Genomic DNA, 56178 nt, shown 5'->3' on the forward strand with positions numbered 1-56178 from the left:
TCCTCGCCGGGCGCCGAGGGCGGGGCCGGCGCCGCGACGGGACCCGGGGCACCGTCGGCCGACGGTGCCGGCACGCTCTGCTCGACGGTGCCGACGACCACCTTCCGGGTGCGGCGCATCGCGAAGGTGACCTCCTCGACCTCCTCGTAGGACTGCTGCACCGTGCGGGTCTCGCCGCCGCCTCCGCCGGGCAGGACGCGCGCGACGATGGGCGGCACGAGCGGCCGGACGAAGCCGGCGATGGTGCGCGCGGCCTCGTCGAGCACGGGCGGCACGAACGGATTGGGCTTGTGCGCGATCTCGCGCGCCGGGACCGCCGGGGCCGCCTCGGCGACCCGGGCGGGCAGGTTCGTCTCGTCGGGCACGGCGGTCTCCTCGGCGGTTTCGGGTTCGGTCGTGATCACCGGGATCTCGCCCGTCGGCGTGTCATCGGCGACGGGCTGCCCCGCCGCGGCCAGGCTGGCTGCTTCCGCGGCGGCGGCGATGGGGAGGAAGTCGTCGTTCACGGCGGAGGTCTCCTGTCGGTAGCGCCGCGCGGTCACCGCGACCGGCTCGAATCCGGCGGCCTCCAGCGCCGCTGCGCCGGCCGCCGCGCCGCCGAGGGCGGCCAGCAGCTCGGTGGGGCGGTCGTCGGCGATCGCGAGCTCGACGCGGCGCTCGTGGTCGCGGCGCTCGATGCCCAGCTGCGCGGCGGAGGCGAGGCGCTCGCTCTCCAGGTCCCGACGGTGCCGGATGTCGCGGACGGTCTCGCCGCGCCACAGGCGCAGGAGGAGCGGGAGCAGGGCGAGCACCACGCAGACGAGGTCGATCGCGATCCGGAGCGCGGCGGCGGGCAGCGAATGCGCGGTGACGCCGTTCAGCGCGACCCAGCGGGCGCCCAGGCCGTCGTCGGCCCCGGCGGTGGCGTCCCGCCGGGCGGCCGCGACCTCGGTCCGCGCGGTCACGACGCGGGCGTCGCGGCCGGGCGCGTCCTTCGCCCTTGCGGCGGTCGCGCGATCGAGGTCGGTCTGCGCCGAAGCGAGCCGCTCGTTCGCGGTGCGGGCCTCCGGTCCCCGGCCGGGGACGCCGGTGATCGAGGTCTGCGGGCAGGCGGGACCGGGCCGGTACTCGCAGCGCGCGACGACGAGCGCCTGGTCGCGGCGGGCGGAGGCCTCCGCGACCGCGGTGTCGAGGGCGGACCGGTCGGCGCGGGCGGCGTCCAGCTCGGCCTGTGCGGCGCGGACCGCGGGTGCCGACGCCGCCGCGCGGTCGGCGTCCTCGTGCAGCCGGTCCTCGATCGCGCCGTTGAGCGCGAGCATCGAGACCAGTTCGCCGACGACCAGCCCGACGAGCACGGCGACGAGGAACCGGCTGGGCAGCGCGGCGCGGCGCCCGGGGGCGGCGACGGCGACGCAGATCGCGCCGCCGATCAGGAGCGCGAGCACAGCGAGGACCAGGACCGTCGTCATGCCGCCTCCTTCGCCGCGATAGAACTCCGTCGATCTACTCTCAGATGAGAATTGCAGCCCGCCGCGGTTCGCGCCCAATCGTGTGGCCGCTTTCACAGCGCGAAGTACCCACTGCGGAGGGGTAGTTCTACTCATCCCGTGCAGGTCGGCGGGCGGCACGCTGTGTGCATGACCACCATCGCAACCTCGCCCAAGCCCACCGCCGCCTTCTTCATCCAGTCCGCGATCGCCTTCGCCGTCTCGTCGGGCAGCCTGCTCGTCGGCGCCTTCTACCTGCCCATCGACACCTGGCAGCGCGGCTTCCTGCTCGTGGGAGCCCTGTTCCTCATCACCAGCACCTTCAACCTCGCGAAGGTCATCCGCGACCAGCAGGAGGCGGACAGCGTCCGCGTCCGCGTCGACGAGGCCCGGATCGACAAACTCATGGCCGAGCACGACCCGCTGCGCGCCATCTGATCCGGACGCATCTAGACCGCATGGTCTATATTTAGACCATGCGGTCTAGAGATACGTTCACGTCCGAGCAGCGACGGGCTCAGCTCGTCGACGCGGCCATCGCCGTCATCGCCGAGCACGGCTACCCGGCGGCGTCCGTCGCGAAGATCGCCGAGCACGTCGGGATCGCGAAGTCCGTGGCGCTCTACCACTTCCGCACCAAGGACGAGCTGGTGGCGGCGGTCACGACCGCGGTCTTCACGGTCGCGGCCGGGTACATCGTGCCCGCGATCGCCGCGGCGGAGACGGCCACCGACAAGCTCGCCGCCTACATCCGCTCCAACGCCGCCTTCCTGTCCGAGCACCGCGCCGCGACCGTCGCGCTGCGCGAGATCGCGACCTCCTACCGCACGGCCGACGGCCGTCGGTTCGACGAGGCGGTCACCGAGGACACCGCGGCGAACCCGCCCCAGGGCGACCTCGCGCTGCTCGACCCCGCGGCGATCTTCGCGCTCGGTGTCGAGAACGGCGAGTTCCGGGCCGACCTCGACCCGGTGCGCGCGGGCTCGGCGCTGCGTGGCGCCCTCGACGGCGCCGCGTCCGATCTCGCCCGGCTGGGAGCGATCGGCGTCGACTACGACCCCGTTGCGTACGGCGAGACCCTGGTCGAGATCTTCACCCGCGGGGTGCGCGCATGAGGACCGCGATCCTGGCCTTCGGCACCCGCGGCGACGTCGTGCCGCTCACCGGGCTCGCCCGCCGGCTGGGCTCCGACGGCCACGACGTGGTGCTCGCCGCGCAGGAGCCGTACCGCGCCGAGGTCGCGGGCGCCGGCGTCGCGTACGCGCCGCTGCCGAGGGACACCCGCGCGGCGACGCTCGCCTCCCCCGCCGCGCAGGCCCTCGTCGACGGGGCGAGGATGCGCCCTTCGAAGGACTCACTCGAGGAGATGCGCGAGGAACTGCACGGCGTCGGCCAGGCGATGGCCGCGGCCGCCGAGGGCAGCGACCTGCTGCTGCTGGAGGGCCCCGTCGGCGCGCTGCTCGGCCGGCACGTCGCCGCCGCGCTCGGTGTTCCCAGTGCGGGCGTGATGTTCCAGCCCGCCTCCCCCACCGGCGATTTCAGCCCGCCCGCGCTCGGCGTGCGCTCCTACGGGCGCCTGGGCAACCGGTTCGTCTGGTGGGCCGGCGGCTTCGCCGAGCGCGTCTACGCGCCGGTGATCGCCGAGCTCCGCCGCGACCTCGGCCTACCCGCGAAACCCTCGCGCGCGGAGCGCGACCGGCCCTGGCCCGTGCTCCACCCGTTCAGCGAGCACGTCCTCCCGCGGCCCACCGACTGGCCGGAGCACGTGCGCGTCACCGGATACCTGCGCCCCGAGCCCGTGGGCGCGCTCGGCCCGGACCTCGAGGCCTTCCTGTCCGACGGTCCGCCGCCCGTCGCCGTCACGCTCGGAAGCACCGCGACGGCGAACGGGGCAGCGCTCTCTGAGATCGTCGCCGAAGCCGCCGCGGCGGCCGGGGTGCGCGCCGTCGTGCAGCGCGGCTGGGCCGGGCTCGAACCGGTCGGTGAGCACGTCCTCGTCGTCGACGACGTGCCGCACGCGCTGCTGTTCCCCCGCTGCGCCGCCGTGATCCACCACTGCGGCGCCGGGACGACCGCGGCCGCACTGCACGCGGGGGCACCGTCGATCCCGGTGCCCGGGATCATGGACCAGCCCTTCTGGGCCCGACGCCTGCACCGCCTGGGCGCCGGCACCGCCCCGCTCCCCCGGCACTCCCTCACCGCCGACGGCCTGACGGGGGCGCTGCGCACCGTCGGACAGCTCCGGCCTGCGGCCGAGCGCCTGGGCGCGGCCCTGCGCGCCGAGGACGGCGCCGGCCGCGCCGCCGCGGCGATCACCGACCTGTTCCACCCGAGATAGGAGGCACACCATGGCCGATCAGAACCTCGTCAACGCGATCATCACCGCCGGCGCCCTCGGCGGCGGCGGGCTCATCATGGCGGGCGGCGCGATCGGTGCCGGGATCGGCAACGGCACCGCCGGGGCCAAACTGGTGGAGGGCATCGCGCGGCAGCCCGAGGCGGCGTCCCGACTGTTGCAGCCCTTCTTCATCACGGTGAGCCTGGTCGAGGCCGCCTACTTCATCAACCTCGCTTTCATGGCGCTGTTCGTCTTCGCCACCCCCGTCTTCGCGGGATAGCCCGCGTCACAGCGCCGCGGCGAGGTCCTCGCGGAGCGCGTCCAGGGCGGGTGTGGCGCGCGGGGTCATCGCGCGCCAGGCGTCGAGGATGCGCAGGCTCTGGTCGGCGTGCCGGACGAAGTGGTTGCCCGCGAACTTCGGGAAGTCGAAGGGCACGGTCCGACACAGCTGCCGCAGCACCGCGCGCACGACGATCGGGGGCGGCGCGAAGACCGGTAGCCCGACGTCCACGCGCATCGCCTCCGCCATCGCCCGGCCCGGCCGCGTGAGGCGTCGCAGGAACGTGGGCCAGTCGCCGCCGACGATCGCCAGCTCCGCGGCGTAGGGCACCATCGCCGCGCCGACGGCCGCCACGCCGCGGGCCGGCGCCCGCCCGATCACCCCCGGGTACTCCGCAGCGAGCCGCCGCGGCAGATCGCGGTCGGATCCTTCGACCGCCACGGCGGAGAACGCCCGGGCGAGCGGCGGCACCCAGAACTCGGCGCGGGTCTCGGTGCCGCGGGCGGTCGCGAAGGACAGCAGGCCCGGGGCGAGGGTCGCGATCCCGGCGCCGGGGAACATCCGCTCCGCGACCGCGGCGTCGCCGATCACGGGGCTGGTCACGCCGACCGTCTCGGGCCGGGCCGCGGCCAGCGCGGTGGCGACGCCGTCGTCGAGCTCGCCGGGGGCGGAAGTGAGGATCAGTAGGTCGACGGTGCCGGGTTCCACGTCCGCGTACCGCACCACCGGCACGTGCGCCACCACGCCGCGCGGATCGACGGCGGTGAGGAGGACGTCGGCGCGTCGCGACGCGGCCCGCACGTCGGCGCCGGTCCCCGCCAGCAGCGCGCCGGCCGCGGCAGACACCGCCCCGGCCCCCTGGATCAGGACGCGCCTGCGCTCGGTCATACCCCAGCGTCTCCCCGGAGGCCGCTCGCCCGCAACACCTGCCGCTCGACGCCGGCCCGCAGCGCCTCCTCGCCGCCGACCAGCCGGACGCGCTGCCGCGCACGGGTGATCGCGGTGTACAGCAGCTCGCGGGTGAGCAGCCGGGAGTCGGCGGGCGGGACCACGACGGACACCGCCTCGTACTGGCTGCCCTGGCTGCGGTGGATCGTCATCGCGTAGACGGTGCGCACCGCGACCAGCTGGTTCGGGTACAGCAGCGCGACGTCGCCGCCGCGGGCGAAGGCGGCGCGCAGGTCCGCCGGGTCGCCGTCGTGCGCGATGACCACGCCGACGTCCCCGTTGTAGACCTTGGTGTCGTAGTCGTTGGCGGTCACCAGCAGGGGCTGCCCGGCGTACCAGCCGGAGCCGCCGCCGCGGACGCCCGCCCACTCCTCGGCGAGTTGCGCCCAGCGGGTGACGCCCGACGGCCCCTCCGAGTGTGCGCACAGCACGCGGTGCAGCTGGACCCCGGTGGCGGCCTCGGCGGCGAGCCCGCGCTGCGCGGCGCCGACGGTGACCGCGCTCGCCCGTTCCACGTCGGCGCGCAGGCCCGCGAGGTCGTCCGGCTCGCACCACTCGATGGCGCCGTCGCCGCCGGCGCGGGCCAGCTCGACGACGCGGTCCGCGTCGCCGCGGCGCACCGCGTCGGCCAGCTCGCCGAGCGCACCGGTGAACCGGCGGCCGCGCCGCAGCCGCACCACGCCGCGGCGCGCGTCGGCGAGCTCCGCGTCGTCGATGCCGGCCTCGTCGCCGCCGGGCCGCCCGGTCTCGTCGGCGAGGAGCGCCTCGAGCTCCGGCGACGGTGCCGTCGTCACCCCGCGCGCGACCAGGTCGCCCAGGACCGCGCCCGCGTCGACGGACGCGAGCTGATCCGGGTCGCCGACCAGGATGAGCCGCGCGTCCGGCCGCAGCGCCTCGAGCAGCCGGCACATGATGGTCAGCGAAACCATGGAGGTCTCGTCGACCACCACCACGTCGTAGGGCAGGTGGTTGGTTGCATCGTGCCGGAACCGGCTCGCGTTGCCCGGCTTGAAGCCGAGCATGCGGTGGATCGTCTGGGCCGGGATCTCCCGCGGCAGGCCCAGCGTCGCCCCCTGCGCGCGGACCTCGCCCGCGAGCTGCGCCGCCGCGCGCCCGGTGGGCGCGGCGAGGCCGATCCGCAGGTCCGGGCCGTGCTGGTCGAAGAGGAGCGCGAGGATCCGGGCCACCGTATAGGTCTTGCCGGTGCCGGGGCCGCCGGCGAGCACCGTCGTCTGGCCGAGCACCGAGGCCGCGGCCGCGAGCCGCTGCCGGTCCGGGCCGGGCTCGGGGAACCGGGCGCGCAGTCCCTCGCGCAGCCGCGCGGCGTCCACGCCGGGCGCGGCGCCGGCGCGGGCGTCGAGGATCGCGCGGACCGTCTCCTCCTGCCGGTGGTACCGGTCGAGGTAGAGCAGCTCGTCGCCGACGAGCCGCAGCGGGCGCAGCGGCCCCGACGCGGCGCCGACCACGAGCGGGCTGCGCCGCAGACCGTCGAGCACGGCGGCGTCCTCGGGCCAGGGCAGGGCGGCCACGTCGACCTCGCGCTCGCCGTCGACCGCGACGTCCCGCAGGCGAGAGAGCTCGAGGCAGACCGAGCCGAGCCGCACCGCGCGGGTGGCGAGCGCGGCGGCGAGCAGCACGGCCTCGTCGGACTCGCCGCCGAGGCGGCCCAGGGTGGCGGCGACGTGCACGTCGGCGGGGCCGAGGACCCCGGCCTCGGCGAAGGTCTCCAGCAGCGTCGGCTCCGTCGTGGTCATCGCCCGCCCCCTGCCAGTGCATCCGACACCGCGACGACGAGTGCCGCCGGCGGGTGCCACTCGAAGACGCCCGCGCCGGGCGGGCTGGCGGGGCCGATCATGGCGCGCACGAAGTGGTACTGGACCACGCCGAGGTGCGTGGCCGGCGCGTAGCCGGGCACGCGCCAGGACAGGAAGCGGTGCAGCGCCACCGAGTAGAGCAGCGCCTGCAGCACGTAGTGCGACGAGATCATCTCCCGCGCCATCGCCTCGGCGGTGTAGTCGGCGGTCGTCAGGTCGCCGCGCGCGAGCCGGTTGGTCTTGTAGTCGACCACGGTGAACCGCGGGCCCTCCGGCGTCGCGACGCGAAGCACCGAGTCGATGCTGCCGGTGAGGTAGCCGCGCAGCGCCGCGCCGGGCACCTCGCGCAGCCGCTCCGCGTACGGGGCGAGCGGATCCCCGGCGGGGAGATGCCGCTCGAACAGGTCGGCGATCGTCGACAGGGTGGCCGCGGCGCCGTCGTCCGCGCCCAGGGGGATCTCGAAGTCCAGCTCGGCGAGGTGATCCGCCGGGGCGACCTCGGCGAGGGTCAGGTGCGCGAGGTCGCCGGTGCCGAGCGGGGTGTGCAGCACCGCGACCAGCGCGGCGGCTACCTCCGCGGGATCGTCCGGGGTGGCGCCGAACTCGGCCGCCTCGCGGCACCGGGCCAGCACCTCGGCCGCGAGATCCGGCGCTCCGGTGTCGACGTGCTCGAGGATCTCGTGCACGAGGGTGCCGAACACCGCGCCGCCCGACAGCCCGTTCATCAAGGACGACGGTGCGCCGCCCGCCTCGGCGGGCGCGTCCATCGGCTCCTCGGTCGGCTCGTCGTCGGTGACCGGCTCCTCCGGCTCGCTGCCGGTGTCGGGTGCCGCCTCGGCCGGGCCGTGGGCCGCGTCGGCGACGAGCGCCGAGTAGCTGGTGCGGCGCCAGGTGGGGTCGATGCGGCGCGCGGCGCGGCCCAGTTCGAGGGCCGGGTAGGCCCGGTCCTCGGGCCGCCAGGGCTCCGGCTTCGGCGCGGCGAGATCGACCGCCTCGATCGACACCGCGGCCGCGACGGGCGCGGCCCACTCCCGCAGCCTCGGGCCCACATCGGCGTCGCGCGGGATCGGCGCCTGATCGGCGGGGATCCGGCCGCCGCCGACGTCGGCGGAGAACAGCAGCCGGTGCAGCGGCGAACTGCGGGTGGTGGTGCCGGGCGCCCACCACAGCACCAGCCGGGACTGCGCGCGCGTGGCGCCGACGTAGAACAGGCGCAGCTCCTCGCCCGCGGCCTCCTTCTGCGAGACGGCGTACCGCTCGGCGTAGCCGGGCGCGTACTCCCCGCCCACGTCGATGAGGCGCTCGCCCTTCTCGTCGTGGAAGACGAAGGTCTTCTTGCCGCCGAAGGAGCCGTCGTCCCAGCCGAAGGGCAGGTACACCACCGGGAACTGCAGGCCCTTGCTCGCGTGCACGGTCATCAGCTGGACCGCGGCGGTGTCGGTCGCCAGCCGGCGCGCGGGGTCGGCGGTGCCGCCCAGGCCCGGGTCGGCGATGCGGTCGGCGAGCCATCGGGTGGCGGCGCCGAGGCCGAGGCCCAGCGTCACGGTGGCGTGCTGGACCAGTTCGGCGACGTGGCGCAGGTCCGTGAGCATCCGCTCGCCGCCGACGCGGCCGAGGAGCCGCTCGTCGAAGCGGGAACGGGTGGCGAGGGCGTCGAACATCGCCGCGAAGCCGGAGCGGGCGAAGACGCCCGCGAGGGTCCGCAGCCGGCCGCTGATCACGGAGACCAGCTCGTCGCCGCGCTCGTCGAGGTCGCGGGCGGTGAACTCGAACAGCGGCGTGAGCGCGGCGAGCCGAGCGCGGTCGCTGCGGCCGGGGTTCTCCAGCGCCTGCAGGACGCGGAGCCAGTCGACGGCGGCGGCCGTGGTGAAGACACTGGCACCGCCCGCGGCGACGGCCGGCACACCGTAATCCTGCAGCAGCGACTGCAACTCGGCGACGTGGGCGTTCTTCCGCACCAGCACCGCGACGTCGCCGGGCCGGAGCGCGCGGCTCTCGCCGGGCGCCGTCTCCAGCTGCTCCCCCGCCGTGAGGGTGCGCGTGATGTCGGCGGCGGCGTCGCGGAGCACGGCGGGCCGCACGTTCCGCACATAGGGAGTACCCGACTGGGTCTTGGGGCCGAGGCCGTTCCACCCGAGGTGACGCAGCCGCAGCGGCGCGCCGCCGGCGAGCCGGGAGGTGCGGCGGTGCGCCTCGACGGAGCCGGCCACGATGAGCGGATCCCCCAGCGCGACATCGCCGTACAGGTGCTGCAGCGCGTCGACGAGGGGTGCGTCGGAGCGGTGGTTGACGGTGAGCGCCTGGTGCCGGTCCGCGGTGGTGGCGGCGCTGAGGTAGCTGTAGACCTCTGCGCCGCGGAAGGCGTAGATGGCCTGCTTCGGGTCGCCCACCAGCACCAGCGTGCTCGTGCGGTGGAAGGCGGCGTGCAGGATGTCCCACTGCACGGGGTCGGTGTCCTGGAACTCGTCCACGAGGACCACCGAGTAGAGCGCCTGCAGCCGGGCGCAGGCCCGGTGCCCGTGCACGCGGTCCGTGAGGGCGTCGCGCAGCAGGCCCTGCAGGTCGTCGTAGTCGCGCAGGCGCCCCATCCGCTTGCGGCGATCCACCTCGCGGCGCACGATCCGCGCGTAGTCGACGCGCATCCCCGTCTCCGATCCGGGTTCGGCGTCGGCGGGCGTGATGTCGGCGCGCGGGTTGGCGACGACGGTGCGGGCGTAGATCAGGGCGTCAGCCAGGGAGAAGGGCGCGCGCTCGCGGCCGGCGAACATGCCGAGGTAGACGTCCTCCGCCACCTCCTGCACCAGATCGTCGACGTCCTCGACGAAGACCGCGCCCGGCTCGAGGTCGCCCGCGAGGCCCAGCGCGTCGAGCATGCGCTGGCAGAAGCCGTGGGTGGTGGTGATGGTGGCGGCGTCGAAATCGGAGAGTGCGGTGACCAGGCGGCGGTGCCGGGCGGTGATCTCGGCCGGGTCGCCGGTGGCGAGGTGGCGGATCAGCTCGTCCTCGGACCCCGACGCGGCGTCGGGGTCGCGCAGGGCCAGCTCGACGGACAGCAGCCGGGCGCGGGCGCGCTCGCGCAGCTCCTGGGTGGCGGCCCGGGAGAACGTGATGAGCAGCATCTCGCCCAACTCCGCGACGCCCTCCGCGACGTACCGCGCCAGCAGCCCGACGATGGCGTAGGTCTTGCCGGTGCCTGCGCTGGCCTCGAGCACCGTGGTGGTGGGCCTGGCGGGCAGGGGGCCGGTGAGCTCGAAGGGGACCGCGCCCAGCACGGGTTCGCGCGCGCTCATCAGATCATCTCCTCACACGCGAGGATCGGTACCCACAGCCGGGCGGCCAGAGTGCCGAACCGGCTGCGCTCGAAGGAGAAGCCCGTCTCGCCGTCGTGCGGCGGGCCCTGCGCATCCGCGAAGGCGCTCTCCCCCAGAGCGAACCGGATCGACCGGTCCGCCTGATCACCGAAGGTGTCGTCGAAGGCGCGCAGCGCCGCCTCGGTCGCGGCGGCCTGGTCGTCGCCGTTCTGCCGCCGCTCGGCGTACACCGCGGACGCGGCGGGGAACAGCGGTAGCGGCTCGCGCAGCCCGCGGTCCCGCAGGTCGACCAGCGAGCGCAGCACCGCCGCGGGATCCGGCGGTACCTGCAGCCGCGAGGTCAGCACCCCGCGGAACCTGGCCCGGCCGATCGCGACGGCGGAGGCATCGTCGTGGCCCGCTCCGGCCAGCGCGAGCAGCGCGATCCACGCCGCCACCCGGTGCTTCGGCGCGAGCCGGGAGAACGAGGCGCGCACCACCCCGTCGGGTCGCACGGCCGGCACCGAGCCGACGAGCCTGCGCCCGTCCCCGACGTCGACCGTCACGTCGACGGTGGTCGCGGCGCCGGTCATGAGCGGCCCCGCGACGCGGGCCAGCTCGGCGACGGTGGCGCCGATGTCGCCCAGCACCGCCGAGCCGAGGGCGAAGGGCGGGAGGGTGCCGCGGCGCACCTCGGCGGCGGCGAACTTCTCCGGCGGCACGCCGGCCAGGGCCGACGCCAGCATCCGCTCCCCGATGTCCCATTTCTGCAGGCCGTCGGGGGCGATCGTGAGCGTCTCCGCGAGCTCGTCGTCGGCGTCGGGGACCGTGAACCCCAGGCGCTGCCGCAGGAAGGCCTTGACGGGGTGCTCGCAGAACCGCACGAGCGCGTCGAGGTCGACGTCCTCCACGGCGGAGGCGAGGAGCGGCGCGGCCAGGAAGGGCTCCGGGGCGGCGGGCGTCGCCAGCGCGGCGACGGCGCCCGCGTACGCCGCGGGATCGAAGGAGAAGGGCTCGCCCCGGCCGAACGCCGCCGGGTCGAAGTTGACGGGGTCGAAGGGCTGCAACGGATGCCGGAACTCCAGCCCGGCGGCCGCCGGGTCCGCGAGCAGGGCCTGCGCCGCGTCGCGCAGCTCCGAGGCGGGGACCGCGGGCGGGCGGCGGGTGCCCTTGACCGGGTCCGCGCCGGTGTAGAAGACGAGCAGCCGGTCCGTCGCGCTGGTCACCGCGTCGAGGAAGAGCTCGCGGTCCTCGGCGCGGGGGTCGCGCTCGCCGACGCAGGGCGTGCGGCCCAGCACGTCGTCGCCCGAGTAGCGGGTGGAGCGCGGGAAGACCTCGTCGTCCAGCCCGAGTAGCACGACGACCCGGTGCGGCACCGACCGCATCGGCACCAGGGTGCACACCGTGAGTTCGCCGGTGCGGAAGTTCGCGCGGGTCGGCTTGGCCGAGAGCCGCGAGGCGAGCATCGCCCGGACCTCGGTGAGCGTGAGGTCGCGGTCGGCACCGTCGCGCAGAGCGGCAGTAAGCTCGCGGCCCGCCTGCGTGACCTGCCAGGAATCGGCGGCGGGCACGGCACCCACCTCGCCGAGGAGTCGTTGCAGCGATTCCGCCCACGCGCGGGCGGACCGCCGGCCGCGGCTGTCGGCGCTCGCGCGGGTGAGCACGCCCTGGAACTCGGCGAACCGGCCGACGAGGTCGATGTCGGTGGAGTCCACGTCGTCGAGCGGCAGCCCGAGGCCCAGCCACTCGCCCTCGGACTCGTCCGCGACGACGCCCAGGACGATGCGGTCGAGGGCCGTGGCGAGGGTGCTCTGCGGGAAGCCGCCGAGGCCGTAGCGCTCGCGTCCCGCGGCGTCGAGGCCCCACCGGGCGCCCGACGGGCCCGCCCAGGCGCGCAGCCGCTCGATATCGGAGTCGCCGAAGCGGTAGCGCCGGCGCACCGGTTCGGTGGCGGCGAGGTCGAGGACCTGCGCCACGGTGGCGCGGCCGTCGGCGATCTCCAGGACGGTGACCAGCGCGTCGAGCAGCGGATTGGTGAACCGGAGCGCGCGGTCCGCGAGCCGCACCCGCAGTCGCTGCGCGGGATGCACCTGCTCCCCGTCGATCCGGCCCGCTCGCTCCGCTCCCGGCGCCGTGGCGGCATCGCCCGCGGCACCGGTCACGGCCTGGCCGAACGCGGAGCGGATCAGCGGCGCGTAGGTCTCGATGTCGGGGCAGGTGACCAATACGTCCCGGGGCTGCAGCGTGGGATCGTCCTCGAACAGCCGCACCAGCCGCTCGCGCAGCACCTCGATCATGCGGGCGGGGCCGTGGCACGCGTGGAACTCCAGCGAGCCGTCGGGCACGTGATCGCCGGCCAAGGGCGCGTCGTCGGCGACGGAGGCCTGCAGGGCGCCCAGCAGCGTGGCGGGGCGCGCGGGCGCGGGGTGGTGCAGATCGGCGTCCGCGAGGGGCGCGACGCGCTGCTGCAGCTCCCGGGCCTCGCGCCCGAGCGACGCGAGGAGCGGGTTCGCCGCCGCGGCGCCCGCGGTGCGCGGCACCGGCGCGGGCACCGGGCCGGCGGCGGGCGCACCGTCGGACGACGCGGACCAGAGGGCCGGGCTGGGGTGCGGGAGCCACAGGTGCACCTCGCGCCCCGCGGCGAGGGCGCCGAGGACCGCGACCTGGTCCGACGGGAGCCGGGTGGGTCCGTACACCGAGAGCCGGCCGGGCAGGCCGACGAGGCCGGGCTCGCTCCGCAGCCGGGCGCACGCCTCCTCGAGGCGCTCCGCGGGGCTGGGCACGCCCGCCAGCGCCCGCACGCGACGGAACAGCTCGGCCTGCCAGGCCAGGTCCTCCGGAAGCTCGCCGCCGAGGCCGTCGGTGTCGTGGCCCTCCGCCCAGGCGGCCAGCATGCCGGGGCGGTTCGCGCCGTACGACCGGAGCAGGCCGGCCAGCAGCTCGGCCGTGGGGTACCGGCGGCGCGGCCGGTGACCCGGCTGGTCCGCCCAGCCGCCCCCCGCCACCACGCCCAGGTGCCGGGCCAGCACGGCGCCGTCGGGTTCGAAGGCCATCGCGTCGACCGCGGCGAGCACCAGCCACACGAGCCGCTCGCCGCGCCACGGGTCCTGGTCCGGGGCGATGCCCGAGGCGGCGCCCACCGCGTCCGCGACGAGCGCTGCGGGCGTGGGGAAGTCGATGTTCGCCGCGATGCCCAGCCGGGAGGCGAGGCCCTGGATGATCCACCGCTCGACCCCGCGGGCGGGGACCGCGATCAGGTCTGGGACGAAGGGATCGGCGCCGGGCACCGCGAGCACCTCGGCGAGCGCGTCCAGCAGGACGTCGCCGCGTTCGGATCGGTGCACGGTGAGCATGGGGGCAGTTGTAACACGGGCCACCGACAGGTCAGACCGCCCGGGTCAGGGCCGCTGGGAGTTCGGCGAGCGAGCGGATGGTCGGCGGCTCCCCGCCGGTGCCCCGGCCGGACCGGTCGAGCCACAGTGCCCGCAGCCCCGCGTCGCGCGCGGCGACCACGTCGTTCGCGTAGTTGTCGCCGACCGCGACGCACGCCTCGGGGGCGGCGCCGGCCAACTCGCACGCGTGCAGGAAGACGCTGGGGTCCGGCTTGCCGATCCCGAGGGTGTCGGTGGTGACCACCCGCTCGAACCGATCCGAGACGCCCAGTACCTGGAGCTTCATCCGGGTCGCCGGCGACGACGAGTTAGTGAGCAGGACGACCGCGATCCCCCACCGCTCGGCGGCCGCCACGGCAGGCATCGCGTCGGAGAACAGGTGCTGCGCCGCGGCGAAGGCCGGGTCGAAGCCGCTGCAGAAGCGGCGGTACCGACGCGCCTCCCAGAGCAGCCCGGACCGCTCCGCGGCGACGGCGATGCGGGCCTTGCGCATCTCGTGGAAGCGCAGCTCCCCCGCGGTGTACCGGCCGAAGACGCCCTCGGGATCGGTCAGGAAGAGCTCCGCGAAGCGCTCGCGCACCGTGGCGTTCGACGTCGGCCACACCTCGAGCGCTGCCGCCCGGGCGGCGGTGCGCAGGGCGGCGTCGGTGTCGACGAGCGTGTCGTCGATGTCGAGGATCAGGCCGTCACAGGGCCGCGGACCGTCGAACCCGGCGCGCTGCCGCAGCCGGGCCACCGTGTCCGCGCCCCAACTCAGGCCGCCACGGACCGCGGCACCGACCAGATCCGTGAGTTCCACGCGCCCGCCCTCCCCGAAGCCGCTACTGCTCGTACATCCGCTTGAAGGTCGCGAGCGATTCCGCGATGTCGCCCTTGAGCGCCCGCGCGACCGTCCCACCGATGGGGCCGAACAGCGGCGCTCCGCCCAGATCGGCGCGCAGCGAGATCGTGGAGCCGCTGCCCGTGGGCGCGATCGCGACGGTGAGCTTGTACTTCGTGCCGGCGACGCCCTTGCCGTCGAGCACCAGGGTGCGCGGCGGGTCGTACGACGTGATGACCCAGTCGACCCGATTGCGGAAGTTCTTCACCTTCACCACGCACGCGATCTTCGCGCCCTTCGCCAGCTCGGGCAGGGGGCCGCGCCAGCCGTCGTGCAGGGTCAGCCACTGCGGCAGCGTCTCCAGGTCGGCCGCCTTCGCCCAGGCCTCGTCCGGGGGGAGCGCCACCTCAACGGTGCTCTCGACCTTCGCCACGTCAGTCCTCCTTCGCGGGTTGCTGCTGTCGAACTTAGCGTGCGCTGCGGCGGCCGCTCGCGCGAGCGTAGATTTCACGCGTGTCCGCCACCTCGGCCTCGGTCGTCCTCGCCCTCGTCGCCGCCTTCCTGTTCGCCTGCGGTTCCGCCGCGCAGCAGGCGGAGGCCGCCACCGTCGACGAGGGCGGCTCGCTCATCGCGGAGCTCGTCCGCCGGCCGCGCTGGTGGCTCGGTCTGCTCGGCGACCTCGGCGGATACGCCTTCCAGGCGTGGGCCCTGGCGCTCGGCCCGGTACTCGTCGTGCAGCCGCTCATCGTGGCGGCCCTGCTGTTCGCGCTGCCCGTCTCGGCGCTGCTCAACCACACGCGGGTCACCGCGCGCGAGTGGACCTATGCGGCGGTGCTCGCGATCGCGCTGGCGGTCTTCCTCATCGCGGGCCGCCCCACCGACGGCGTCCCCGACGCCCCGGGCGCCACCTGGCTCCCCGCCCTCGTGGCCGTGGGCGCCGTCGCGGCGGTCGCGACCGGGTTCGGGCTCGTGCGGTCGCTGCCCGGCCCGGTGCGCGCGATGTCCTTCGGCGTCGCCTCGGGCGTCCTGTTCGGGGTGGCGACGGTGCTGACGAAGCCGGTGCTCACCTCGTACGAGCACGCCGACTTCCTCGCGAACAGCCTGCGGCTGCTCACGGATTGGCGTCTGTACGTCCTCGTCCTGAGCGGGCTCGGCGCGATGTACCTGCAGCAGCGGGCGTTCCAACCCGCGCCTATCTCCGCCTCGCTGCCGGCGATCACCCTGGCCGAGCCGGTGTGCGCCGCGGCGCTCGGCGCCGTCGTGCTCGGCGAGACCGTCACGATGAGCGGCTGGCACGGCGTCGCGGTCGTCGCCTCGGGCCTGGTCGGCGCCGCGGCGGCGGCCCGCCTCGCCCGACGGTGACGGCGTACCGTCGGGCGGTATGACGGACCTCGCGGCACTGGTGGACGCGCCCTTCACCTACCCGGAGGTGGGCGCGACCCGCGGCACCCCGCCCGGCGACGCCCACGCGGTTCGCGCCGAGCGGGTCGTGGGCCGCGGCCGGGAGGACTTCGCCACCGTGCGGGACGCGATCCTCGCGTACGGCATGCAGCGCGGGGCGGGCATGCGGGTCCGGGCGAGCACGCCGACCGCCGAGCTCGGCACCGTCATGGTGCTGTCGACGCCGCTGTTCGGCCCGATCCGGATCCCGTGCCGCGTGGTCTACGTGCTCGACGAGCCCGACCGGGCAGGCTTCGCCTACGGCACCCTGCCGGGGCACCCGGAGAGCGGCGAGGAGCTCTTCTCCGTGGAGATCCGTCCCGACGGTGCCGTCGTGGCGGTCGTGGCCGCCTTCTCGCGCCCGGGACGCTGGTACTCCCGCCTGGGCGGCCCGGTCGCCCGCGCGCTGCAGGCCGTGATGACGCGGCGCTACCTCGCCGCGATGGTCCGCTAGACGGAGACGCGGCGCCGGCGGAAGGGCACCGGATCGCCGACCAGCCCGGCGAGTTCGGTGCGCAGGGCGGCGGGCAGCGGCGCCGGGCGGCCGGCCTCGTCGACGACGACCATGGAGGTCTCGGCGATCGCGGCGACGGCACCGTCGGAGGCGATGACCTCGTAGCCGAGGTCGAAGCCGGAGCGGCCGATCCGCGTGACGTGCAGGACGATCCGCACCGGCTCGGGCGAGTACAGCAGCGGCGCGAGGTAGTCGATCTCGTGGTGGGCGACGAACATCGTCACCTTCGCCTCGCGCGGCTGCGGGACGTTGTCGGTCAGGAATCGGATGCGGGCCTCTTCCAGCAGCCGCATCATCGCGACGTTGTTGATGTGTTGGAGGGCGTCCATGTCGGCCCACCGCATCGGGACCGCCACCTCGTGAGTTGCCATGGGGATAGTCTCGACCATCGGAAGCCGACCACCGCCACCGGGAGTTGCCATGCGCGCCGCACGTGTCCTGACCGCCGCCGTCCTCGCGGCGAGCCTCGCCGCCTGCTCGACGTCGAACACGCCGGAGGGCGCGACGTCCTCGTCGGCGGCCGCGGGCTCCGGCACCGTCGTCGTCTACGCCGCCGCGAGCCTGCAGGCGACCTTCGAGAAGCTGGGCACCTCGTTCTCCGCCGCCAACCCCGGCACGACGGTGAAGTTCTCCTTCGGCGGGTCCTCGGGCCTGCTCACCCAGTTGCAGCAGGGCGCCCCCGCCGACGTCTTCGCGACCGCCGACACGCCCACGATGGACAAGGCCGAGGCCGCCTCGCTGGTCACCGACCCGCAGCCCTTCGCCACCAACGTGCTCACCATCGCCACCGCGCCCGGCAACCCGAAGGGTATCGGAACGCTCGCCGACCTGGCGAAGCCGGGCGTCTCCGTCGTCGTGTGCGCGCAGCCCGTGCCCTGCGGCACCGCGACCGCGAAGGTCACCAAGGCCGCCGGCGTGACCCTCACGCCCGTCAGCGAGGAGGACTCGGTCTCGAGCGTGCTGGCCAAGGTCCGGCACGGGCAGGCCGACGCGGGGCTCGTCTACCGCACGGACGTCAAGGGCACGAAGGGCGCCGTCGCGTCGGTCGACTTCCCCGAGGCCGACGGTGCGGTCAACGTCTATCCCATCGCCCCGCTGACCGGCGCGAAGAACGCCGACGGCGCGAAGCGGTTCGTCGACTTCGTCCGCGGGACCGAGGGCCGGGCAGCGCTCGCGGACGCCGGATTCGGGGCACCCAACTGACCCCGCCCGCCCGCTCCACGCCCGTGACCGGGTATCCGCGCTGGATCGTGGTACCCGCCGCACTGGGCGCGGCCTTCGTGCTGATCCCGCTCGTCGCGATCGTGGCGAAGGTGGACTGGCCCCGGTTCGGCGAGCTGGTCACCTCCGAGGACTCCCGCACGGCCCTGGTGCTCTCGCTGGAGACCTCCCTCGCCGCGACGGTGGTCTGCATCCTGGTGGGCGTGCCGCTCGGGGTGATCCTCGCGCGCAGTCGTTCCCGGCTCGTTGGCGTGCTCCGCCCGCTGGTGCTGCTGCCGCTGGTGCTGCCGCCGGTGGTGGGCGGCATCGCGCTCCTCTACGCCTTCGGCCGGCGCGGCCTGGTGGGCCAGTACGGCGGGGTCGGCGGGCACATCGCGTTCACGACGACGGCCGTGGTCCTCGCCCAGGCCTTCGTCGCGCTGCCCTTCCTGGTGCTGGCGGTGGAGGGCGCGCTGCGCACGCTGGGAACGGATTTCGAGCACACGGCGGCGACGCTGGGCGCGCCCCCGTCGGTCGTGCTGCGGCGCATCACTTTGCCGCTGGTACTGCCGTCGATCGCCTCGGGCGTGGTGCTGACCTTCGCGCGGGCGCTCGGCGAGTTCGGCGCGACGCTCACCTTCGCGGGCTCGCTCGCCGGGACCACCCGCACGCTCCCGCTGGAGATCTACCTGCGCAACGAGACCGATCCCCAAGCGGCGGTGGCGCTGTCGCTGGTCCTGCTCGCGGCGGCCGCGGTGATCGTCTCGGGCGTCTACGGGGTGCGGGCGTGGCGCCGATGACAGGGGATCCGACGGCCCCGGGCCTGGAGGTCGACATCACCGTCGTGGACCGCGGCGTCGACGCGGTCTTCGCGGTGCCCGAGGGGCGGACCCTGGCGCTGCTCGGCCCCAACGGGACCGGCAAGTCGACAGTGGCGGGCGCCGTCGCGGGCCTGGTCCGGCCCGATGCGGGGCGGATCGTCGTCGCCGGCGAGACCGTCGCGCACGGCAGCACCTGGGTGCCGGCGCACCGTCGACGGGTCGCGCTGCTCGGCCAGACGGCGCGGCTGTTCCCGCACCTGCGGGTGCGCGCGAACGTGGCCTTCGCGCCCCGGAGCGCGGGGGCGGACCGTCGGGCCGCGGCGGCCGCGGCCGACCACTGGCTCGAGGCCGTGGGCGCCGACCACCTCGCGGACCGGCGCCCGGACGAGCTGAGCGGCGGGCAGGCGCAGCGCGTCGCGCTGGCCCGGGCCCTGGCCGCCGAACCGAAGGTGCTGCTCCTCGACGAGCCGCTCTCGGCGCTCGACGTCTCGGCGCGGGCGGAGGTGCGCTCGCTCCTGCGAGCCCTGCTGCGGGACCGGACGTGCGTCCTGATCACGCACGACGCCGCCGACGTGGTGGCGCTCGCCGACGAGGCAGCCGTCCTCGAGGACGGGCGGGTCGCCGATCACCGCCCCGCGGCCGAACTGCTGCTCTCCCCCGCAACGCACTTCGCCGCCCGGCTGGCGGGGATGAACCTGCTGCCGGACGGCGAAGGGGTGCGGGTCTTCCCGCCGGACGCGGTGCGCGTCGACGGGCCCGACGGTGCCGGGATGGCCGGCACCGTGGTCGAGGTGACGGTGGCGGGCGGGCACTGCCGCGTGACCGCCACCGTCGAGGACGGGACCGCGCTGGTCGCGGAGCTCCCGGCGGAGCGCTACCGGGATCTGCATCCCGGCGACGCGGTGCGCCTGCTCCCCGATCCGGCGCGGGCGCGCCGGGCGGCTACTGCTCGTCCGGCTCCGCGGCGTCGGTAGCCGCACCGTCGGCGGCCGGGTCACCGGCGGCCGGGGGCGTGCGGTCCACGCCGGCGAGCAGCAGGTAGACCTGCTTGATCGCGTCGCCGAGGATGGTGTCGACGGCGGCGGTCTGCTCGGCGTTGCCGGTGCGGGCCACCCGGCGGGTGACCTCGTGCAGCTCGCGCAGCGTGTCGCGGAGGTGTCCGCGCTCGGCCGAGCCGCCGTCGAACCCGGCGAAGGGATCGGGCGCGTCGGCGAGGGTGGTCTCGATGTACTCGCGACCCGCGTCGGTGAGCGTGGCGACCTTGCGGCCGTTCTCCCGCTCGATGGTGATCAGCCCCTCGTCCTCGAGCTGGCTGAGCGTGGGGTAGATGGCGCCGGGGCTGGGCTTCCACGCCCCGGCCGTGCGCTCCTCGATCGAGGAGACGAGCTGGTAGCCGTGCATGGGCTCGGCCTCCAGCAGCTTGAGGACCGCGATCCGGACGTCGCCGCGCTGGACGCCGCGGCGTCCGCCACGGCCACCGCGGTGGCCGCCGCGGCCATGGCCGCCGGGACCTCCCGGACCGAAGGGGCCCGGGCCGCCGGGGCCGAAGCCGGGCCCACCCGGGAAACCGCCCTGGCGGAACCGGCCGTCGAAGCGGCCCTCGAACCGGTCGTCGCAGTTGCGGGCGCCACGGCCCTCGAAACGCTGATCATCGTGAGTGTGCCTACGCATGGTGGCACTCCTTTCGGTAGGGGGCCGCATGTTCCGCGACCCGATGCGTTCACGATATATCGTGATGCATTCTTTGACAACCCCCTGCGACGACGAAGTCCCCGCCCGGATCTCCGGACGGGGACTTCATTCAGCTGTTCGGGCTGGTCAGGCCTTCTCGGCGGCCACCCGCGCGAGGACGGCCTGGGCGAACTTCTCCGCGCCGCCGTCGAGCCGCTCCAGGTGCAGATCGGGCTGGACGACCTGGACCTCGAGGATGACCGGCGCGCCCTCGGGGGTGCGGACGATGTCGATGCGCACGTACAGCGGCGGGTTCGCCGGGTCGATCGGCTTCAGTGCGGCCTCCGCGACGGCGCGCTCGGCGTCGGTGGGCTCCGCGTCGACGACGACCTCGGCCGGGCGGCCGTCCGCGGGCTCTGCGTTGACCTCGGCGGCCAGGTCGCGCCCGAAGGCATGGCTGTATTCGCCGCCGATGTACACCAGCGAGACGCCGCCGGCCTCGACCGAGTAGGGGAACACCATGACGCTACTGCCCGAGGCCTTGATCTCCTCGAGCTTGGCGCGGCTCGCATCGCTGTCCTCGGGGCCGAAGCGGAAGGACTCCGCGAGGCCGCCGCTGATCGACGGGCGCACGACGTGATCGGTGCCGAGGTAGTCGTGGTCGAGAGTGGCGTCGTGCACCGTGATGAACTGGGTCGGCACGATCGGGATGCCCTCGGACTCGTAGTCCCGCAGGTAGCGCTTGTCGGCGTACCACCGGACCAGGGGCTCGGGGTTGAGCACGAGCGACTGGGCGGCGGCACGCCAGGCCCAGCCGAGGAAGTCGTCGTAGCGCTGCGCGTAGTCCCAGGCGCCGGCGATCACGACCGCGTCGAACTGCTCCCAGTCGACGGCGGAATCGGACCACACGGCGGCCTCGGCCTCGTGGCCGGCGGAGCGCAGGGCGGCGAGGATCTCCTGGCCGCGGTCGTCGGTGTCCGGCTGCGCCGCGGAGGTGGCAAGAGCGATTCGGTACGTCACGCCGGACAGTATGGCAGCCAACGGCGGCCCGCCGTCGCGACACCCGCGCGAACTGCCCCGTACACCGGCGCCGAGACGATACGCTGGGCCTCGTGAGGGGAGATTTGCACGTGCACATCGAAACGGCGCGCCTGCACCTCTCCCCTGCCACCGGCACCTCCGGCGACGCCGACGGCCGGTTCCACATCGTCGATCGGCACAGTCGCCGCACTCTCGGCCGGATCGCGCTGCGCGCCTCCCGGCACAGTCGAGCCCGGGGACTGGAGCTGAGCTACGCGGTCGCGGACGCCCACCGTCGACGGGGATTCTGCGCCGAGGCGGCGCACGCGCTCGTGGGCCACGCCCTCGAGCACGGCCTCACGGGGCGCGTCTACGCCTCCACCGCCTGGTCGAACCTGGCCTCGCGCCGGGTGCTCGCGAGCCTCGGGATGCAGCAGCTCGACATCGCCATGCTCGACTGGGAGTCACTGCAGGGCGAGGTGGACCTCGGCGACGAGGCCGAGGCCGACCTCACGCCGTACGCGCGGGTGGAGTACGAGCTCCATCGCGCGGACTGGCTGGCGCGTCTCGCCGCGGACCGTCCGGCGTTCCGCTCCGCTCGCCCCGCTTGACGGCGATCACGCCCGCGACGATCGCGACCGCGCCCACGATCTGCAGCGGCGTGAGCGCCTCGCCCAGCATCAACCAGGCCACGACGCCCGAGGCGATGACCTCGGAGAAGCCCAGGAACGACGCCAGCGTGGGGCCGATCATGTTGATGGCGAGGATGCCCGCGACGTATGCCAGTCCGGTGGCGACCGCGCCGATCACGACGGCGGGAACCCACCACGGCGTGGTGCCGAGGCCGCCGAGGACCACCGGCGCGGTCGAGATGCGCACGGGCGTCAGCCCCGCGAGCGAGGTCAGCGACAGCACCACCGCGCCCACGAGCAGGCCGCCGACGGCGAGCGCCAGCTGGTCGACCGCGGGCTTCGCGCCCTCAATGCTCGCGACGTCGATGTCGTCCGCCCGGGTGCCGTCCTCGGCGAGCAGGAAGTACGCCGCGAGGCCGACCAGCGACACGAACGCCCACGCCAGGCCGATGGGGGTGACCACCGCGCCGCCGGAGGCCGCGCCGACGACCGCGACCAGTCCCGCGACGGCGAGCGCCGCGCCGAGGACGGTGCGCAGCGTGGGGCGCCGCCCGAACCGGGCCCACAGGTACACCAGCACCAGCAGCGGCGCGGAGAACTCGATGAGCAGCGCGACGGTGACCGACATGTGCGCGATGGCGTTGAAGTACGCGAGCTGCACGCCGATCACCGCGAGCAGGCCGTACGCCAGCACCGTGAACGGCGCGTGCCGCAGCGTCGCGAGCCTGGCCCGCCCGACGATCAGCATCGGGATCAGCGTGACGATCGCCGCGATCCAGATGCGCACCAGCACGACGCCGGCCGGACTCCATCCCGCGGCGAGCAGCGGCTTGCCGAACGGGCCGGACATCGCGAAGGCGAACCCCGACAGTAGTGCGATTGCGATACCCCGACCCATGCGTCACCTCCGTGTCTGCGCGATCCGTAAGGAGTCAATTGAAGTACACTCATGACAGTAGCGGCCCCAGCCGTAAGGAGTCAAATGAAATTCGCACATGACACGGAGCCGTCCCTACTCATGGCGGCCGACCTGGTGAACACCGCGTACGGCGACGAGGAACGGCTCGGCACCGTCGACGCCCTGAAGGAGTACCTGCACCGGCACGAGTTCACCGGCTGGAGCAGCGCGCAGGCGCGCGACGTCGCACCGATCCACGCGCTGCGCACCGAGCTGGCGCGAGCCTTCACGGCCGGGCACCCCGACGCCGTCGCCGGGATCGTCAACGAGATGCTGGCGGCCACGCCGCAGCAGCCCCGGCTGACCCGGCACGGCAGCTGGGACTGGCACCTGCACTTCACGGACGACGACGCGCCGATCCCCGTGCGCGTCCGAGTGGAGTGCGCGATGGCCCTCGTCGACCTGGTCCGCAGCGGCAACGTCGACCGGCTCAAGACCTGCGCGGCCGACGACTGTGACCGAGTTCTCGTGGACCTGTCGAAGAACCGCTCGCGCCGCTTCTGCACCGAGGGGAACTGCGGCAATCGGACGCACGTCGCCGCCTACCGGGAGCGGCGGGCCACGAGTTCGGGCGTGCAGCGCGACGGGAGTTGAGCGGCGGACTACGGTAGGACTGCACACGCCGGGGATCCCGGCTTCGACGTATACCAGGAGCGACGAGAGTTATGAGCGACGCAGCGCACCGCCACAAGGTGGTCGTCATCGGATCGGGGTTCGGCGGCCTCTTCGGCACGCGCGCCCTCAAGCGCACGGACGTCGACGTGACGATGATCGCGAAGACGACCCACCACCTGTTCCAGCCGCTGCTGTACCAGGTGGCGACCGGCATCCTGTCCGAGGGCGAGATCGCGCCCGCCTCCCGCATGATCCTGCGCAAGCAGCGCAACGCGGAGGTGCTGCTGGGCGAGGTCAGCGACATCGACCTCGAGAACCGCACGGTGACGAGCCACCTGCTCGAGCGCACGACGGTCACGCCCTTCGACAGCCTCATCGTCGCGGCGGGCGCCGATCAGTCGTACTTCGGCAACGACCAGTTCGCCGAGTTCGCGCCCGGCATGAAGACGATCGACGACGCCCTCGAGCTGCGCGGCCGCATCCTCGGCGCCTTCGAGCAGGCCGAGCTCTCGCACGACCACGAGGAGCGCATGCGGCTCCTCACCTTCGTCGTCATCGGCGCGGGCCCCACCGGCGTCGAGCTCGCCGGGCAGATCGCCGAGATGTCGGACAACACGCTCAAGGGCGCGTTCCGCAACATCGACCCCACCGAGGCGCGCGTGATCCTCCTCGACGCCGCGCCCGCCGTGCTTCCGCCGATGGGCGAGAAGCTGGGCACCATGGCCGCGAAGCGCCTGGAGAAGATGGGCGTCGAGATCCAGCTCAACGCGATGGTCGTCGACGTCGACGCCGACGGCCTCGTCGTCAAGGAGAAGGACGGCACCGAGCGGCGCATCGAGGCGCAGTGCAAGGTGTGGTCCGCGGGCGTCGCCGCCAGCAAGCTCGGCAAGATCCTCGCCGACCAGTCCGGCGCCGAGACCGACCGCGCGGGCCGGGTCCGGGTGCTGCCCGACCTCACCATCCCGGGCAACCCGAATGTCTTCGTCGTCGGCGACATGATGCTGGTCGACGGTGTCCCGGGCATGGCGCAGGGCGCCATCCAGGGCGCGACGTACGCCGCGAAGGCGATCAAGGCCGGCCTCGAGGGCCAGTCCCCCGCCGACCGCAAGCCCTTCAAGTACTTCGACAAGGGCTCCATGGCCACCGTCTCGCGCGCCAGCGCCGTGGCGAAGGTCGGCAAGCTCGAGTTCGGCGGCTTCCTCGCCTGGCTCGGCTGGCTCGCGCTGCACCTCTGGTACATCGTGGGCTACCAGAACCGCGTCATCACGCTGACGTCGTGGGCGATCACGTTCCTCACCAACAAGCGCGGCCAGATGACCATCACCGAGCAGCAGGTCTACGCGCGCACGGCGCTCGACGCGCTGCAGAACGGCGCGAAGCCCGCCATCCCGCCGGTGCACACCAGCTCGCCGACGAAGGCGCTGCCGAAGTCGGCGCCCAAGGCGGACGTGCCGGTCCAGGCCCCGGGCGCACCGGCGAACGAGGCCGAGAAGGCCGGCTGACACCGCCCCGGCACGAACGCGACGAGCGCGTCACCCACGTCGGGGTGGCGCGCTCGTCGCGTTCCGGGAGGCGCCGTCAGGCGTCGATGTTCTGCAGCCGCACCTGGCCGCGTGCGACGGCCTTGCCGTCCGCGGAGTCGATCTCCACGAGCCACAGCTGCTGGCGGCGGCCGCGGTGGATCGGGGTGGAGCGGATCGAGAGGACGCCGCTGGAGAGCGCGCGCAGGAAGTCGGTGTTGTTGTTCACGCCCACGACGTGCCCGGCGCCACCGAGCCACACGACGCCGGAGACGCTGGCGACCGACTCGACGATGGCGCAGTAGACGCCGCCGTGGGTGATGCCGAAGGGCTGGTGCAGTTCGGGCCGCAGGGTGAGCGTCGCCTGCACGCCGTCGGCGGTGACGGCGGTGTACTCGAGGCCGAGGATCTTGTCGAATCCGGCGGTACCGCCGGCGATGATCCCGTCGATGACCTGCTGCTGTCCGGGTGTCGGTTGCGTCATGGATCCACCCTAGAACCGGGCATCGCGGGCCCCGCCTCCGGGCCGGACGATCGGGTCCCGGGATCGGGCGAGGCCGGAAGATCGGGGCCCGGGTCCGGGTAGACCCCGATGCGGGCGGCGCCGCCGCCCGGCACTGTGGAGTCATGACCGAGAACGATCCCTTCGCCCCCAATCCCTACGTCCCCCCGGCGCCGCCGCAGAAGCGGTTCGCCCGCGACGTCCAGAACAACTGGATCGGCGGCGTGTGCGCCGGGATCGCCCGCTACTTCGGCATCGACGCGACCCTGGTCCGCGTGCTCTTCGTGGTGTCGTGCCTGTTGCCCGGCCCGCAGTTCCTGCTGTACCTGCTGCTCTGGCTCGTGATGCCCAAGGATTGATCCGCGCTCGGCGGCGAGGGGCACGTCCGCGTCGGAGACTTCACGACGCGGGGAAAGAAGTCGGCGGGTCCGGGGGCTCAGCCATCCCCCGGACCCGCCGTGGCACAGACCGGCGGATTACTGCAGCCCTCAGTTCGCGTCACGGTCCGATGTGGTTTCGGTGTCGCTCTCGGCGACGAGACCTACTCTAGGGCAGGCTCCCCTAACTAAGCAAGCCCTAATGAGTGTGGCGTGGATTACGACAGGCCGTCGTAGCGATGCGGGCCATGCCGAGTAGAATCGGAGCAATGGCGGCATTGGGAGATCTCGAACGCGCGGTCATGGACCATCTCTGGGCGTCCACTGAACCGCAGACCGTGCGACAGGTGCACGAGTCGCTCGCCGCTGACCGCGAACTCGCGTACACGACGGTGATGACTGTGCTGCAGCGTCTCGCGAAGAAGAAGCTGGTGAGCCAGATCCGCACGGACCGGGCCCATCGCTACGCCGCGAGCTTCGGCCGCGAGGAGCTCGTCGCCGACCTGATGTTCGACGCGCTGAACCAGGCCGAGAGCTCGCGGGAGGCCGCGCTCGTGCACTTCGTCGAGCGCGTGGGTGCCGACGAGGCGCAGGCGCTGCGCCGCGCGCTCGCCAAGCTCGAGGCCGGCGACGCCGGTCGTCGCGCCGAGCCCTGATCAACCAGTAGGCTCGTCCTCATGGCGGCCTTCATCTTCGGAGCGCTGGCCCTGCTGCTCGCGGGGCCGGTGCCCGCGTGGCTCTCCCGCGCCTCCTGGCCGCTGCGCGCCCCGCGCGCCGCGCTCGTGCTGTGGCAGGCGATCGCCCTCGCCGCGGTGCTCTCCGCCTTCAGCGCCGGTCTGGTGATCGCCAGCCGCCTGCTGGTCCCCGGCGCCGACGGCCGGCCCACCACCAACCCGATCGACGAGATCCGCCAGCTCGGCCTCATCCCGTGGATCGTCGCAGTGGTCGCCTTCGCGCTCACCCTGCTGATCGGCGCCCGGCTCATCACCTCCACCGTCCGGCTCGCGATCCGCACCCGCCGGCGCCGCGCCCGGCACCGCACCGTCGTCGACATCCTGTCCCAGGCGGTCGACGGTGACCACCCCGTCTCCGCCGCCGACCTGCGCGTCCTCGGCGTCGACCAGCCGCTGGCCTACTGCCTGCCCGGGCTGCGGCACCGCGTCGTGCTGAGCGTCGGCACGATCAACCAGCTCAGCCACGAGGAGCTCACCGCCGTCATCGCGCACGAGCGGGCGCACCTGCGGTCCCGGCACGACCTGGTGCTCGAGGCCTTCACCGCCGTCAACCACGCCTTCCCCAAGGTCGTCCGCTCGTCCGCCGCACTCGACTCGGTGAAGCTGCTCGTCGAGCTGCTCGCCGACGACGAGGCCGTCGCCGCCGCCGGGCCGCTCCCCCTCGCCAACGCCCTGGTCACCTGCGCGCAGAGCCCGGCCCCGCGGGGCGCCCTCGCGGTCGGCGCGACCGGCACCGTCGTCCGGGTCGAGCGGCTGACGATGCCCCCGGCAAGCAACCTGTTCAGCGCCTCGGTCTACCTACTCGCGGGCCTGATCCTGGTGGTGCCCACGGTCGCCGTCGCGGTGCCGTGGCTCACCGAGCTCTCCCGCCTGATCCTGCACTGATTCCGCGCCGGTACGCTGGGCGCCTCAGGGGAGACGAGGAGACCACCATGACCGATCCTAAGCAGCCGTACGGCCAGCAGTACAACCCGTACGCCCAGCAGGGCTACGACCCGCAGCCGTCCTACGACCCGTACGCCCAGCAGCAGCCGTACAGCATCGCGCCGTACCAGGGAGGTTACGGCCAGCCGGGCTATCCGCAGGCCGGATACCCGCAGCCCGGGTACGCCATGGGAGGCGGCTACGGCGTGGACCCGGGGACGGGCCTCCCGCTCTCCGACAAGTCGAAGGTCGTGGCGGGGCTCCTGCAACTGTTCCTCGGGGGCTTCGGCGTCGGCCGGTTCTACCTGGGGTACGGCGTGATCGGCGGCCTCCAGCTGGGTATCCACGTCATCGGCTGGTTCTTCTTCTTCCTGGGCTTCCTCACCTTCGGCATCGGCATGCTCATCGCGATGCTGTTCTGGATGGCCGGGGGCATCTGGGCGCTGATCGACGCGATCATGATGCTCACCGGCAGCGTCCGTGACGCGCAGGGGCGCGTCCTCCTGTCGTAGCCGTCGATGCCCTGGAATCGCCGCGGGTGGGCTAGCATGATTCCACGTGCAGTTCCTTCCTGATAGCCGCCCGCAGTACGACCTGACCTACGACGATGTCTTCCTCGTCCCGAACCGGTCGGACGTGACCTCCCGATTCGACGTCGATCTGGCGTCGGTCGACGGGACCGGCACCACGATCCCCCTCGTCGTCGCCAACATGACGGCCGTCGCCGGCCGCCGCATGGCGGAGACCGTCGCGCGCCGCGGCGGCATCGTCGTCCTCCCGCAGGACCTGCCGCTGCAGGCCGCGTCCGAGACCATCTCGTACGTCAAGAGCCGCGACCTCGTGGCCGACACCCCGGTCACGCTCAGCGCCGAGGACTCCGTGAGCGACGCGGTGGCGCTGCTGCCCAAGCGCGCCCACGGCGCCGTCGTGATCATCGACGCCGAGAACCGGCCGGTCGGCCTCGTCACCGCCGCGGCCTGCGAGGGCGTCGACCGCTTCGCGCGCCTGCGCGACGTCATGACCACGTCGTTCGTGTGCGCCGCCGCCGGCACCGCGCCCGAGGCCGTCTTCGACCTGCTGGACAAGGACCACTCGGACCTCGCGGTCCTCGTCGACGGCGACGACCGCCTGCACGGCGTCCTCACCCGCACCGGCACCGTCCGCGCGGGCATCTACAGCCCCGCGGTCGACGGTGCCGGCAAGCTCCGCATCGCCGCCGCCGTCGGCATCAACGGCGACGTGGCCGCCAAGGCGCGCGCCCTCGCCGAGGCCGGCGCCGACGTGCTCGTCGTCGACACCGCGCACGGCCACCAGGCCAAGATGTTCGACGCGCTCGAGGCCGTCGCCGCCCTCGACCTGGGACTGCCGCTGGCCGCGGGCAACGTGGTCGCCGCGGCCGGCGCCCGCGACCTGGTCAACGCCGGCGCCACCATCGTCAAGGTGGGCGTGGGCCCCGGCGCCATGTGCACCACCCGCATGATGACGGGCGTCGGCCGGCCGCAGTTCAGCGCCGTGCTCGACTGCGCCGCGGCCGCCCGCGAGCTGGGCGCCCACGTCTGGGCCGACGGCGGCGTGCGGCACCCGCGCGACGTCGCGCTGGCGCTGGCCGCCGGCGCCTCCAACGTGATGGTCGGCTCGTGGTTCGCCGGCACCTACGAGGCGCCCGGCGACATGAAGTACGCGACCGACGGCTCCGCCTACAAGGAGAGCTTCGGCATGGCCTCAAAGCGCGCCGTCGCCGCGCGCACCGCCGGCGAGGGCGCCTTCGACCGCGCCCGCAAGTCGCTGTTCGAGGAGGGCATCTCCAGCTCGCGGATCCGCGTCGATCCCGAGGCGCCCAGCGTCGAGGACCTGCTCGACCGGATCACCTCGGGCGTGCGCAGTTCCTTCACCTACGCGGGCGCGCGCAGCGTGCCGGAGTTCCACGCGAAGGCCACCGTCGGCGTGCAGAGCGCGGCGGGCTTCGCAGAGGGCCGGCCGCTCCCCGGCGGTTGGTGAGAATCCCGACGGATCGTCGGTAGGATGCAGTGAATCCCACCGACGATCCTCTGGAAGGACCATGAAGTCCCGAAGACCCGGCAAACGCCGCCGACGACGAGCGCTGACCGCTGTGACCAGGTCGAGGGGGCGGGTCGTTGTCTAGCGCGCTGATCACGGTCGGCGCCGTCGTCGGCTTCCTCGCGCTCACCGTCGGCACCGCGCTCTTCGTGGCGGCGGAGTTCTCGCTGACCGCGCTGGAGCGGTCGACGATCGACGCGGACGTCCGCGACCGCGGGGACCGCCGGTCGAAGCAGGTGCAGAACGCGCACCGCACCCTCTCCTTCCAGCTCTCCGGCGCCCAGCTCGGCATCACGATCACCACCCTGGTCACGGGTTATCTCGCCGAGCCGGTGCTCTCGAAGTTCCTGCGCCCCGCGCTGGAATGGACGGGCATGCCCGGGGTCTGGTCGTCGGCGCTCACCCTGATCCTCGCCCTGGTCATCGCGACCTCGCTGTCGATGGTGCTGGGCGAGCTGGCGCCGAAGAACCTCGCGATCGCCCGGCCGCTGCAGACCGCGCGGCTCACCGCGGGCGCGCAGTCGCTGTTCTCCTCGACCTTCCGCTTCGCGATCTCCTTCCTCAACCGCTCCGCGAACGCGCTGGTCCGCCGCCTGGGCATCGAGCCCGCGGAGGAGTTGAGCTCGGCCCGGTCGGCGCAGGAGCTCAGCGCCCTCGTGCGCAATTCCGCCGCGCACGGCGCGATCGACGAGATGACGGCCGAGCTCGTGGGCCGCAGCCTCGAGTTCGGCGAACTCACCGCGGAGGAGCTCATGACCCCGCGGCAGCGGATCCACTCGCTGGACGCGGACGACACCGTCGCCGACCTGGTGGCGCTGTCGATCGAGTCCGGTCGCTCCCGGTTCCCCGTGGTCCGGGGCGACCTGGACGACACGATCGGGCTGGTGCACGTGAAGCAGGCGCTGACGGTGCCCGCGGACCGTCGCGCGGCGGTGACCGTCGCCGAGATCGCGACGACCGCCCCCGTCGTGCCCGCGACGCTCGACGGCGACGCCCTGATGGACCAGCTGCGCGCCAACGGCCTGCAGATGGCCCTCGTCGTCGACGAGTACGGCGGCTCCGCCGGCATCGTCACGGTCGAGGACCTGATCGAGGAGATCGTGGGCGACGTGCGCGACGAGCATGACGCGAACGAGCCGGTCGACGTGCAGCGCACGGACGACGGCTTCCTCTGCGCCGGCCTGCTCCGCATCGACGAACTCGAGCGCGACACCGGCTACCGCGCCCCCGAGGGCGACTACGACACCCTCGGCGGCCTGGTGATGTTCCTGCTCGGCCGGATCCCCGCGGTCGGCGACCGCGTCCCGCTGCCGAACCACCCGTCGGTCGACGACGACGAGGCGCAGGTCCCGCAGTGGTCGGCCCGCGTCGCCCGGATGGACGGCCGCCGCGTCGACCTCGTGGAGGTGACCCATGAGTGACCTCCTGGGTGTCGCCCTGACCGTCCTGCTCCTGGCCGCGAACGCCTTCTTCGTCGCCGCCGAGTTCGCCCTCATCGCCGCCCGCCGCGACCGGCTCGAGGCCCTCGTCGAGCAGGGCCGGTCGAGCGCGAAGGCCGTGATCAAGGCGTCGGAGAACCTCTCGCTCATGCTGGCGGGCTGTCAGCTGGGCATCACCATCTGCTCGATCCTGCTCGGTAAGGTCGGCGAGCCGGCCATCGCGCACCTCCTGGAGAAGCCGCTGGGCTGGGCGAACGTGCCCGAGGCGCTGCTGCACCCGATCTCCTTCACCGTCTCCCTGGGGCTGGTCGTGGTGCTGCACATCCTGCTCGGCGAGATGGTGCCGAAGAACATCGCGCTCGCGGGCCCGGAGGCCGCGGCCATGCTGCTCGTGCCGCCGCACGTCGCCTTCGTCCGCCTGGTGCGGCCGCTGATCGCGGTCTACAACTGGATGGCGACGCTCGTGCTGCGCGCGGGCGGCGTGGAGCCGCGCGACGAGTTGGACAGCACCGTCTCCGCCGGCGAGCTGGGCGTGCTCATCGCCGAGTCGCACGACGAGGGCCTCATCGACGCCGAGGAGCGGGTGCGCCTGACCCGCGCGCTCCAGACCTCACGCCGCACGGTCGCCGACGTGGCGATCCCGCTGACCGAGATCCGCGGGCTACAGGCCGTCCAGGGCAGCAACGGCGCGTGGGGCCCGACGCTCGGCGACATCGAGTCCGCCGTCGCCGAGACCGGCTACTCCCGCTACCCGGTGCGCAGCAGCAGCGGCGCGTTCACGGGCTACCTGCACGTCAAGGACGTGCTGCCCGACATCATGGACGCCGCCGTCGGCCCCGAGTCGGTGATCGGCGCGAGCCGCATCCGGCCGCTGCCGGTGGTCGACGGGAGCCTGTCGCTGGATCAGGCCGCGGGTGACCTGCGCCGCCTCGGCGGCCACCTCGCCGCCGTCGCCGACGACCACGGCCGGACCATCGGCATCGTGGCGCTGGAGGACGTGGTCGAGGAGTTCGTCGGCACCGTGCGCGACGGGACCCACCGGGTGTGACGGTGCTCAGCGACGCCGAGTGGGAGGCCCGCGCGGCGGACCACCGCGCCCGGCTGGAGCCCTTCGTCGAGGCGCATCGCCGCCGGGCCGCCCGCGGCGAGAAGCACCCCGTCTGGGACTTCCTGTTCACGTACTACGGGCACCGCCCCGCGCACCTGCTGCGCTGGCACCCGGGCCTCGGGACCGAGCTCGACGGCCCGCGGGCGGCGGACGAGTTCAGCGGCGCGCGCGGCTACCTCGTCGAGGGCAACCGGGTCCGGCCGGACCCGGCGACGCTGGCCAAGCGCGCGGGCACCGCCGCCTACGTGGCCCGGCTCCTGGAGGCCACGGCCGCGCGCCGGCCCGTGTTCGGCTGCTTCGGCCTGCACGAGTGGGCGATGGTCTTCCGCGAGGCCGACCAGGCGCGGCACCCGGTGCCGCTGCGCCTGGGTCCGGCGGGCACGGACGACGTGGTCCGCGCGGGCCAGCTGACGTGCACCCACTACGACGCCTTCCGCTTCTTCACCCCCGACGCGGCGCCCCGCAACGCGGTCGAGCTCACGCGGGAGACCCAGGTCGGCTCGGAGCAGCCCGGCTGCCTGCACGCCGGCATGGACCTCTACAAGTGGGCCTTCAAGCTGGCGCCCGGCGCACCGTCGGGCCTGGTGGCCGACGCGTTCGACCTGGCCCGGGACGCCCGGGAACTCGACATGCGGGCCAGCCCGTACGACCTGACCGCCTACGGCTTCGAGCCCATCGCGATCGAGACGGCCGAGGGCCGGCGCGAGTACGTGCGGCAGCAGGCCGCGCTGGCCGAGCGCGCCACCCCGATCCGCGAGCGCCTGCTCGCCGTGGTCCGCGCCTGGCCCGCAGAGCGGCCCGGTGAGCAGCCCGCCGCCGATATGCCCGCATCGCCCGCCTAGACTTCCGTTCCAGCGACGGTCCGTGGGCGCGAGCCCGCGGCGCAAGAGGGAACCCGGTGCGAAACCGGGGCTGCCCCGCAACGGTGACACGCCCAGCGCGTGCGAGCCCGATACCTGCCCTCGCGACCGCCCGGAGCCGGGCGGTGCTCACCGACCCGAGGGGAGTCGCGGAGTGCGAGTGGTCTCGTCGCGCCGTGTGGCAGTGCTGTTGGCCTGCTTGCTGATCGCGCTGATCGCCGCGATGTGGCTGGGCGTACTGCTGGGCACCGTACGCATCCCGTGGCAGGATTCGACCCGCTACGTCTGGGCCTTTCTCACCGGCGGCGTCATCGACGCCGAGCACGCCACGCACTACCGGATCGTCGCGGATTCGCGGATCCCCCGGGTACTCAGCGCCGCGATCGTGGGCGCGGGGCTCAGCGCGATCGGCGTCGCGGTGCAGGCGATGGTGCGCAACGCCCTCGCGGACCCGTACGTGCTCGGGATCTCCTCCGGCGCCTCGGTCGGCGCGACGACGGTGGCCCTGTTCGGCGTCTTCGGCACGCTCGGCCTGTACGCGCTGCCGACCGCCGCCTTCCTCGGCGCGCTCGGCGCGACGGCGCTGGTCTACCTCATCGCGTACCGCGGCGGCGGGCTCACGCCGCTGCGGCTCGTCCTCACCGGGACCGCCCTCGCGTACGGCTTCTCGGCGGTGACGACGGTGCTGGTCTTCCTCGCCCCGCGCGGCGACGCGGCCCGCACCGTCATGTTCTGGCTGTTCGGCGGCCTCTCCCCCTCGACCTGGCGCACCACCGCGCTGCTGGCGGTCACGGTCGCGATCGGGCTGGTGACGCTGCGGTACGGCGCGCGCAAGCTCAACGCGCTGGCCCTCGGCGACGAGGTGGCGATCTCCGTCGGGCTCTCGGCCTCCGGCTACCGCTCGGCGCTGTTCGTGCTCACCGCGGCGATGACCGGGATCATCGTCTCGGTGTGCGGCGCCATCGGCTTCGTCGGGCTCGTGGTGCCGCACGTCGCCCGGCTGCTGGTGGGCGCCGACCACCGCCGGGTCCTGGTCATCGCGCCCGCGCTCGGGGCGGTCTTCCTCGTGCTCGCCGACATCGCGGCCCGCACCGTCGCGCCACCGCAGGAGCTGCCGCTCGGCGCGATCACCGCCGCCGTCGGCGTGCCCCTGTTCATCGCGCTCATGCGCCGCAGGTCCGTGGGGAGCGCGTGATGCGGGTCGAGTACAGCGACGTCTCCGTCGAGCTGGGCGGACGGCGCATCGTCGAGAACCTCAGCCTCACGGCGGAATCCGGCGAGTTCATCGGCGTCGTGGGCCCCAACGGCAGCGGCAAGTCCACCCTGCTCCGGTGCGCCTACCGCGCGCTGCGACCGGCGACGGGCACCGTCACCGTCGACGGGCGGGACGTCACGGCGATCAGCCTCGAGGAGAATGCGCGGCAGGTCGCGGCCGTGATGCAGCACGCCCCGTTCGACATCGGCTTCACCGCGCGCGAGATCGTGGAGACCGGTCGCCTGCCGCACCGCCGCCGGGGCGTCCCGCTCGCCGCGCACCGTCGGGCGGTCGACGGTGCGCTCGCCGCCGCCGGCGCCGCGGACCTGGCCCGGCGGGACTTCGGCACGCTCTCGGGCGGCGAGGCGCAGCGGGTGCTCATCGCGCGGGCCTTCGCGCAGGAGCCGCGGGTGCTGGTGCTCGACGAGCCCACCAACCACCTCGACGTGCGGCACCAGTTCGCGGTGCTCAGCGCCGCCCGCGACCTGGGCGTCACCGTGATCGCGGTGCTGCACGACCTCAATCTCGCGGCGCAGTACTGCGACCGCCTGTACGTGCTGTCCGAGGGTGCGCTGGCCTGCTCCGGCACCCCGGCGGAGATCCTCACGCCGAAAACGCTCCGGCGGTACTTCGACATCGGGGCGCACGTGTTGCCCCACCCCCGCCTGGGCGTGCCCCAGGTGATCTTCGACAGTGGTCTGACGGAAGGGACCTGACATGAAACGACTCCCCCTGGTGCTGCTCGCGGGCGTCCTGCTCACCGGCTGCGGCGCGACCGTCGAGGAGGCGGCGCCGTCGGCGTCCTCGGGACGGCCCGCCACCGTCACCAACTGCGGTGCGCCCCTGACGGTGCCGGGCCCGCCCAGCCGAGTGGTGGTCAACGACACCGGCACCGCGGAGATCCTGTTCGCGCTGGGCCTGACCGACCGCATCGTCGGGTACACGACCTACGACGGCAAGCACGTCGACTACAACACCTCGCCGTGGAAGGCCGACTTCGACCGCGCCCCGAGCCTCGGCACCGCCTTCACCCGCGAGACGATCCAGGCGGCCCGGCCCGACTTCGTCTTCGCGGGCTGGAACTACGGCTTCAAGGAGACCACCGGCGTCACGCCGGACTGGATCCGCGAGATCGGCGCCGTGCCCTACCAGCTCACCGAGGCCTGCCGCCAGGCCGGGAGCACGAAGCGGGGCATCATGCCGCCGCTCGACGCGCTGTTCGCGGACCTGACGAACCTCGGAACCCTGTTCGGGGTGCCGGAGCGCGCGGAGAAGCTGGTCGCCGAGTACCGCGCCCGGATCGATGAGGTCCGGACCTCCGCGCCGGCGGGGAAGAAGGCGCGGGTCTTCCTGTTCGACAGCGCCTCCCCGGACCCGTTCACCTCGGGCCGCACCGGCACCCCGCAGGCGATCATCGAGAACGCGGGCGGCGAGAACGTCTTCGCCGACCTCGACGACTCGTGGACGACGGCGTCCTGGGAGGCGGCGGCGCAGCGCGACCCGGAGGTGATCGCGATCGTCGACTACGGCGTCGGCCCGGAGAACACCCCGGACGCGAAGATCGCGCAGCTGCGCTCGCAGCCGCTGATGGCGAACACCACCGCCGTCCGCGAGGGCAACGTCGTCGTGATCCCGTACGCGGGCTGGGTCGAGGGCCCGCGCACCCCGGGTAGCGTCGAGACGCTGGGCGCGTACCTCCGTTCCAAGGGCTTCTGATTCGCCCAGCGCGTACCCGTGTGCGATGACATACTCGCGCTGAACGTGAGCCATGCTCACGTTCATGCCCCGCTCATGCACTTTCAGGGAGAAGAGTCATGACAGCTCACCACGAATCAGCACAGCTCAGCCGGCGTCGTCTGCTCATCGGCGGCGCGGCCGTCGCCGGACTCACCGCCGCGGCGGCCGCGGCCGGGTCCGTGGTCGCGCCGGCGGCGAACGCCGCGACCTACGTGCGGCCCATCCGGAACGCGACCGCGCACCCGATCACCGCCCAGTGGCGACAGCCCGGCTCCTGGGAGGCGGGTTACCACACCGGGGTCGACATCGGCTGTCCCATCGGCACGCCCGTGTACGCGACCATCGGCGGCGATGTCCGCACGGGACGGGCGAACTGGGGCGCGGCGTACGGGACGATGATCCTGATCAACGACGACGTCGACGGATCGGACTGGGGCTACTGCCACCTGTCGCGGCGGGTCGTGAGCGACGGCCAGAAGGTCGCGACCAACCAGCTGATCGGGTACTCGGGCGACACCGGGAACACCCGGGGACCGCACCTGCACCTGGAGCGCCGTCCGCGCTACGGCGGCTACGGATCGGATCTGAACCCGAACCTCTGGCCCTGACCGGGCGCTGAGCCCGGATACGACGGGGCCCGGCGGACTCCCCCCGAAGTCCGCCGGGCCCTCGTACTCCCGCGTGGTGGCCGCCTAGGTGGCCGGCTTGGTGATCTTCACGTCCTTGCCGAACTCGGTGAGATTCAGCGTGATGGGCAGTTCCTTCAGCTTGATCTCCATCCGCGTGACGTTCGGCTTGGGCTGCGGGTTCGCCGACGGGTCGAAGACGATCCACAGCGTGATGGGCAGCGTGGTGCCGGCGTTGCCGCGGGTGGCGATGTCGGTGATCTGCGGCAGCAGCGGGTCGAGGACCTGCGTGGCGACGGTGCCGGTGACCTTGACGGTCTTGAGGCCGTTCGCGGTGTCCTTGCCGTCGACCTTCGGGTTCTGCACGGAGTCGAGGATCTTGGCGAGCCCCTTCTCCAGGTCGAGGATGATCGCCGGGTCGTAGACGCCCTTCTCGCCGGTCTTGCCCATCGGCTGGTACTTCGCGCCGCCGAGGTTGGCGTACATCACGCCGTCGATCACGACGAACTTCGTCTGCACGTAGTTGTCCTGGACGCGGACGTTGGCGTCGCCCTGCGCGGCCACGCGCTTGGTGTCCTTGAAGGAGATGATGTCGCCGGTGACGCTGGTGACGGGCAGGCCCTGGATCCCCTTGTCGACGGCGAGCGTCAGGTGCTCCGAGTAGGTCTCCCGGGTGGCCAGGGCCGCGTCCTGCACGATCTGGACGGTCGGCAGGCCGCTCGCGTCGACCGAGGGTGCGGCCGTCGGCGAGCCCGAGGCGCCGCTCGCGGCCGCGGCGGTGGCGGTCGTGGTGCCGCCGTCGTCGGTCTTCTTGTCCGCACAACCGGTGAGTACCAGTGCGCCGGCGGCGAGCAGCGCTACAGCCGCCCGCGATGCCTTGAGGTTCATAGGGTTCCCCCCTGGAATCTGTCCGGGCGGAACCGCCCGGGGCCGAATGAAAGGGCGGAAGCCCCGCCCTCACGATGAAGTATGCATGAATTCCGGAGTCGATCGAAGCATTCTTCTGCGCGGTTTCCGGGCAAATCGGACACTGGGCGGTAGCGGCAAGCGCACCTTCAGCGATCCATTAGCGTGACCGGAGAAGGTCTACACAACCGCCGGATCCGGCAGTGTTCAGGAGGAACCAGAAGTGTCGATCAATTCCACCCCGCCACCGGCGCCGTCCGAGCGCGGCGCGGCCGACCCCGGCCCCCGCGATCTCGAGCGCGGCACCGACCCGGGGCGCGGAGGCGGCGCAGGTCACGACGGCGCTTCCGGCTCCGATGAGCGCGATCCCGGGCGTCGCCCCGCCGGCCCCCGCGGCCGCGATTTCGATACCGAGGGCGGCGACCCCGGTCCCCGCGATCTGGGCCGTGAACCCGGCCCCGGCGGCGGTCCGCAGTTGTCGAACGTGTGGGTCTACAAGGGCCGCGCCTACGATCTCTCGGAATGGATCAACAAGCATCCGGGCGGGGAATTCTTCATCGGCCGCTCCAAGAATCGTGATATCACGTCGATCATCGGTTCGTATCACGCGAATCCCGAAAAGGTCGAGAAGATGCTGGAACGGTTCGCCCTCGATCGCGATGCCCGCGTCGAGGACGTCCATCCCAAGAACAATGCGCCGGCCTTCCTCTTCAAGGACGGATTCGACAGTTGGCGCGACACCCCGCGCTACCGGTTCGACGATCCGACGGATCTGCTGCACGCCGTGAAGGCGCGGCTGCGCGACCCGGCGATGAAGGCGCGCGTGAAGCGCATGGACCGCTGGTTCAACGTCGTCGCGGCGGCGCTGGCCGTCGCCTACATCGTGGTCATCGCCACCCGCCTGGGCGTCCCGACGTGGATGCCGATCTGGCTGTTCGTGCTGCTCATGGTCGTCCTCCGCAGCTCGCTGGCGGGTTTCGGCCACTACGCGATCCATCGCAAGCAGAAGGGCGCGACGAAGGTGCTGGTCAACGCCTTCGACATCAACTACGTCGCACTGTCGTTCGTGACGGCCGACGGGCACGCGCTGCTGCACCACCCGCACACGCAGAGCGAGGTGGACATCAAGAAGAACGTCTTCACCATGATGATGGACATCCCGCGCTGGTACCGGATCCCGATCCACACGCTGCACAAGTTCGGGCACACCGCGACGGGCATGACGATGCGGCTGTTCGAGATCGTCAAGCTCACCCGCCAGGTGGGGGTCGCCGACATGTACGGCTCGCTGCGCGGGGCGCTCCCCCACTTCATCGGCGCCTTCGCGATGCGCGCGCTGCTCATCGGCGAGTTCCTGCTGTTCCTGTTCCTCGGCGACGTGTGGGCCTGGGTGGCGCAGTTCGTCGCCGTGCTGTGGGTGAGCACCTTCCTAGTGGTCGCGAGCCACGACTTCGAGACGGACGTCGACGACCTCCCCGAGGTCGAGACCGAGGACTGGGCGGTCAACCAGCTCAACCAGGCCTACGACCTGTGGATCTCGGGCAACCGGTACGTCGACTGCTTCCTCTCGGCCGGCCTGTCCAGCCACCGCGTGCACCACGTCCTGCCCTACCAGCGCAGCGGCTTCGCCAACATCGCGACCGAGGAACTGATGGCCGAGGAGGCCGCCAAGTTCGGCGTCGAATGGCTGCCCAGGCGCAGCTTCTTCTTCGACCGCCTGCCCGACCAGGTCAACACCTTCCTCGGCAGCAAGGCCCGGCCCGCGCAGGAGCAGGGCCACGGCTTCTTCCGCGAGCACTTCTCGCCGGCGGCCCTCAAGACGTCCGGTTCGTACGTCGTCGCGGGTTTCACCGGCATCGGCACGGTTTAAGGAGATGACCATGAACGCCACCCCCCAGGGCACCCCCGCCCTCGACGTCGCAGCCCCCGTGCTTCCCGCACCCGGCACCTGGCTGGGCGCCCCGCCCGCGCCGCCGACCTCGGTCGCGGTGATCGAGTCGCTCGCGACGGGCTCCCCCGCACAGGCCTACGACCAGGCCGAGTCCGCGGACCGAGTGGCCGCACGGTTCGACGACCCGAAGCAGGCCGAGCGGATCCGCCGCGTCTACGCCAAGACCAAGGTCGCCGAGCGGCACCTCGCGATCGATCCCCTCACCCCGGAGTTCGCGCAGTTCAGCACCCGCCCGGACACCGTCCGCGAGCGCATGGACCTGTTCTACGAGCACGCCGCGCCGCTGGCGATCGAGACCGCCCGCCGCGCCCTGCGGGTCGGCACCGAGAACGAGGTCTCCCCCGAGGACGTCGGCCAGCTGGTGTTCGTCACCAGCACCGGCTTCCTCGCACCCGGCGTCGACGTCGCGGTGATCCGCGCCCTCCGCCTCGCGCCGCAGACCAGCCGCGTCGTCATCAACTTCATGGGCTGCGCCGCCGCGATGAACGCGCTGCGCGTCTCCACCGACTACGTCCGGGCCCATCCGGACCGCAAGTCGCTGATGATCTGCCTGGAGCTGAGCTCGGTCAACGCCGTCTTCTCCGGCGACCCCAACGACGTGGTGATCTCCAGCCTCTTCGCCGACGGCTGCGGCGCCGCCGTCATCGGCGCCAGCGAGGTCGGGCACCCGCTGCCCGGCGGCCGGATCGTCGTGCGCGACACCTTCACCCACCTGCTCGACGGTGCCGAGGACGGGATCGTGCTCGGGGTCAACGCCAACGGCATCACGTGCGAGCTCGCGGAGTCCCTGCCACAGTACATCGTGAACGGCGTCGCCCCCGTGATCGACGAGGTGCTGGACCGCAACGGCCTCGGCCGGGAGGCCATCGCGCACTGGGCGATCCACCCCGGCGGCCCGAAGATCATCGAGTCCGCGTCCGCGGCGCTGGGCCTGCCCGAGGAGGCCTCGCGCACGAGCTGGGACGTGCTCGCCGAGCACGGCAACATGCTCAGCGTCTCGCTGCTGTTCGTCCTCGAGCGCCTCCTGGCACAGGTCGGCTCCGCCCCCACCTCGGGAGCCCCGTCGACCGGCATGGCCTTCTCCTTCGCACCCGGCGTGACCGTGGAGGGCTTCCTCTTCGACGTCGTGACCGCCGGCGAATGAGCGCGCCATGAAGCTCTTCAAGTTCCTGCTCTCGATCTCGCCGGCGGCGATCGCCGCGGCGGTGGTCGCGGGCCTGATCGCCGGTGGCGCGAACGCCTACCTGCTCACCCTCATCAACGGCCTGGTCGCGCCGGGCCCGATGCCGACGGTGACGGTCACCCAGTTCGTCCTGACGGCCGTCGTCGTGGTGATCGCGGGCGTCACCTCGCAGCTGATCCTGCTGCACCTCGCGCAGGCCGCCGTGTACCGGCTTCGGGCGCGGCTCTCGCAGCGCGTGCTGGCCGCGCCGCTCGAGCACATCGAGCGGCTCGGCGATCACCGCCTACTGGCGACCCTCACCGAGGACGTCCGCTCCCTCTCGATGGCGGTCTCCGGCATCCCCGGGCTGTGCATCGACCTGGCGACGATCATCGGCGCCCTCACCTACCTCGCGACCGTCTCGGGCACGCTGTTCGCGGTCTCGGTGGCGGGCACGCTCTTCGGCATCGCCTGCGTGGAGACGGTGCTGCGGCGGGTCCGGGAGACCTATCGCCGGGCCCGCGAGCTCGACGACGCCCTGATCGGCTCGTTCCAGGAGGTCTCGCACGGCGTCAAGGAGCTCAAGCTGCACCGCGCGCGGCGCACCGATTTCCTGGACCGCAAGCTGCTGGGCACCGCCGAGGACCTGCGCCGCAAGCACGTCGCGGCGGGCACCCGGTTCGCCGGCGGGCAGGCGCTGGGCCAGGTGCTGCAGCTGGGCACGATGGCGGTCATCCTGTTCGTCCTCGCCCGGGCGATGGAGCTGCCGCGCGAGACGATGATCGGCTACGTACTGGTCACGACCTTCCTCTCGATGCCCATGCAGAGCCTGATGCACCGCATCCCCGACCTGCTGCGCGGCGACGTCGCGCTGGCGAAGATCCGCGGCCTCGACCTCTCGCTGGAGACCCCGCGCGACGAGTCGGTGCTCCCCTACGACGGGCGTCCCGTCGGCGACGGCACCGTCGAACTGCGGGGCGTCGGCTACGAGTACCTCCCCGAGCCGCCGCAGCACGGCCCCGGCCAGCACCCGCCGCACGGCGGCCCCGGCGGCCCCGGCGGCCCCGGTTCCCCCGGCGGCCCGCCGCCGCACCCTCCTCAGGGACCACCGCCCGGCGTCCCGCACGGCTTCCGCCTCGGCCCCGTCGACCTGACCCTGCGCCCCGGCGAGGTGACGTTCGTGGTCGGCGGCAACGGCAGCGGCAAGTCGACGCTGGCGAAGCTGATCTGCGGGCTGTACGCGCCGCGGATCGGCGAGATCCGCGCCGGCGGCGAGCCGATCGGCCCGCAGAACCTGGAGTGGTTCCGGCAGCACACCACGGCGGTCTTCTCGGACTTCCACCTGTTCGACGACTACCTCGGCCTGGCGGCCGACGACCTGGACGACCGGGTCCACGGGCTGCTGCACGACCTGGAGCTGGCGCACGCCGTCACGGTGCAGGACGGGAAGCTCTCGACGCTCGCCCTCTCGACGGGGCAGCGCAAGCGGCTCGCTCTGCTGACCGCGCTGCTCGAGGACCGGCCGGTGTACCTGTTCGACGAATGGGCCGCCGACCAGGACCCCCGCTTCCGCGCGGTCTTCTACGACCGGATCATCGCCGACCTGAAGGCGCGCGGGAAGACGGTGGTCGTGATCACCCACGACGACCGGTACTTCGACCGCGCGGACCAGCTCGTGAAACTGGACTTCGGCCAGGTGGTCCCGGCGTCGGCGGCGATCGCGCGCGGAGTAACCTGATCCCTACCTATCAGTAGCTACGAAGGGGTTGAAGTACAACCATGGTTGACACCGCCCGGACATCCGTCGCCGGCCTCGAGGTCGCAACGGTCCTCTACGACTTCATCAACAACGAGGCACTTCCGGGCACCGGTGTAGACCAGACCGCCTTCTGGGCGGGCGCCGCGCAGTTGATCGGCGACCTGGTCCCGAAGAACCGCGCGCTGCTGGCCACCCGTGACGAGCTGCAGGCGAAGATCGACGCGTACCACGCCGCCGCTCCGGGCGAGATCACCGACTTCCCCGCGTACAAGCAGTTCCTCACCGACATCGGCTACTTGGTGCCGGTCCCCGAGGACCGCGAGATCACCACCGCGAACGTCGACACCGAGATCACCTCGACCGCCGGCCCGCAGCTGGTGGTCCCGATCCTCAACGCCCGCTTCGCGATCAACGCCGCGAACGCCCGCTGGGGCTCGCTGTACGACGCCCTCTACGGCACGGACGCCATCTCCGAGGCCGACGGCGCGGAGAAGGCGCCCGGCGGCAAGCCCGGCTACAACAAGGTCCGCGGCGACAAGGTGATCGCCTTCGCCAAGGACTTCCTGGACAAGGCCGTGCCGCTCGAGTCCGGCTCGCACGCCGACGTCGTCGAGTACCGCATCAACGGCACCGAGCTGCTGGCCACCGTCAAGGGCGCGTCGGGCTCCAGCGAGGACGCCTCGGTCTGCCTGGCGGACCCGGCGGCCTTCGTGGGCTACACCGGCGAGAAGGACGCCCCGTCGGGCATCCTGCTGCGCCACAACGGCCTCCACCTGGAGATCCAGATCGACGCCGCCTCCCCGATCGGCTCGACCGATCGCGCGGGCGTCAAGGACGTGCTCGTCGAGTCCGCGGTCACCACGATCATGGACTTCGAGGACTCGGTCGCGGCCGTCGACGCCGACGACAAGGTCGTGGGCTACCGCAACTGGCTGGGCCTGAACAAGGGCGACCTCGCGGAGGAGGTCAGCAAGGGCGGCAAGACCTTCACCCGCACGCTGAACCCGGACCGCGTCTACACCGCCGTCGACGGCTCCGAGCTGGTGCTGCACGGCCGCTCGCTGCTGTTCGTCCGCAACGTGGGCCACCTGATGACCACCGACGCGATCCTCCTGAACGGCGAGGAGATCGGCGAGGGCATCCTCGACGGCATCGTCACCTCGCTCATCGCGATCCACGGCCTCTCGGGCGACATCCGCAACTCGCGCACCGGCTCGGTGTACATCGTGAAGCCGAAGATGCACGGCCCCGACGAGGTGGCCTTCGCCGCGGAGATCTTCGCCCGCGTCGAGCAGCTGCTGGGCCTGCCCGCGCTCACCCTCAAGGTCGGCATCATGGACGAGGAGCGCCGCACGTCGGTGAACCTCAAGGCCGCGATCGCCGCCGCGAACGACCGCGTCGTGTTCATCAACACCGGTTTCCTGGACCGCACCGGCGACGAGATCCACACGTCGATGGTCGCGGGTCCGATCGTCCGCAAGGGCCAGCTCAAGGGCCAGACCTGGTACCCCGCGTACGAGGACAGCAACGTCGACATCGGCCTGCACGCGGGCCTGCAGCACAAGGCGCAGGTCGGCAAGGGCATGTGGGCCATGCCCGACCTGATGGCCGCGATGCTCGAGCAGAAGATCGCCCAGCCCAAGGCCGGCGCGACCACCGCGTGGGTGCCCTCGCCCACCGCCGCGACCCTGCACGCCCTGCACTACCACCTGGTGGACGTGTTCGAGGTGCAGAACGAGATCGCCAAGCGCGATCCCGCGTCGGTCGACGACATCCTCACCATCCCGCTCGCGCCGAACGCGAACTGGTCGGAGGAGGAGAAGCGCGAGGAGCTCGACGAGAGCGCCCAGTCGATCCTCGGCTACGTCGTCCGCTGGATCGACGCGGGCGTCGGCTGCTCGAAGGTGCCGGACATTCACGACGTGGCCCTCATGGAGGACCGCGCGACCCTGCGCATCTCCTCGCAGCTGCTCGCGAACTGGCTGCGCCACGGCGTCGTCACCGAGGCCGAGGTCATCGAGGCGCTCAAGCGCATGGCCCCGGTCGTCGACCAGCAGAACGCCGGCGATCCGACGTACCGCCCCCTCGCGCCGGACTTCGACTCCAACATCGCCTTCCAGGCGGCGAAGGATCTGGTCCTGCTCGGCGGCACGCAGCCGAACGGCTACACCGAGCCGATCCTGCACGCGCGTCGCCGCGAGTTCAAGGCCGCGAACAGCTGAGCGGTTCCGACCCCGTGACCGACACCGGGCCGGTCGTGATCGAAGCCGATCGCGACCGGCCCGGTGCGTTCACGGTGCTCCTCGACGGGACGCCGCAGAGCTACATCGACACCGGCGATCCGACGAACCTCGTCTTCGAGTACGTCCGGCGCATCGGGCACGTCGTGGACCTGGTGCGTCCGGCCGGCGAGGCCATCACCGCCGTCCACCTGGGCGGCGGCGGCTTCACGCTGCCCCGCTACGTCGCCGCCACCCGCCCCGGCTCGCGCCAGCAGGTACTGGAGAACGATCGCGCGCTGATCGACGCGGTGCGCGCCGCCGCGCCGCTGCCCAAGCGCGAGCAGATCAAGATCCGCTGCGCCGACGCCGCGGTCGCCGCCACCGCGCTGCCGCCGGGCATGCTCGGCACCGTCGACCTGCTGGTCCTGGACGTCTTCGCCGGGGCCCGCACCCCGGCGGCTCTCACCACGCGCGAATTCTTCGCGTCGCTCGTCCCCTTGCTCGGCCCCGGTGCGGTGGTCGCGCTCAACATCGCCGACGGTGCGCCGCTCGCCTTCGCCAGATCCGTAACCGCGACCGTCGCCGAGGTCTTCGGCGGGCCTACCGATGGCTCCGTGGCGATCGCGGCCGAGCCGGCGGTGCTGAAGGGCCGCCGATTCGGGAACCTCGTGCTGGTGGCGGGCGCCGTGCCGGATCTGCTGGAACGCGGTCTGGGGCGCCGCCTGGCCGGCGATCCGTTCCCGGGAACCCTGCTGGCGGGCGCCGAGGCTGCCCGGTTCGTCGCCGGGGCGAAGCCTTTCACCAGCGCGAACGCACAGGAGTCTCCTATGCCACCGCGTGGGCTCTTCGGGTAGGTTGCTCTCGATGGGATCACATCGTTCTGGAACCGGTTCCCGTGGCGTCGCGCGCTGGCTGATCGCCGCGGTGGTCGTCGTCGTCGTGATCGCCGCCGTGGCGGCCGCGATGGTGTGGCTGTCGGGGCGGTCGGAGCAGGAGGGCCGCGACGCCGCGGCCTCGTGCGTGCGCGGCGACCTCGCGGTCCAGGTCGCGGCCGCCCCCGCCCTGGTCGGCCCGCTCCGCCGGGTCGCGGAGAGCTTCAACGGGAGCGGCGCCGTCTCGGCGGACTACTGCCCGAAGATCGAGGTGTCGGGGATCGACTCCCCCGTGGCGCTGGACGCGCTGACGGGAACCTGGGATCCGAAGCTGGGCCCCGCGCCGTCGCTGTGGATCCCCGAGAGCACGCAGTGGACGGCGCGGCTCGCGGCCGCCAAGCCGGCGGAGCTGTCCGGGCAGCCCACGTCGATCGCCACGTCGCCGGTGGTGCTCGCCGTGCGCGGGTCGGCGCGCTCGGCCTTCGACGGTGTCCGCTGGCTCGATCTCTCCGCCCGCCAGGAGCAGCTCCGGATCGCGCTGCCGACGGGGGCCGAGGCCGACGGGACGTACCTCGCCGCGCAGTCCGTCGCCGCCGCCGTCGCCCGCACCGCGGGCGCCGCTCTGTCCGACGAGGCCGCGAAGAGCCCGGTGGTCACCGGCTCGCTCGCCCGGTGGGCGAAGGACGCGCCGAAGTCCACCACCGCCGGCGCCGCACTCGACGCGCTGACCAAGCCCGGCGATGCGATCCGCGCCGTGCCGGTCACCGAGCAGCAGCTCGCCGCGTTCGCGCGGGGGCGCGGCAACGCCGCCCCGGTCGCGGTGTACCCGTCGGGCCCGACCGCCTCGGCGACGTACCCGGCGGCCGTTCTCGACCGCGACGACACGACCGACGCGCATGATCGCGCGGCCGCCGACTTCGTCGCCTTCCTCACCCAGAGGGGCAATGCAAAGCCGTTGGCGGAGGCCGGATTCCGGGTCGTCGGGGAGCCCGCTCCGGCGAAGACCTCGTCGGTCGAGTTCGGCACCGTCGAGCCGCTGGCGCCCGCGTCGAACGCCGCCGTCATCTCCCTCGCGGACACCCTGAACCGGCGGTAGTCGCTCGTAGGGTGCGCACCGCCGCCCCTATGCGATCGGTTCGGATCGAACACCGTCCCCGCACGGAGCGTTCTCGCTACGATCCGCGCACCGCACGACCGGTGCGGGAGGACATCCAGCAGCGAGGTGCACATGACGAACACGACTCCCGGTTGGTACGACGACGGTTCGGGCGTGCAGCGCTGGCGGGACGGCCAGCGCTGGACGGAACAGACGCAGAAGCCCCCGCAGCAGCGGGGCCTGAGCGGGATGGTCGATCGGATCGAGGCCGAAGCGACCGCGGGTGCTCGACCTCGGCCAGCTGCCAACGGCATGAGCTACGTCGTCCTCCAGGTGATTCTGAAGGAGAAACTCTGGGGCACAGGATCGGGGAATCTCACCGAACTCGAGAAGGCCATCAATCAGCAGGCCGCGATGGGCTATCGCCTTCACACGATCACCACGGCATCGTCGGGCAGCAAGGGCCTCGGCGGCGGCGACCGGATCCAGGCGACAATGGTCTTCGAGAAGCTCACCTGACGCGGCACGGGTTCCTGATCAGAAGGGCGGCGGGCCGTCGAACGACGGGGTCCGGCTCGGCGACGTGGGCTCGCCGATCGCGGCGGCGAGATGCTCCTCGATCGTGCTGATGGGCGTGTTCGCACGGGCGAGCTCCGCCTCCATCGCGGCGACGTTGCGCTGCCGTAGGCGCTCGCGGCGCGCGTGTTCGCGCTGGAGGCGCGTCCGACCTCCCGGCGGTGGGCCTGCTCGCGGCGTGTCGATTCTTCGGCGCTATCGGGCAGGGTCCAGCGCACGCGCGTCAGGTCGGGGAACAGTGCGAGGACGGTGCCACTCGGGTCGACGATGTAGCGACGCCCGTCCGGCGAGGTCCACAGGATCCGGCCGTCGGGCAGGCGCGCGTCGATCCACTCTCCCGCGGACTTGAGCTGATGGTGTGCGGTGCACAGCGGCTGCAGCTGCTCCGCCGAGGTGCCACCACCCAGTTCCGGGTCGCGGTGGTCGTACTCGCGCCGATGGTCGAGCTGCGCCCGCGTCGCGGGACGGGTGCAGTAGGGGAAGACGCACCGCGGGAACACCAGTCGCAGGTAGCGCCGCAGCTCCGCCGACGGCCGATATCCCGTACTCCCCCGCGCCGATGCCAGTGCACCGGAACCACCCGCATCGCATGCGTCGGCCTCGTCGCCCACACCGACCTGCGGCGGGGCGCCCTGGGGATCGGGGTCGTCATCGGGTTCGTTATCGGGACCGGGTGGGAGTGGCCCGTCGGGCGGCGGACAATCGGGCAGTCGGGCGGCGGGCAGTCGGGCGGGCCTCCACCGAACCAGGTCCCGTCGCCATCGTCCGGACCCCCATGACCTTCGAGCCGAACGACGATGTCCGCCCAGACGGCCGCGAAGTCCATCGTCCCGCGCAGACCATCGAATTCCGTTGAGGAGACGGAGGTCCGGTCGCACTCCGTCGGGCCCGGGGCCTGCTGTTCTGCGATCGCCGATTCGTCGATCCGCTGTCCGAAGGGGCGGATCCTCGCGTCCTCACGGGCAGCGAGCTCGCGCGCGTGCTCGCCGGTGATCGGGCCGTGCCCGACCAGATACCCGAAACCACCTCGCGCATCGCGTTCCACGGCGCCCGCGGGGAGGGGAACGGGGCCGGAAGCACGATCACGCTCAGTGTCGGTATCAGTGACGAGAGCCGATCTTTGATCGGCGTCACCGTCCGGTACGGCCAGGTCGCGCTCGTTGATGACGACGTTGATCATCGTCACGAACCGGGTGATCACGCCATCCGCATCCGGCTCGCCATGGAAACGTGCCTCGCGATAACGACAGTCGGGCGTCTCGCATGCGCAGCCGAGGGTGCTGTATCCCCGCGTGAGCTGCACCCAACCGTCGGCGCGGCGCTGCGCCGACGTCCGCGGATCGGCGTCGCACACGGTGCCCGCGATGTGGTCGACCCGTGCCTCCACCTCGACCACGTCCTCGGCCGGCATGAGGGCGAACACCGCGGCCATCCCGTCCTGCTCCGGACGGAAGCTCACCCGACGGTCCTCGATCGCCGCGCGACGCCGCCGTTCGACCGCCTCCGCGTCGATCTGATCGACGATCAGATCCGCAGCCTCTCGTAACGCGGGGAGAGAGCACCTCGTAGTCCTTCGACAGCCGATCGGCGAGGAGTTCGTCGAATCGGCGCGCCTGCTCCCCGTCGAGTGCCCGGGAGCGGTGCAGCGCCGCCTCCCCCGCCTTGGGTGAGATCACGTTCTCCCCGACCAACGCGAACACCTTCGGCAACCGCTCCACGAGCCCGATCGCCGTCTCGATCGCGATCCGCGCGGCCGTCAGCCCCAGCCGCAGCAGCGTCGAGACCTGGGCCTCCAACGCCACGCCTGCCGCCGTGAGGCTCCGCCGGGCCTCGAGCGCCTCAGCGAAGTCACCCGGCCGAGCCAGGTACTCGGCCTCGTCGTCGGCGTACATCACCCGATGCAGGGCGTACACCGCCGTCATCGTCCTGCAGTACGCAAGGCTTTCACTACGGCGTTGTTCGAACAACACCTCCGCGACCGCACGATCCCCTGCAACCACACCGGTACGATATTCGCGGCGAGCCCCGAGGGAATCATATCCCCAGGCAAGTCGCTCAAACCGGCTGGCGTTGCCATACTCCGATTCTACTTCTGTTCGAACTAAGATTCAACACTGATTCGAACATTTCTCGAACATGTTGGTCAGCCGTACCGTCGCGCGAGATAGGCAGCGAGGTCGCCGCGCACGCGCGCGAGCCGGGTGTCGTCCGCCCCCGGCAGGTACCAGGCATCGCGCAGCTCCTCGAGCTCTCGGGCGTGGTCGAAGTCGAACTCGATCCGATGCAGGCGCTGGGATTCCTCCACCTCCGAACCGTGCACCACCGCGCGGTAGGCGGCGCCCTCGAGCACGTCGATTTCAACCTCCTGTGGTGTGCGCTCATAGCCGATCTCCTCCGCCGCCCGATCGACGATGGGCAGCAGTTCCGACCTCGGCTCGTCGGCGGACGCCATCGCGAGCTCCGCCCAGGCCTGCCCCGCCCCGGGCAGCTCGGCGATGACCAGAGCCGCGATCCGTGCCACGTCGGCCGAGAAGATCATCCCGGTCCGATAGCCGGCGATCAGGTCGACGGCCCCCGCGGTCGGCCCCGTGAATCGGCGATGCACGCCCTCTCCCAGGCGAACTCCGTACGCCGAATCGAAGCGACTCTGCAGCAACTCCCGAAGCCCCTTGACGCGTTCAGTACGGAAACCGATGTCCTCGAACGTCGTCCGCGGCTCGACAGCCTCACCGAGCAATTCGAGAACATCGCGCCGCGCCCGCGGATCATCGCTGCACAGGGCCCAGTAGACAAGGCGCTCGACGACATCGTCGCGCTCCTCCTCGGTCGACGGCGCGTAGCCGATCTCCCCCGCCGCGCGGTCGACGGCGTCGTCCAGCCCTTCGCCGCCCTGCCACCCCGCCAGCCCGGCCCAGGCGTCACCGTCGGGCAGGAGTGGCGCGAGATCCGCGGCGAGGCCCGGGACGAAGCCGGGCGCGAGCAGGCCACGACGGTACGCGGCGATCACATAGCGGGCGCGGACCGTCGGCTCCGCGAAGTGACGGTGCACCGCATCCGCGAACTCCGCGGGCACGACGACGGGGCGCGGCGTGCTGCCGGGGCTCACGGACGGGCGTTGCGTCGCGCCCTTGCGATGGCGGAGCGCCGCGACGACGTCGGGCAGCCAGGCCACCGCGCCGACGACGGCGCCGGACAACGCGCCGCGGACGAAAGCGGGCCGATGGGGCCAGACCCGATTCGCGATGAGCGTGACGACGAGGAGCGCGGCGAACGCAGCCACGCCCCCGAGGACGAGGTCCAACCAGGTCCGTGCCATGGGATACCGCCGCCCCAGTCGTGCCGCTCCCGGGATCAGCACTGCGAGCGCGACCATCCACCCCGCGGCGAAGCCGATCCAGTACCCCATGATAGGTACTTTACCAAAATGAATAGCCGCGCGATCGCATTCCTCCCGCGCCGTCTGGAATCGGGGCGATCGAGACCTCGGCAGCGCCCCCGATCTCGGATACGGTGAACGAGGAACACAGTCGCGGGCCGTCGCGGTGAAGCAGAGGCGACGGCGGTCGGCGAACGAGTCCATCGGAAGGTTGCATCATGGCGCTTCTCGACAAGATCAAGGAACTGCTCGGCAAGAACCCCGACCAGGTCAACAAGGTGATCGACAAGGCGGGCAGTGCGGCGAAGGGCAAGTTCGCCGGGCACGACGACAAGATCGATCAGGCCGTCAACAAGGTCAAGGACGTGACCGGCGGTGGCGGCACTCCGCCCGCGGGAGGCGCGGAGCCGACCCCCGGCACCCCACCGCCGAGCCCTCAGGGCTGACACCGGCCCCACGAACCCACCGTGCCCACCCCCCGCGAGCGGGGGTGGGCACGGTCGGTCTCGGAGGACTACTCCGCGAAGGCCTCGATCGGCGGGCAGGAGCAGACCAGGTTGCGGTCGCCGTAGACGCCGTCGATGCGACGGACCGACGGCCACACCTTCGCGCGCGCGCCGCCCGACGGCAGGCCCTGCGGGTAGACGGCGACCTCGCGCGAGTAGGGGTGATCCCACTCGGTCACGAGGCACTCCGCGGTGTGCGGGGCGCCGCGCAGCGGGTTGTCGTCCACCGGCCACTCGCCGGAAGCGACCCGCGAGATCTCCGCGCGGATGGCGATCATCGCGTCGCAGAACTCGTCGATCTCGCCGAGCGACTCGCTCTCCGTGGGCTCCACCATGAGCGTGCCCGCGACGGGGAAGCTCATCGTCGGCGCGTGGAAACCGTAGTCGGCCAGGCGCTTCGCGACGTCATCGATGGAGACGCCGGTCTCCTTCGAGATGCCGCGCACGTCGAGGATGCACTCGTGCGCCACGCGGCCGTTCTCGCCCGTGTAGAGCACCGGGAAGGAGTCGTTCAGGCGCGCCGCGATGTAGTTCGCGGAGGCGATCGCGGTGAGCGTCGCGTTGCGCAGGCCCGAGGCGCCCATCATCCGGATGTACGCCCAGGTGATCGGGAGGATCGAGGCGCTGCCGAAGGGCGCGGCCGAGATCGTCGGGCCGTTCCCGAGCGACGGCTCGAGCGGGTGCCCGGGCAGGAAGGGCGCGAGGTGGCTGCGGACGCCGATCGGGCCCACGCCGGGGCCGCCGCCGCCGTGCGGGATGCAGAAGGTCTTGTGCAGGTTCAGGTGCGAGACGTCGCCGCCGAACTTGCCGGGCCGCGCGAGCCCGACCAGCGCGTTCATGTTGGCACCGTCGACGTAGACCTGACCGCCGGCCTCGTGGACCGCGCCGCAGATCTCCCGCACCTCGTGCTCGTACACGCCGTGCGTGGACGGGTAGGTGATCATGATCGCCGCGAGCTCATCGGCGTGCTTGGCGATCTTCTCCTTGAGGTCCGCGGTGTCCACGTCGCCGGACTCGCGCGAAGCCACCACGACCACGCGCAGGCCCGCCATGACGGCCGACGCCGCGTTCGTGCCGTGCGCCGACGAGGGGATCAGGCAGACGGTGCGGTGCGCGTCGCCGCGCGAGAGGTGGTAGTTGCGGATCGCGAGCAGGCCCGCGTACTCGCCCTGCGAGCCGGCGTTCGGCTGCAACGAGACGCTGTCGTAGCCGGTGATCGCGACCAGCCACTCCTCCAGTTGAGCGATCAGCGCGCGGATGCCCTCGGTGTCCGCGGCGGGCGCGAACGGGTGCAGCCGCGAGAACTCCGGCCAGGTGATGGACTCCATCTCGGCGGTCGCGTTGAGCTTCATGGTGCACGAGCCCAGCGGGATCATCGAGCGGTCCAGCGCGATGTCCTTATCGGAGAGCTTGCGCAGGTAGCGCAGCATCGCCGTCTCGGTGCGGTAGGCGTGGAACGCCGGGTGCGTCAGGAACTCGGAGGTCCGGTTCTCGATGTCCGACGGTGCCGCGTCGACCGGCTGCGCGTCGAATGCCGCGAGCACGTTCGCCACGTCGGCCGAGGTGCTGGTCTCGTCGAAGGCGACGGAGACGTGGTCGTCGTCCACGCGCCACAGGTTGTAGCCGGCGGCCTTGGCGGCGGCGAGGACGTCGTCGGCGCGGCCGGGAACGTTGACGAGCACGGTGTCGAAGAAGTCGGCGTGCACCACCGCATCGCCGAGCGCGGCGGCCAGCGCCGAGGCGCGGGCATGCACGCGGAGCGCGATCGCCCGCAGCCCCTCGGGGCCGTGGTACGAGGCGTACATCGCGGCGAGCACGGCCAGCAGCACCTGCGCGGTGCAGATGTTCGACGTGGCCTTCTCGCGGCGGATGTGCTGCTCACGGGTCTGCAGGGCCAGGCGGTAGGCGAGGTTGCCGTCGGCGTCGACGGAGACCCCCACGAGCCGGCCGGGGATCTGCCGCGCGTGCTTCGAATGCACCGCGAGGTAGCCGGCGTGCGGGCCGCCGAAGCCGAGCGGCACGCCGAAGCGCTGCGTGGTGCCGAAGCAGGCGTCCGCGCCCTGCTCGCCGGGAGGCGTCAGCAGAGTCATCGCCAGCAGATCCGCACCGACGGCGACGAGCGCGCCGCGCTCGTGGGCACCGTCGATCACGGACTGCACGTCGGCGATCCGGCCCGAGGCGCCCGGGGTCTGCAGGATGACGCCGAAGAACTCGCCCTCGGGCAGGCCGGTGGTCACGTCGTGGACCAGCACCTCGATGCCCAGCGGCTCGGCGCGGGTCTCGATCACGGCGAGGGTCTGCGGGAAGACGTCGCGGTCGACGACCAGCCGCGGGCTCTTGGACTTGCCGGCGCGGCGCAGGAGGGTCATCGCCTCGGCGGCGGCGGTCGCCTCGTCGAGCATGGAGCTGTTGGCGATCTCCATGCCGGTGAGGTCGGAGACCATGGTCTGGAAGTTGAGCAGGGCCTCGAGGCGGCCCTGGCTGATCTCAGGCTGGTAGGGCGTGTACGCCGTGTACCAGGCCGGGTTCTCGATGATGTTGCGCAGCAGGACCGGCGGGGTCAACGTGTCGTAGTAGCCGAGGCCGATCATGGTGCGGTCCACGGTGTTGCGGTCCGCGAGGGCGCGCAGCTCGGCGAGGGCGTCGTGCTCGTCGATCGGGGCGGGCAGGGCGCCCAGGCCGTTATCGGCCTCCGGGTCCAGGATGGCCGACGGGACCGCGGCGCGGGCCAGGTCGTCGAGGCTGTCGACGCCGATGACGCGCAGGATCTGCTCGAGCTCGCTCGCGTCGGGGCCGATGTGGCGCGCAGGGAAGTTGCTCGCGGGAGTGGTGTCGGACACTGGGGACCTCCGGGCCGGGTGCCCTCTCCCTCAGTCGCCGGCGGCTCCAGAGGCGCCCAACCCACGTGGTCCTGGTGCCTGAGAGATTGACGGAGAGGTGTTGCTCCTTCGGCGCCCGTGGGCCCGTGCTCGACGGTGCCCGCTGGGCTCTCCCACGCGGTGTTGCGACGCAGGAAGATTCTAACGCATTTCAGCAGGACGCCCGTACGGTGAGGTCACGCCGGGAGCCGGGACTCCACGACCGCCACCGCGGCGTCGAGTCCGCCCAGCTCCGCCAGCTCCGCCGCGAGCTCCCCCGCCCGGCCCGTGAGCGCGAGCGCCGCGTCGCACGCGGCTCCGAGAGTCGTCCCCGAGAGCTCCTCCGGGATCGGCACGGCGATCCCGGCCGCCGCGAGCATCGTCGCGTTCTCGAACTGGTCGGCGGCCTGCGGCGCGGTCACGACGGGCGTGCCGGTCAGCATCGCCTCGCTCGACCCGCCCATCCCGGCGTGCGTGACGAAGACGTCGGTCTCCTGCAGCACCGCGACCTGGTCGATCCACGGATACACCTCGGCGTTCGGCGGCACGGCCCCGTCGGTGGCGGTCACCGTCGACGGATCCGTCCTGCCCCCGACCTGCAGGATCACGCGCCAGCCGGGCCGCTGCGCGGCGAGGTCGCAGGCAGCGCGGTAGGTCGCGGGCTGGTCGGTGAAGGCGGAGCCGAAGGAGACCAGGAGCGTCGTCCTGCGGTCCGTCCCGCCCGACGGTGCCGCGGGCACCTCCGGCAGTCGGCGCGCCGGGCCGGTGAACGTGTACCGCGAGCGGTCCACCCGGTCTGCGTTCGGCTGCATGGACGGCGCGATCAGGACGAGCGAGTGCTCGACGTTCCCGGTGAAGGCCAGCGAGTCCTCGTGGATCCCGTGCCGGGCGAGGAGAGCGTCCTGCCGGGCGAGCATGGCGACGCCGCGGGGGTCGGTGCGCAGCAGGGTGTGGAAGTCGGCCATGTCCTCCTCGTAGCCCTCCCAGGCCACGTAGGTCGGCGAGACCTGCAGAGTCGGGATCCCCCACGTGCGGGCCAGGACCACGCTCATGGACCCGGCGATGTCGTAGAGGATCAGGTCGGGGCGGTCGTCCTCGTAGAGCGCGAACCACCGCGGCAGCTGGTTCTCGTACTCGTCGACGAACAGGGTGAGCTGGTCGATGACGTCGCCGCCGTAGGCCTCGGCGTCGTCGGTCCCCGCGGCGTCGTCGGTCCCCGCGGCGTCGCCGATCTTCGGGAGCACGGAGTCGTAGGCGCGGAACTCGGCGCCGGTGGGTTCGATCGTCGCCCGCATGGACGGGTCGTTGGCGTAGGGCACCCGGTGGCCGCGGCGCACGAGCTCCGCGACCAGGTCCAGCGACGGGAGCACGTGGCCCGGGGCGGGGATGGAGAACATCGCGATGTGGGCCATGCCGCACACGCTAGGCCCCGGGACGGTGCCGGGGCGAACGACTTTCTCGAGGGCGACTATCCGGTGGCGCGGGCGCGGTTGCGGCGGCGCGAGGCCAGCTCGTCCTCGGGGGCGGCCTCGGCGGCCACGCCGTCGGCGCGCTCGCCGGGGAAGTCGGCGATGGTGCCGGTGAGCTCGCGCATCGCGCCGGAGACGGCGATGCCGAAGACGCCCTGGCCGTGCTGCAGGAGGTCGACGACCTCCTCGGCGCTGGTGCACTCGTAGACGGTGGTGCCGTCGGAGAAGAGGGTGATGCGCGCCAGGTCCTCGACGCCGCGCTGGCGGAGGTGGTCGACGGCGACGCGGATGTTCTGCAGCGAGATGCCCGTGTCGAGCAGGCGCTTGACGATCTTCAGGACGAGCACGTCCTTGAAGGAGTACAGGCGCTGGGTGCCGGAGCCGCCCGCGCTGCGGATGGACGGCACCACGAGCGAGGTGCGGGCCCAGTAGTCGAGCTGCCGGTAGGTGATGCCGGCGATCTGGCAGGCGCTGGGGCCGCGGTAGCCGAGCAGCTCGTCCGGGATGGTGTCGTTCGGGAACAGGCCCGGGGCGATGTCATCGAGCGAGCCCTGGGTGCCCACGGCGTTGTCCGCCTGCGGCGTGTTCTGCCCGGTGCCGTCCTGATCGGTCACTGCCGTCTCCCTCATGAGGTCCGTGCGCACTCCTGAGAGTACGCCTCCCGCGTGGAGGCCGTCGGTGTAATTCCCTCGGTGCCATTTCCGCGGTGTTCGGCGTGAACGCTAGGGCCCGGAGAGCGCCGAATCAACGCGACACACCGACACCCTCAAGTTGAAGTTGAGGTCGAGATCGAATCGTGACCTCGCGGCCCGACCCGATCCACCCCGGACTCAGGACTCGCCCGGCGCCTTGAAGTCGTCCGCGGAGATCGAATCGAGGAACTCCTTGAACGCCTCGACCTCCTCGTCGGCGGGCGGCTCCTCGCCGGATTCGTCTGCCTCCGAGGCGATCTCCTCGTCCGGGAGCAGGAGGCCCGCCTCGGCGAGCACCTCCTCCTCCGCGAAGATCGGGACCTCGAGCCGCACGGCCATGGCGATGGAGTCCGACGGCCGGGCCGAGACGGTCT

General features: G+C 72.6%; 52 protein-coding genes and 2 riboswitches (2 of these 54 only partly in view). Of the genes, 32 read left to right on the forward strand and 20 right to left on the reverse strand.

The window, feature by feature from the left end:
• Positions 1 to 1448 carry the 5' portion of a DUF4407 domain-containing protein gene (locus ACLQ3K_RS14760; protein WP_426000286.1) on the reverse strand. 94 nt of this gene lie to the left of the window's left edge, so only the first 1448 of its 1542 coding nucleotides appear in the window; the start codon lies at positions 1446 to 1448; the stop codon falls past the left edge of the window.
• A 168-nt stretch (positions 1449 to 1616) separates the two neighbouring features.
• On the opposite strand from ACLQ3K_RS14760, the gene ACLQ3K_RS14765 reads away from it, so the two are divergent.
• From ACLQ3K_RS14765 to ACLQ3K_RS14780, 4 genes are read left to right on the forward strand one after another with little or no spacing between them, the layout of a single operon-like run.
• Entirely contained in the window at positions 1617 to 1904 is a 288-nt protein-coding gene (locus ACLQ3K_RS14765; protein WP_336670191.1) for a YiaA/YiaB family inner membrane protein, read from the forward strand.
• 38 nt (positions 1905 to 1942) lie between these two features.
• Positions 1943 to 2581 (forward strand): TetR/AcrR family transcriptional regulator, encoded by a 639-nt coding sequence (locus tag ACLQ3K_RS14770; protein ID WP_224651822.1) that lies wholly within the window; start codon positions 1943 to 1945, stop codon positions 2579 to 2581.
• Positions 2578 to 3804: a glycosyltransferase gene (locus ACLQ3K_RS14775; protein ID WP_426000289.1), complete on the forward strand. Its 1227-nt coding sequence runs from the start codon at positions 2578 to 2580 to the stop codon at positions 3802 to 3804. Before ACLQ3K_RS14770 ends, ACLQ3K_RS14775 begins: the two co-directional genes overlap by 4 nt.
• Before the next feature lie 10 nt (positions 3805 to 3814).
• On the forward strand, positions 3815 to 4084 hold the full coding sequence (locus tag ACLQ3K_RS14780) for a F0F1 ATP synthase subunit C (protein WP_224651818.1): 270 nt from the start codon (positions 3815 to 3817) through the stop codon (positions 4082 to 4084).
• A gap of 6 nt (positions 4085 to 4090) precedes the next feature.
• On the opposite strand, the gene ACLQ3K_RS14785 is transcribed toward ACLQ3K_RS14780, so the two are convergent.
• From ACLQ3K_RS14785 to ACLQ3K_RS14810, 6 genes are read right to left on the reverse strand one after another with little or no spacing between them, the layout of a single operon-like run.
• Positions 4091 to 4972: a hypothetical protein gene (locus ACLQ3K_RS14785; protein ID WP_426000291.1), complete on the reverse strand. Its 882-nt coding sequence runs from the start codon at positions 4970 to 4972 to the stop codon at positions 4091 to 4093.
• The gene (gene recD, locus ACLQ3K_RS14790; RefSeq protein WP_426000293.1) at positions 4969 to 6786 is read right to left on the reverse strand and encodes an exodeoxyribonuclease V subunit alpha; all 1818 of its coding nucleotides are present in this window, start codon (positions 6784 to 6786) and stop codon (positions 4969 to 4971) included. The genes ACLQ3K_RS14785 and recD overlap by 4 nt, the downstream gene beginning before the upstream one ends.
• On the reverse strand, positions 6783 to 10136 hold the full coding sequence (locus ACLQ3K_RS14795) for a UvrD-helicase domain-containing protein (RefSeq protein WP_426000295.1): 3354 nt from the start codon (positions 10134 to 10136) through the stop codon (positions 6783 to 6785). Before ACLQ3K_RS14795 ends, recD begins: the two co-directional genes overlap by 4 nt.
• On the reverse strand, positions 10136 to 13489 hold the full coding sequence (gene recC / locus ACLQ3K_RS14800; protein WP_426000297.1) for an exodeoxyribonuclease V subunit gamma: 3354 nt from the start codon (positions 13487 to 13489) through the stop codon (positions 10136 to 10138). Before recC ends, ACLQ3K_RS14795 begins: the two co-directional genes overlap by 1 nt.
• 31 nt (positions 13490 to 13520) lie before the next feature.
• Positions 13521 to 14327, reverse strand: coding sequence for an HAD family hydrolase (locus ACLQ3K_RS14805; RefSeq protein WP_426000299.1), 807 nt, complete (start codon positions 14325 to 14327; stop codon positions 13521 to 13523).
• Between the two features lie 22 nt (positions 14328 to 14349).
• Positions 14350 to 14781, reverse strand: a complete 432-nt coding sequence (locus tag ACLQ3K_RS14810) for a type II toxin-antitoxin system Rv0910 family toxin (RefSeq protein ID WP_426000301.1) — start codon at positions 14779 to 14781, stop codon at positions 14350 to 14352.
• 80 nt (positions 14782 to 14861) lie between these two features.
• Here ACLQ3K_RS14810 and ACLQ3K_RS14815 point away from each other — a divergent pair, with 80 nt between their 5' ends.
• Together ACLQ3K_RS14815 and ACLQ3K_RS14820 are read left to right on the forward strand one after the other, a co-directional pair.
• Entirely contained in the window at positions 14862 to 15710 is an 849-nt protein-coding gene (locus ACLQ3K_RS14815; protein WP_426000303.1) for a DMT family transporter, read from the forward strand.
• A 19-nt stretch (positions 15711 to 15729) separates the two neighbouring features.
• Positions 15730 to 16242 (forward strand): DUF1990 family protein, encoded by a 513-nt coding sequence (locus tag ACLQ3K_RS14820; RefSeq protein ID WP_426000305.1) that lies wholly within the window; start codon positions 15730 to 15732, stop codon positions 16240 to 16242.
• Here the strand turns inward: ACLQ3K_RS14820 and ACLQ3K_RS14825 are convergent.
• A complete protein-coding gene (locus ACLQ3K_RS14825) occupies positions 16239 to 16673 on the reverse strand; it encodes an acyl-CoA thioesterase (protein ID WP_426000307.1) in 435 nt (144 codons plus the stop codon). The genes ACLQ3K_RS14820 and ACLQ3K_RS14825 overlap by 4 nt on opposite strands.
• 49 nt (positions 16674 to 16722) lie before the next feature.
• Between ACLQ3K_RS14825 and modA the strand changes: the two genes are divergently transcribed.
• Genes modA through ACLQ3K_RS14840 form a run of 3 tightly spaced genes read left to right on the forward strand, consistent with a single transcriptional unit; the run spans position 16723 to position 19297 of the window.
• Positions 16723 to 17505 carry a molybdate ABC transporter substrate-binding protein gene (gene modA / locus ACLQ3K_RS14830; RefSeq protein WP_426000309.1) on the forward strand — a complete coding sequence of 261 codons (783 nt, stop codon included), beginning with the start codon at positions 16723 to 16725 and terminating at the stop codon, positions 17503 to 17505.
• Between the two features lie 23 nt (positions 17506 to 17528).
• Complete coding sequence (locus ACLQ3K_RS14835) at positions 17529 to 18302, forward strand: ABC transporter permease (RefSeq protein WP_426000311.1); 774 nt, start codon at positions 17529 to 17531, stop codon at positions 18300 to 18302.
• A complete protein-coding gene (locus ACLQ3K_RS14840) occupies positions 18299 to 19297 on the forward strand; it encodes a sulfate/molybdate ABC transporter ATP-binding protein (RefSeq protein ID WP_426000451.1) in 999 nt (332 codons plus the stop codon). Before ACLQ3K_RS14835 ends, ACLQ3K_RS14840 begins: the two co-directional genes overlap by 4 nt.
• Here the strand turns inward: ACLQ3K_RS14840 and ACLQ3K_RS14845 are convergent.
• The gene (locus ACLQ3K_RS14845) at positions 19266 to 19994 is read right to left on the reverse strand and encodes a PadR family transcriptional regulator (protein ID WP_224650803.1); all 729 of its coding nucleotides are present in this window, start codon (positions 19992 to 19994) and stop codon (positions 19266 to 19268) included. The genes ACLQ3K_RS14840 and ACLQ3K_RS14845 overlap by 32 nt on opposite strands.
• 147 nt (positions 19995 to 20141) lie before the next feature.
• Positions 20142 to 21014 (reverse strand): hypothetical protein, encoded by an 873-nt coding sequence (locus tag ACLQ3K_RS14850; protein WP_426000314.1) that lies wholly within the window; start codon positions 21012 to 21014, stop codon positions 20142 to 20144.
• 92 nt (positions 21015 to 21106) lie between these two features.
• Between ACLQ3K_RS14850 and ACLQ3K_RS14855 the strand changes: the two genes are divergently transcribed.
• Positions 21107 to 21625 carry a GNAT family N-acetyltransferase gene (locus ACLQ3K_RS14855; protein ID WP_426000316.1) on the forward strand — a complete coding sequence of 173 codons (519 nt, stop codon included), beginning with the start codon at positions 21107 to 21109 and terminating at the stop codon, positions 21623 to 21625.
• On the opposite strand, the gene ACLQ3K_RS14860 is transcribed toward ACLQ3K_RS14855, so the two are convergent.
• Positions 21525 to 22544, reverse strand: a complete 1020-nt coding sequence (locus ACLQ3K_RS14860) for an EamA family transporter (RefSeq protein ID WP_426000318.1) — start codon at positions 22542 to 22544, stop codon at positions 21525 to 21527. The genes ACLQ3K_RS14855 and ACLQ3K_RS14860 overlap by 101 nt on opposite strands.
• Before the next feature lie 84 nt (positions 22545 to 22628).
• Between ACLQ3K_RS14860 and ACLQ3K_RS14865 the strand changes: the two genes are divergently transcribed.
• Positions 22629 to 23198, forward strand: coding sequence for a CGNR zinc finger domain-containing protein (locus ACLQ3K_RS14865; protein ID WP_426000320.1), 570 nt, complete (start codon positions 22629 to 22631; stop codon positions 23196 to 23198).
• Between the two features lie 71 nt (positions 23199 to 23269).
• Positions 23270 to 24721: an NAD(P)/FAD-dependent oxidoreductase gene (locus ACLQ3K_RS14870; RefSeq protein ID WP_426000322.1), complete on the forward strand. Its 1452-nt coding sequence runs from the start codon at positions 23270 to 23272 to the stop codon at positions 24719 to 24721.
• Between the two features lie 76 nt (positions 24722 to 24797).
• Here ACLQ3K_RS14870 and ACLQ3K_RS14875 read toward each other — a convergent pair whose 3' ends face one another.
• Positions 24798 to 25223, reverse strand: a complete 426-nt coding sequence (locus ACLQ3K_RS14875; protein WP_426000324.1) for a PaaI family thioesterase — start codon at positions 25221 to 25223, stop codon at positions 24798 to 24800.
• 143 nt (positions 25224 to 25366) lie between these two features.
• Here ACLQ3K_RS14875 and ACLQ3K_RS14880 point away from each other — a divergent pair, with 143 nt between their 5' ends.
• The 12 genes from ACLQ3K_RS14880 to ACLQ3K_RS14935 all read left to right on the forward strand — a co-directional run bounded on the left by ACLQ3K_RS14880 (position 25367) and on the right by ACLQ3K_RS14935 (position 36341).
• Positions 25367 to 25600: a PspC domain-containing protein gene (locus ACLQ3K_RS14880; protein WP_426000326.1), complete on the forward strand. Its 234-nt coding sequence runs from the start codon at positions 25367 to 25369 to the stop codon at positions 25598 to 25600.
• A gap of 287 nt (positions 25601 to 25887) precedes the next feature.
• Positions 25888 to 26274: a BlaI/MecI/CopY family transcriptional regulator gene (locus tag ACLQ3K_RS14885; protein ID WP_224650832.1), complete on the forward strand. Its 387-nt coding sequence runs from the start codon at positions 25888 to 25890 to the stop codon at positions 26272 to 26274.
• 21 nt (positions 26275 to 26295) lie between these two features.
• Complete coding sequence (locus tag ACLQ3K_RS14890; RefSeq protein ID WP_224650835.1) at positions 26296 to 27237, forward strand: M56 family metallopeptidase; 942 nt, start codon at positions 26296 to 26298, stop codon at positions 27235 to 27237.
• Between the two features lie 47 nt (positions 27238 to 27284).
• Positions 27285 to 27788 carry an NINE protein gene (locus ACLQ3K_RS14895; protein ID WP_426000329.1) on the forward strand — a complete coding sequence of 168 codons (504 nt, stop codon included), beginning with the start codon at positions 27285 to 27287 and terminating at the stop codon, positions 27786 to 27788.
• Between the two features lie 46 nt (positions 27789 to 27834).
• A complete protein-coding gene (locus ACLQ3K_RS14900; RefSeq protein ID WP_224650840.1) occupies positions 27835 to 29274 on the forward strand; it encodes a GuaB1 family IMP dehydrogenase-related protein in 1440 nt (479 codons plus the stop codon).
• Between the two features lie 137 nt (positions 29275 to 29411).
• Positions 29412 to 30755 carry a hemolysin family protein gene (locus ACLQ3K_RS14905; RefSeq protein ID WP_426000331.1) on the forward strand — a complete coding sequence of 448 codons (1344 nt, stop codon included), beginning with the start codon at positions 29412 to 29414 and terminating at the stop codon, positions 30753 to 30755.
• On the forward strand, positions 30748 to 31821 hold the full coding sequence (locus ACLQ3K_RS14910; RefSeq protein ID WP_426000333.1) for a hemolysin family protein: 1074 nt from the start codon (positions 30748 to 30750) through the stop codon (positions 31819 to 31821). Before ACLQ3K_RS14905 ends, ACLQ3K_RS14910 begins: the two co-directional genes overlap by 8 nt.
• Positions 31818 to 32723, forward strand: coding sequence for a 3-methyladenine DNA glycosylase (locus ACLQ3K_RS14915; protein ID WP_426000335.1), 906 nt, complete (start codon positions 31818 to 31820; stop codon positions 32721 to 32723). Before ACLQ3K_RS14910 ends, ACLQ3K_RS14915 begins: the two co-directional genes overlap by 4 nt.
• A riboswitch (cobalamin riboswitch) is annotated at positions 32723 to 32859 on the forward strand. It overlaps the preceding gene by 1 nt.
• Before the next feature lie 105 nt (positions 32860 to 32964).
• On the forward strand, positions 32965 to 33936 hold the full coding sequence (locus ACLQ3K_RS14920; protein WP_426000453.1) for a FecCD family ABC transporter permease: 972 nt from the start codon (positions 32965 to 32967) through the stop codon (positions 33934 to 33936).
• Positions 33936 to 34712 (forward strand): ABC transporter ATP-binding protein, encoded by a 777-nt coding sequence (locus tag ACLQ3K_RS14925; protein ID WP_426000337.1) that lies wholly within the window; start codon positions 33936 to 33938, stop codon positions 34710 to 34712. The genes ACLQ3K_RS14920 and ACLQ3K_RS14925 overlap by 1 nt, the downstream gene beginning before the upstream one ends.
• Position 34713: 1 nt before the next feature.
• Positions 34714 to 35712, forward strand: a complete 999-nt coding sequence (locus ACLQ3K_RS14930; protein WP_224650852.1) for an ABC transporter substrate-binding protein — start codon at positions 34714 to 34716, stop codon at positions 35710 to 35712.
• Positions 35713 to 35810: 98 nt separating this feature from the next.
• Positions 35811 to 36341 carry a M23 family metallopeptidase gene (locus tag ACLQ3K_RS14935; RefSeq protein WP_224650854.1) on the forward strand — a complete coding sequence of 177 codons (531 nt, stop codon included), beginning with the start codon at positions 35811 to 35813 and terminating at the stop codon, positions 36339 to 36341.
• 84 nt (positions 36342 to 36425) lie between these two features.
• Here ACLQ3K_RS14935 and ACLQ3K_RS14940 read toward each other — a convergent pair whose 3' ends face one another.
• Positions 36426 to 37247 (reverse strand): LppX_LprAFG lipoprotein, encoded by an 822-nt coding sequence (locus tag ACLQ3K_RS14940; RefSeq protein WP_426000340.1) that lies wholly within the window; start codon positions 37245 to 37247, stop codon positions 36426 to 36428.
• Positions 37248 to 37704: 457 nt separating this feature from the next.
• Here ACLQ3K_RS14940 and ACLQ3K_RS14945 point away from each other — a divergent pair, with 457 nt between their 5' ends.
• The 7 genes from ACLQ3K_RS14945 to ACLQ3K_RS14975 all read left to right on the forward strand — a co-directional run bounded on the left by ACLQ3K_RS14945 (position 37705) and on the right by ACLQ3K_RS14975 (position 46846).
• A complete protein-coding gene (locus ACLQ3K_RS14945; protein WP_426000455.1) occupies positions 37705 to 39135 on the forward strand; it encodes a fatty acid desaturase in 1431 nt (476 codons plus the stop codon).
• A 10-nt stretch (positions 39136 to 39145) separates the two neighbouring features.
• Positions 39146 to 40360: a type III polyketide synthase gene (locus tag ACLQ3K_RS14950; protein ID WP_426000342.1), complete on the forward strand. Its 1215-nt coding sequence runs from the start codon at positions 39146 to 39148 to the stop codon at positions 40358 to 40360.
• A 7-nt stretch (positions 40361 to 40367) separates the two neighbouring features.
• Positions 40368 to 42116, forward strand: coding sequence for an ATP-binding cassette domain-containing protein (locus ACLQ3K_RS14955; RefSeq protein WP_426000344.1), 1749 nt, complete (start codon positions 40368 to 40370; stop codon positions 42114 to 42116).
• 41 nt (positions 42117 to 42157) lie between these two features.
• The gene (locus tag ACLQ3K_RS14960) at positions 42158 to 44359 is read left to right on the forward strand and encodes a malate synthase G (protein ID WP_426000346.1); all 2202 of its coding nucleotides are present in this window, start codon (positions 42158 to 42160) and stop codon (positions 44357 to 44359) included.
• 14 nt (positions 44360 to 44373) lie between these two features.
• Positions 44374 to 45213, forward strand: a complete 840-nt coding sequence (locus tag ACLQ3K_RS14965; protein WP_426000348.1) for a spermidine synthase — start codon at positions 44374 to 44376, stop codon at positions 45211 to 45213.
• A gap of 10 nt (positions 45214 to 45223) precedes the next feature.
• Positions 45224 to 46327, forward strand: a complete 1104-nt coding sequence (locus tag ACLQ3K_RS14970; protein ID WP_426000350.1) for a hypothetical protein — start codon at positions 45224 to 45226, stop codon at positions 46325 to 46327.
• 132 nt (positions 46328 to 46459) lie between these two features.
• Positions 46460 to 46846, forward strand: coding sequence for a DUF2510 domain-containing protein (locus ACLQ3K_RS14975; RefSeq protein WP_426000352.1), 387 nt, complete (start codon positions 46460 to 46462; stop codon positions 46844 to 46846).
• An 18-nt stretch (positions 46847 to 46864) separates the two neighbouring features.
• On the opposite strand, the gene ACLQ3K_RS14980 is transcribed toward ACLQ3K_RS14975, so the two are convergent.
• From ACLQ3K_RS14980 to ACLQ3K_RS14990, 3 genes are all read right to left on the reverse strand, one after another.
• On the reverse strand, positions 46865 to 46990 hold the full coding sequence (locus ACLQ3K_RS14980) for a hypothetical protein (protein WP_426000354.1): 126 nt from the start codon (positions 46988 to 46990) through the stop codon (positions 46865 to 46867).
• Positions 46991 to 47126: 136 nt separating this feature from the next.
• Positions 47127 to 48488: a DUF222 domain-containing protein gene (locus ACLQ3K_RS14985; RefSeq protein WP_426000457.1), complete on the reverse strand. Its 1362-nt coding sequence runs from the start codon at positions 48486 to 48488 to the stop codon at positions 47127 to 47129.
• A 558-nt stretch (positions 48489 to 49046) separates the two neighbouring features.
• A complete protein-coding gene (locus ACLQ3K_RS14990) occupies positions 49047 to 50309 on the reverse strand; it encodes a hypothetical protein (protein ID WP_426000356.1) in 1263 nt (420 codons plus the stop codon).
• A gap of 188 nt (positions 50310 to 50497) precedes the next feature.
• Between ACLQ3K_RS14990 and ACLQ3K_RS14995 the strand changes: the two genes are divergently transcribed.
• Positions 50498 to 50725 (forward strand): antitoxin, encoded by a 228-nt coding sequence (locus tag ACLQ3K_RS14995; RefSeq protein ID WP_426000358.1) that lies wholly within the window; start codon positions 50498 to 50500, stop codon positions 50723 to 50725.
• 68 nt (positions 50726 to 50793) lie between these two features.
• On the opposite strand, the gene gcvP is transcribed toward ACLQ3K_RS14995, so the two are convergent.
• The 4 genes from gcvP to ACLQ3K_RS15015 all read right to left on the reverse strand — a co-directional run.
• The gene (gene gcvP / locus ACLQ3K_RS15000; protein ID WP_426000360.1) at positions 50794 to 53625 is read right to left on the reverse strand and encodes an aminomethyl-transferring glycine dehydrogenase; all 2832 of its coding nucleotides are present in this window, start codon (positions 53623 to 53625) and stop codon (positions 50794 to 50796) included.
• Positions 53626 to 53681: 56 nt separating this feature from the next.
• Positions 53682 to 53790, reverse strand: a riboswitch (glycine riboswitch).
• 50 nt (positions 53791 to 53840) lie between these two features.
• The gene (locus ACLQ3K_RS15005; protein ID WP_426000362.1) at positions 53841 to 55055 is read right to left on the reverse strand and encodes a glycosyltransferase; all 1215 of its coding nucleotides are present in this window, start codon (positions 55053 to 55055) and stop codon (positions 53841 to 53843) included.
• Positions 55056 to 55111: 56 nt separating this feature from the next.
• Entirely contained in the window at positions 55112 to 55741 is a 630-nt protein-coding gene (locus ACLQ3K_RS15010; RefSeq protein WP_224647839.1) for a MerR family transcriptional regulator, read from the reverse strand.
• Between the two features lie 201 nt (positions 55742 to 55942).
• Positions 55943 to 56178, reverse strand: partial view of a bifunctional nuclease family protein gene (locus ACLQ3K_RS15015; RefSeq protein ID WP_224647838.1) — the 3' end only. It continues 283 nt past the right edge of the window; 236 of the gene's 519 nt are visible here — the last part of the coding sequence; its start codon lies off the right edge, out of view — the gene reads right to left on this strand; the stop codon is at positions 55943 to 55945.

The sequence above is a fragment of the Tsukamurella sp. DT100 genome (genome assembly GCF_049844855.1).
Classification (GTDB): domain Bacteria; phylum Actinomycetota; class Actinomycetes; order Mycobacteriales; family Mycobacteriaceae; genus Tsukamurella.

Bases quoted from the DNA above. Each gene is read 5' to 3' on its own strand.
- ACLQ3K_RS14765 (WP_336670191.1), top strand. From the start codon at position 1,617: ATGACCACCATCGCAACCTCGCCCAAGCCCACCGCCGCCTTCTTCATC.
- ACLQ3K_RS14775 (WP_426000289.1), top strand. From the start codon at position 2,578: ATGAGGACCGCGATCCTGGCCTTCGGCACCCGCGGCGACGTCGTGCCG.
- ACLQ3K_RS14875 (WP_426000324.1), bottom strand. From the start codon at position 25,223: ATGACGCAACCGACACCCGGACAGCAGCAGGTCATCGACGGGATCATC.
- ACLQ3K_RS14845 (WP_224650803.1), bottom strand. From the start codon at position 19,994: ATGCGTAGGCACACTCACGATGATCAGCGTTTCGAGGGCCGTGGCGCC.
- ACLQ3K_RS14975 (WP_426000352.1), top strand. From the start codon at position 46,460: ATGACGAACACGACTCCCGGTTGGTACGACGACGGTTCGGGCGTGCAG.
- ACLQ3K_RS14890 (WP_224650835.1), top strand. From the start codon at position 26,296: ATGGCGGCCTTCATCTTCGGAGCGCTGGCCCTGCTGCTCGCGGGGCCG.
- recD (WP_426000293.1), bottom strand. From the start codon at position 6,786: ATGACCACGACGGAGCCGACGCTGCTGGAGACCTTCGCCGAGGCCGGG.
- modA (WP_426000309.1), top strand. From the start codon at position 16,723: ATGCGCGCCGCACGTGTCCTGACCGCCGCCGTCCTCGCGGCGAGCCTC.
- ACLQ3K_RS14820 (WP_426000305.1), top strand. From the start codon at position 15,730: ATGACGGACCTCGCGGCACTGGTGGACGCGCCCTTCACCTACCCGGAG.
- ACLQ3K_RS14990 (WP_426000356.1), bottom strand. From the start codon at position 50,309: ATGGGGTACTGGATCGGCTTCGCCGCGGGGTGGATGGTCGCGCTCGCA.
- ACLQ3K_RS14910 (WP_426000333.1), top strand. From the start codon at position 30,748: ATGAGTGACCTCCTGGGTGTCGCCCTGACCGTCCTGCTCCTGGCCGCG.
- ACLQ3K_RS14825 (WP_426000307.1), bottom strand. From the start codon at position 16,673: ATGGCAACTCACGAGGTGGCGGTCCCGATGCGGTGGGCCGACATGGAC.
- ACLQ3K_RS14995 (WP_426000358.1), top strand. From the start codon at position 50,498: ATGGCGCTTCTCGACAAGATCAAGGAACTGCTCGGCAAGAACCCCGAC.
- ACLQ3K_RS14935 (WP_224650854.1), top strand. From the start codon at position 35,811: ATGACAGCTCACCACGAATCAGCACAGCTCAGCCGGCGTCGTCTGCTC.
- ACLQ3K_RS14940 (WP_426000340.1), bottom strand. From the start codon at position 37,247: ATGAACCTCAAGGCATCGCGGGCGGCTGTAGCGCTGCTCGCCGCCGGC.
- ACLQ3K_RS14840 (WP_426000451.1), top strand. From the start codon at position 18,299: ATGACAGGGGATCCGACGGCCCCGGGCCTGGAGGTCGACATCACCGTC.
- ACLQ3K_RS14860 (WP_426000318.1), bottom strand. From the start codon at position 22,544: ATGGGTCGGGGTATCGCAATCGCACTACTGTCGGGGTTCGCCTTCGCG.
- ACLQ3K_RS14885 (WP_224650832.1), top strand. From the start codon at position 25,888: ATGGCGGCATTGGGAGATCTCGAACGCGCGGTCATGGACCATCTCTGG.
- ACLQ3K_RS14785 (WP_426000291.1), bottom strand. From the start codon at position 4,972: ATGACCGAGCGCAGGCGCGTCCTGATCCAGGGGGCCGGGGCGGTGTCT.
- ACLQ3K_RS14970 (WP_426000350.1), top strand. From the start codon at position 45,224: ATGGGATCACATCGTTCTGGAACCGGTTCCCGTGGCGTCGCGCGCTGG.
- ACLQ3K_RS14770 (WP_224651822.1), top strand. From the start codon at position 1,943: ATGCGGTCTAGAGATACGTTCACGTCCGAGCAGCGACGGGCTCAGCTC.
- ACLQ3K_RS14930 (WP_224650852.1), top strand. From the start codon at position 34,714: ATGAAACGACTCCCCCTGGTGCTGCTCGCGGGCGTCCTGCTCACCGGC.
- ACLQ3K_RS14950 (WP_426000342.1), top strand. From the start codon at position 39,146: ATGAACGCCACCCCCCAGGGCACCCCCGCCCTCGACGTCGCAGCCCCC.
- ACLQ3K_RS14880 (WP_426000326.1), top strand. From the start codon at position 25,367: ATGACCGAGAACGATCCCTTCGCCCCCAATCCCTACGTCCCCCCGGCG.
- ACLQ3K_RS15005 (WP_426000362.1), bottom strand. From the start codon at position 55,055: ATGGCCCACATCGCGATGTTCTCCATCCCCGCCCCGGGCCACGTGCTC.
- ACLQ3K_RS14960 (WP_426000346.1), top strand. From the start codon at position 42,158: ATGGTTGACACCGCCCGGACATCCGTCGCCGGCCTCGAGGTCGCAACG.
- ACLQ3K_RS14780 (WP_224651818.1), top strand. From the start codon at position 3,815: ATGGCCGATCAGAACCTCGTCAACGCGATCATCACCGCCGGCGCCCTC.
- ACLQ3K_RS14920 (WP_426000453.1), top strand. From the start codon at position 32,965: ATGTGGCTGGGCGTACTGCTGGGCACCGTACGCATCCCGTGGCAGGAT.
- ACLQ3K_RS14870 (WP_426000322.1), top strand. From the start codon at position 23,270: ATGAGCGACGCAGCGCACCGCCACAAGGTGGTCGTCATCGGATCGGGG.
- ACLQ3K_RS14795 (WP_426000295.1), bottom strand. From the start codon at position 10,136: ATGAGCGCGCGCGAACCCGTGCTGGGCGCGGTCCCCTTCGAGCTCACC.
- ACLQ3K_RS14980 (WP_426000354.1), bottom strand. From the start codon at position 46,990: ATGGAGGCGGAGCTCGCCCGTGCGAACACGCCCATCAGCACGATCGAG.
- recC (WP_426000297.1), bottom strand. From the start codon at position 13,489: ATGCTCACCGTGCACCGATCCGAACGCGGCGACGTCCTGCTGGACGCG.
- ACLQ3K_RS14925 (WP_426000337.1), top strand. From the start codon at position 33,936: ATGCGGGTCGAGTACAGCGACGTCTCCGTCGAGCTGGGCGGACGGCGC.
- ACLQ3K_RS14955 (WP_426000344.1), top strand. From the start codon at position 40,368: ATGAAGCTCTTCAAGTTCCTGCTCTCGATCTCGCCGGCGGCGATCGCC.
- ACLQ3K_RS14895 (WP_426000329.1), top strand. From the start codon at position 27,285: ATGACCGATCCTAAGCAGCCGTACGGCCAGCAGTACAACCCGTACGCC.
- ACLQ3K_RS14865 (WP_426000320.1), top strand. From the start codon at position 22,629: ATGAAATTCGCACATGACACGGAGCCGTCCCTACTCATGGCGGCCGAC.
- ACLQ3K_RS15010 (WP_224647839.1), bottom strand. From the start codon at position 55,741: ATGAGGGAGACGGCAGTGACCGATCAGGACGGCACCGGGCAGAACACG.